Annotated in this window: 47 protein-coding genes, 2 tRNA genes, 3 rRNA genes and 1 other RNA gene (1 of these 53 only partly in view); 21 read left to right on the top strand and 32 right to left on the bottom strand. The window is 40.9% G+C overall.

Annotated elements, in window-relative coordinates; genetic code table 11:
• Positions 1–311 precede the first annotated feature (311 nt).
• The 6 genes from rrf to T391_RS0103800 all read right to left on the bottom strand — a co-directional run bounded on the left by rrf (position 312) and on the right by T391_RS0103800 (position 7,593).
• Positions 312–427: ribosomal RNA gene (gene rrf / locus T391_RS0103825) — 5S ribosomal RNA — on the bottom strand.
• A gap of 213 nt (positions 428–640) precedes the next feature.
• Positions 641–3,679, bottom strand: a 23S ribosomal RNA gene (locus tag T391_RS0103820).
• A 339-nt stretch (positions 3,680–4,018) separates the two neighbouring features.
• Positions 4,019–4,094, bottom strand: a tRNA-Ala gene (locus T391_RS0103815).
• Positions 4,095–4,097: 3 nt separating this feature from the next.
• A tRNA-Ile gene (locus tag T391_RS0103810) sits at positions 4,098–4,174 on the bottom strand.
• An 88-nt stretch (positions 4,175–4,262) separates the two neighbouring features.
• A 16S ribosomal RNA gene (locus T391_RS07885) occupies positions 4,263–5,762 on the bottom strand.
• The 16S, 23S and 5S rRNA genes sit together here with 2 tRNA genes alongside, the layout of an rRNA operon.
• Positions 5,763–6,549: 787 nt before the next feature.
• Positions 6,550–7,593: a cytochrome-c peroxidase gene (locus T391_RS0103800; protein WP_027327224.1), complete on the bottom strand. Its 1,044-nt coding sequence runs from the start codon at positions 7,591–7,593 to the stop codon at positions 6,550–6,552.
• Between the two features lie 161 nt (positions 7,594–7,754).
• Here T391_RS0103800 and T391_RS0103795 point away from each other — a divergent pair, with 161 nt between their 5' ends.
• The 17 genes from T391_RS0103795 to T391_RS0103715 all read left to right on the top strand — a co-directional run bounded on the left by T391_RS0103795 (position 7,755) and on the right by T391_RS0103715 (position 24,378).
• A complete protein-coding gene (locus T391_RS0103795) occupies positions 7,755–8,582 on the top strand; it encodes a peptidylprolyl isomerase (RefSeq protein ID WP_034583748.1) in 828 nt (275 codons plus the stop codon).
• Position 8,583: 1 nt separating this feature from the next.
• Positions 8,584–9,645: a tetratricopeptide repeat protein gene (locus T391_RS0103790; protein ID WP_034583745.1), complete on the top strand. Its 1,062-nt coding sequence runs from the start codon at positions 8,584–8,586 to the stop codon at positions 9,643–9,645.
• Positions 9,620–10,051, top strand: a complete 432-nt coding sequence (rnhA, locus tag T391_RS0103785; protein WP_027327221.1) for a ribonuclease HI — start codon at positions 9,620–9,622, stop codon at positions 10,049–10,051. Before T391_RS0103790 ends, rnhA begins: the two co-directional genes overlap by 26 nt.
• Positions 10,045–10,713 carry a ribonuclease III gene (rnc, locus tag T391_RS0103780; RefSeq protein WP_027327220.1) on the top strand — a complete coding sequence of 223 codons (669 nt, stop codon included), beginning with the start codon at positions 10,045–10,047 and terminating at the stop codon, positions 10,711–10,713. The genes rnhA and rnc overlap by 7 nt, the downstream gene beginning before the upstream one ends.
• Positions 10,710–11,747 carry a chorismate synthase gene (aroC, locus tag T391_RS0103775; protein ID WP_027327219.1) on the top strand — a complete coding sequence of 346 codons (1,038 nt, stop codon included), beginning with the start codon at positions 10,710–10,712 and terminating at the stop codon, positions 11,745–11,747. Before rnc ends, aroC begins: the two co-directional genes overlap by 4 nt.
• Before the next feature lie 36 nt (positions 11,748–11,783).
• Positions 11,784–12,116, top strand: coding sequence for a DMT family transporter (locus tag T391_RS0103770; protein WP_027327218.1), 333 nt, complete (start codon positions 11,784–11,786; stop codon positions 12,114–12,116).
• Positions 12,116–12,427 carry an SMR family transporter gene (locus tag T391_RS0103765; protein WP_027327217.1) on the top strand — a complete coding sequence of 104 codons (312 nt, stop codon included), beginning with the start codon at positions 12,116–12,118 and terminating at the stop codon, positions 12,425–12,427. The genes T391_RS0103770 and T391_RS0103765 overlap by 1 nt, the downstream gene beginning before the upstream one ends.
• A gap of 25 nt (positions 12,428–12,452) precedes the next feature.
• Positions 12,453–13,235 carry a 3-methyl-2-oxobutanoate hydroxymethyltransferase gene (panB, locus tag T391_RS0103760; RefSeq protein WP_027327216.1) on the top strand — a complete coding sequence of 261 codons (783 nt, stop codon included), beginning with the start codon at positions 12,453–12,455 and terminating at the stop codon, positions 13,233–13,235.
• The gene (gene ruvB / locus T391_RS0103755) at positions 13,235–14,251 is read left to right on the top strand and encodes a Holliday junction branch migration DNA helicase RuvB (RefSeq protein WP_027327215.1); all 1,017 of its coding nucleotides are present in this window, start codon (positions 13,235–13,237) and stop codon (positions 14,249–14,251) included. The genes panB and ruvB overlap by 1 nt, the downstream gene beginning before the upstream one ends.
• Before the next feature lie 9 nt (positions 14,252–14,260).
• Positions 14,261–15,289: an AI-2E family transporter gene (locus tag T391_RS0103750; protein WP_027327214.1), complete on the top strand. Its 1,029-nt coding sequence runs from the start codon at positions 14,261–14,263 to the stop codon at positions 15,287–15,289.
• 106 nt (positions 15,290–15,395) lie between these two features.
• Complete coding sequence (locus T391_RS0103745) at positions 15,396–17,027, top strand: L-lactate permease (RefSeq protein WP_034583742.1); 1,632 nt, start codon at positions 15,396–15,398, stop codon at positions 17,025–17,027.
• A gap of 10 nt (positions 17,028–17,037) precedes the next feature.
• Positions 17,038–17,766 (top strand): (Fe-S)-binding protein, encoded by a 729-nt coding sequence (locus T391_RS0103740; RefSeq protein WP_027327212.1) that lies wholly within the window; start codon positions 17,038–17,040, stop codon positions 17,764–17,766.
• A gap of 9 nt (positions 17,767–17,775) precedes the next feature.
• A complete protein-coding gene (locus T391_RS0103735) occupies positions 17,776–19,197 on the top strand; it encodes a LutB/LldF family L-lactate oxidation iron-sulfur protein (RefSeq protein ID WP_027327211.1) in 1,422 nt (473 codons plus the stop codon).
• Positions 19,190–19,816 (top strand): LutC/YkgG family protein, encoded by a 627-nt coding sequence (locus T391_RS0103730; RefSeq protein WP_027327210.1) that lies wholly within the window; start codon positions 19,190–19,192, stop codon positions 19,814–19,816. The genes T391_RS0103735 and T391_RS0103730 overlap by 8 nt, the downstream gene beginning before the upstream one ends.
• A gap of 103 nt (positions 19,817–19,919) precedes the next feature.
• Positions 19,920–22,556, top strand: a complete 2,637-nt coding sequence (locus T391_RS0103725) for a valine--tRNA ligase (protein WP_034583740.1) — start codon at positions 19,920–19,922, stop codon at positions 22,554–22,556.
• A 1-nt stretch (position 22,557) separates the two neighbouring features.
• A complete protein-coding gene (locus T391_RS0103720; RefSeq protein ID WP_027327208.1) occupies positions 22,558–23,157 on the top strand; it encodes a rhodanese-like domain-containing protein in 600 nt (199 codons plus the stop codon).
• A gap of 9 nt (positions 23,158–23,166) precedes the next feature.
• Positions 23,167–24,378, top strand: coding sequence for an argininosuccinate synthase (locus T391_RS0103715; protein ID WP_027327207.1), 1,212 nt, complete (start codon positions 23,167–23,169; stop codon positions 24,376–24,378).
• A 385-nt stretch (positions 24,379–24,763) separates the two neighbouring features.
• On the opposite strand, the gene T391_RS0103705 is transcribed toward T391_RS0103715, so the two are convergent.
• The 7 genes from T391_RS0103705 to T391_RS08690 all read right to left on the bottom strand — a co-directional run bounded on the left by T391_RS0103705 (position 24,764) and on the right by T391_RS08690 (position 28,877).
• On the bottom strand, positions 24,764–25,465 hold the full coding sequence (locus T391_RS0103705) for an outer membrane beta-barrel protein (protein WP_027327205.1): 702 nt from the start codon (positions 25,463–25,465) through the stop codon (positions 24,764–24,766).
• 86 nt (positions 25,466–25,551) lie between these two features.
• Positions 25,552–26,190 (bottom strand): outer membrane beta-barrel protein, encoded by a 639-nt coding sequence (locus T391_RS0103700; RefSeq protein ID WP_027327204.1) that lies wholly within the window; start codon positions 26,188–26,190, stop codon positions 25,552–25,554.
• 163 nt (positions 26,191–26,353) lie between these two features.
• Positions 26,354–27,055 carry a uracil-DNA glycosylase gene (gene ung, locus T391_RS0103690; RefSeq protein WP_027327203.1) on the bottom strand — a complete coding sequence of 234 codons (702 nt, stop codon included), beginning with the start codon at positions 27,053–27,055 and terminating at the stop codon, positions 26,354–26,356.
• A complete protein-coding gene (gene gatC, locus T391_RS0103685; protein WP_027327202.1) occupies positions 27,055–27,333 on the bottom strand; it encodes an Asp-tRNA(Asn)/Glu-tRNA(Gln) amidotransferase subunit GatC in 279 nt (92 codons plus the stop codon). The genes ung and gatC overlap by 1 nt, the downstream gene beginning before the upstream one ends.
• Before the next feature lie 23 nt (positions 27,334–27,356).
• Positions 27,357–28,163: a shikimate dehydrogenase gene (locus tag T391_RS07880; RefSeq protein ID WP_051420584.1), complete on the bottom strand. Its 807-nt coding sequence runs from the start codon at positions 28,161–28,163 to the stop codon at positions 27,357–27,359.
• 1 nt (position 28,164) lies between these two features.
• On the bottom strand, positions 28,165–28,551 hold the full coding sequence (locus T391_RS0103675; protein ID WP_027327201.1) for an SH3 domain-containing protein: 387 nt from the start codon (positions 28,549–28,551) through the stop codon (positions 28,165–28,167).
• 68 nt (positions 28,552–28,619) lie between these two features.
• A complete protein-coding gene (locus T391_RS08690) occupies positions 28,620–28,877 on the bottom strand; it encodes a DUF411 domain-containing protein (RefSeq protein WP_233709544.1) in 258 nt (85 codons plus the stop codon).
• 398 nt (positions 28,878–29,275) lie between these two features.
• Between T391_RS08690 and speA the strand changes: the two genes are divergently transcribed.
• On the top strand, positions 29,276–31,123 hold the full coding sequence (speA, locus tag T391_RS0103665) for an arginine decarboxylase (protein ID WP_027327200.1): 1,848 nt from the start codon (positions 29,276–29,278) through the stop codon (positions 31,121–31,123).
• 1 nt (position 31,124) lies between these two features.
• A complete protein-coding gene (locus T391_RS0103660; RefSeq protein WP_051420583.1) occupies positions 31,125–32,117 on the top strand; it encodes a glycosyltransferase family 9 protein in 993 nt (330 codons plus the stop codon).
• A gap of 58 nt (positions 32,118–32,175) precedes the next feature.
• On the opposite strand, the gene T391_RS07870 is transcribed toward T391_RS0103660, so the two are convergent.
• The 7 genes from T391_RS07870 to T391_RS0103625 are packed head-to-tail and all read right to left on the bottom strand — an operon-like array spanning position 32,176 to position 38,472.
• Positions 32,176–33,114: a glycosyltransferase family 2 protein gene (locus tag T391_RS07870; RefSeq protein WP_051420582.1), complete on the bottom strand. Its 939-nt coding sequence runs from the start codon at positions 33,112–33,114 to the stop codon at positions 32,176–32,178.
• Between the two features lies 1 nt (position 33,115).
• Positions 33,116–33,421, bottom strand: a complete 306-nt coding sequence (locus tag T391_RS0103650; protein ID WP_027327198.1) for a hypothetical protein — start codon at positions 33,419–33,421, stop codon at positions 33,116–33,118.
• A gap of 10 nt (positions 33,422–33,431) precedes the next feature.
• Positions 33,432–34,748 carry an NFACT family protein gene (locus tag T391_RS07865; RefSeq protein WP_051420581.1) on the bottom strand — a complete coding sequence of 439 codons (1,317 nt, stop codon included), beginning with the start codon at positions 34,746–34,748 and terminating at the stop codon, positions 33,432–33,434.
• Positions 34,745–36,259, bottom strand: a complete 1,515-nt coding sequence (locus tag T391_RS0103640; protein ID WP_051420580.1) for a DNA repair protein RecN — start codon at positions 36,257–36,259, stop codon at positions 34,745–34,747. Before T391_RS0103640 ends, T391_RS07865 begins: the two co-directional genes overlap by 4 nt.
• A 2-nt stretch (positions 36,260–36,261) precedes the next feature.
• Positions 36,262–37,077, bottom strand: a complete 816-nt coding sequence (locus T391_RS07860; protein ID WP_051420579.1) for an NAD(+)/NADH kinase — start codon at positions 37,075–37,077, stop codon at positions 36,262–36,264.
• Between the two features lie 12 nt (positions 37,078–37,089).
• Positions 37,090–37,731 (bottom strand): hypothetical protein, encoded by a 642-nt coding sequence (locus T391_RS0103630; RefSeq protein WP_051420578.1) that lies wholly within the window; start codon positions 37,729–37,731, stop codon positions 37,090–37,092.
• 9 nt (positions 37,732–37,740) lie between these two features.
• Positions 37,741–38,472: a J domain-containing protein gene (locus T391_RS0103625; RefSeq protein WP_027327195.1), complete on the bottom strand. Its 732-nt coding sequence runs from the start codon at positions 38,470–38,472 to the stop codon at positions 37,741–37,743.
• Positions 38,473–38,548: 76 nt separating this feature from the next.
• On the opposite strand from T391_RS0103625, the gene T391_RS0103620 reads away from it, so the two are divergent.
• A complete protein-coding gene (locus T391_RS0103620) occupies positions 38,549–39,295 on the top strand; it encodes a sulfite exporter TauE/SafE family protein (protein WP_027327194.1) in 747 nt (248 codons plus the stop codon).
• Here T391_RS0103620 and T391_RS0103615 read toward each other — a convergent pair.
• The 11 genes from T391_RS0103615 to tilS all read right to left on the bottom strand — a co-directional run bounded on the left by T391_RS0103615 (position 39,287) and on the right by tilS (position 46,256).
• Complete coding sequence (locus T391_RS0103615) at positions 39,287–39,652, bottom strand: hypothetical protein (protein WP_027327193.1); 366 nt, start codon at positions 39,650–39,652, stop codon at positions 39,287–39,289. The two genes, T391_RS0103620 and T391_RS0103615, sit on opposite strands and share 9 nt — an antisense overlap.
• On the bottom strand, positions 39,642–40,226 hold the full coding sequence (locus T391_RS0103610; protein WP_156923059.1) for a hypothetical protein: 585 nt from the start codon (positions 40,224–40,226) through the stop codon (positions 39,642–39,644). Before T391_RS0103610 ends, T391_RS0103615 begins: the two co-directional genes overlap by 11 nt.
• Positions 40,227–40,243: 17 nt before the next feature.
• A complete protein-coding gene (locus T391_RS08590) occupies positions 40,244–40,384 on the bottom strand; it encodes a hypothetical protein (protein WP_156923058.1) in 141 nt (46 codons plus the stop codon).
• Between the two features lie 100 nt (positions 40,385–40,484).
• The gene (locus T391_RS0103600) at positions 40,485–41,024 is read right to left on the bottom strand and encodes a hypothetical protein (protein WP_027327190.1); all 540 of its coding nucleotides are present in this window, start codon (positions 41,022–41,024) and stop codon (positions 40,485–40,487) included.
• Positions 41,021–41,611, bottom strand: coding sequence for a hypothetical protein (locus tag T391_RS0103595; RefSeq protein ID WP_051420577.1), 591 nt, complete (start codon positions 41,609–41,611; stop codon positions 41,021–41,023). Before T391_RS0103595 ends, T391_RS0103600 begins: the two co-directional genes overlap by 4 nt.
• 115 nt (positions 41,612–41,726) lie before the next feature.
• Positions 41,727–41,924: a DUF4006 family protein gene (locus T391_RS0103585; protein ID WP_027327188.1), complete on the bottom strand. Its 198-nt coding sequence runs from the start codon at positions 41,922–41,924 to the stop codon at positions 41,727–41,729.
• An 11-nt stretch (positions 41,925–41,935) separates the two neighbouring features.
• Entirely contained in the window at positions 41,936–42,802 is an 867-nt protein-coding gene (ccoP, locus tag T391_RS0103580) for a cytochrome-c oxidase, cbb3-type subunit III (RefSeq protein ID WP_027327187.1), read from the bottom strand.
• A 15-nt stretch (positions 42,803–42,817) separates the two neighbouring features.
• Positions 42,818–43,009: a cytochrome c oxidase, cbb3-type, CcoQ subunit gene (locus T391_RS0103575; RefSeq protein WP_027327186.1), complete on the bottom strand. Its 192-nt coding sequence runs from the start codon at positions 43,007–43,009 to the stop codon at positions 42,818–42,820.
• Position 43,010: 1 nt separating this feature from the next.
• Complete coding sequence (gene ccoO, locus T391_RS0103570) at positions 43,011–43,703, bottom strand: cytochrome-c oxidase, cbb3-type subunit II (protein WP_027327185.1); 693 nt, start codon at positions 43,701–43,703, stop codon at positions 43,011–43,013.
• Between the two features lie 10 nt (positions 43,704–43,713).
• Positions 43,714–45,174: a cytochrome-c oxidase, cbb3-type subunit I gene (ccoN, locus tag T391_RS0103565; RefSeq protein WP_027327184.1), complete on the bottom strand. Its 1,461-nt coding sequence runs from the start codon at positions 45,172–45,174 to the stop codon at positions 43,714–43,716.
• 80 nt (positions 45,175–45,254) lie between these two features.
• On the bottom strand, positions 45,255–46,256 hold the full coding sequence (gene tilS, locus T391_RS0103560; RefSeq protein ID WP_027327183.1) for a tRNA lysidine(34) synthetase TilS: 1,002 nt from the start codon (positions 46,254–46,256) through the stop codon (positions 45,255–45,257).
• 70 nt (positions 46,257–46,326) lie between these two features.
• Here tilS and T391_RS0103555 point away from each other — a divergent pair, with 70 nt between their 5' ends.
• A complete protein-coding gene (locus T391_RS0103555; protein WP_034583732.1) occupies positions 46,327–46,686 on the top strand; it encodes a RidA family protein in 360 nt (119 codons plus the stop codon).
• Between the two features lie 55 nt (positions 46,687–46,741).
• Here T391_RS0103555 and ssrA read toward each other — a convergent pair.
• Positions 46,742–46,751, bottom strand: a transfer-messenger RNA (tmRNA) gene (gene ssrA / locus T391_RS08510) (it continues 360 nt past the right edge of the window).

Here is a 46,751-nt window from a genome sequence, read left to right as displayed (position 1 = left end):
AATCTAGATGCCCTCGATGCATCCACGGAAGCATCAATAGCACCGCTCCGCAAAGAATAATACCAAGATAGCTCAAGACAAGAATCTGTATGCTTTTTAGGCGAATCTCAAACATCTAATCCTCTCATCAAAAGATCAATTATACTCCCTTTTCAAGACACACTAAAACAAGCTAGATCCACTCAACTCAATAAGCAGAAGCAAGACAAGACAAGACAAGACAAGACAAGACAAGACAAGACAAGACAAGACAAGAATTAAAGCATAAATTAAAAGATAAAAAATCATAGAAGAAAAAAGAAGTAATCCCAACCCTGCATCGACCTACATTCCCACACTTGAAAAGTGCAGTATCATCAGCGATGAGGAGCTTAACTTCCAGGTTCGGAATGGAGCTGGGTGTGACCTCCTCTCTATAGACACAGGGAAAAGGGAGAAGAAGATAAGATCTTATCCTCTACTCCCTTTTCTAGGGATTAGAATTGTATCTTGTTTATAGCCCAATCTAAGAAAAATACAAACTAGTTTTTAAGCAAAAATTTAAAAACTTCATTTTCACTTTTCCTTTTTTAGTAATAAGCATACACTCAATAAGGCAGTGAAGACATCATTGACTAGCAATTCATATGCTTCTTTGAATAAAAATAAGCCAAACGGTCTATTAGTATTGGTCAGCTAAATGTATTACTACACTTACACATCCAACCTATCAAGCAAGTAGTCTTCTTGCGACCTTCAGGGAAAGTTTATCTTGGAGTTGGCTTCCCGCTTAGATGCTTTCAGCGGTTATCACATCCATGCGTAGCTACCCAGCGATGCTCTTGGCAGAACAACTGGTACACTAGTGGCATGTCCATCCCGGTCCTCTCGTACTAGGGACAGCTCTCCTCAACTTTCCTACGCCCACGGCAGATAGGGACCGAACTGTCTCACGACGTTCTGAACCCAGCTCGCGTACCGCTTTAAATGGCGAACAGCCATACCCTTGGGACCTGCTCCAGCCCCAGGATGCGATGAGCCGACATCGAGGTGCCAAACCTCCCCGTCGATGTGAGCTCTTGGGGGAGATCAGCCTGTTATCCCCGGGGTACCTTTTATCCTTTGAGCGATGGCCCTTCCACACAGAACCACCGGATCACTATGACCGACTTTCGTCTCTGCTCGACTTGTTTGTCTTACAGTCAGGCTGGCTTATGCCATTACACTCAACTTGCGATTTCCAACCGCAATGAGCCAACCTTTGCAAGCCTCCGTTACTTTTTAGGAGGCGACCGCCCCAGTCAAACTACCCACCAGACATTGTCCTGCTTGAGGATAACTCAAGCCAGTTAGCAGACAGAAACATTAAGGGTGGTATCTCAAGGATGGCTCCATCTCCACCGGAGTGAAGATTTCAAAGCCTCCCACCTATCCTGCGCATAATGCTCCCATCGGCAGTGTCAAGCTGTAGTAAAGGTCCACGGGGTCTTTCCGTCTTGCCGCGGGTAGGAGGAATTTTCACCTCCACTACAATTTCACTGAATCCCTGGTTGAGACAGCTCCCATCTCGTTACGCCATTCATGCAGGTCGGTATTTAACCGACAAGGAATTTCGCTACCTTAGGACCGTTATAGTTACGGCCGCCGTTTACTCGGGCTTCAATTCAAAGCTTCACCTTGCGGCTGACTAATCCTCTTAACCTTCGAGCACCGGGCAGGCGTCACACCTTATACTTCCTCTTACGAGTTTGCAAAGTGCTGTGTTTTTGGTAAACAGTCGGGAGGGACTCTTTGCTGAGACCACATTGCTGTGGCACACCTTATCGCGAACTTACGGTGCTAGTTTGCAGAGTTCCTTAACCAGAGTTCTTTCACGCGCCTTAGAATACTCATCTCATCTACCTGTGTCGGTTTGCGGTACGGGCAACATTAGCTAAACTTAGAAGCTTTTCTTGGCACGACGGTATCAGTGATTCTCTCTTCCATCCGAAGACTTCAAAGAGCCTGTCAGGTTTGTGATACAGGAGCGGATTTGCCTCTCTCCCAACTTACACCTTTCGACCAACTATTCCATCAGTTGGCTCACCTAACCCTATGCGTCCCTCCATCGCACACTAATGTTGGTATAGGAATATTAACCTATTTGCCATCGCCTACCCCTTTCGGACTCGGCTTAGGACCCGACTAACCCTACGATGACGAGCATCGCGTAGGAAACCTTAGACTTACGGCGAATATGATTCTCACATATTTTATCGCTACTCATTCCTGCATGCTCACTTCGCATCGCTCCAGCACTCCTTGCCGGTATACCTTCAACGCTGATACGAACGCTCTCCTACCACTACACGGCACAATTTAAACTATCTTGAGCATCAAATTTTTATTTGATTTTTTACTGATCCTTTTTCTTTGACTTCTTTTGAACAAGAAAAAGATTTCAAAATCAAATAAAAATAAAACTCTAAATTTTTTAAGTTTGACACAACTAGATAATCTAAATTGTGCCGTGTAATCTACAACTTCGGTGTCTATCTTAGCCCCGTTATATTTTCAGCGCGCAATCACTAGACCAGTGAGCTGTTACGCTTTCTTTAAAGGATGGCTGCTTCTAAGCCAACCTCCTGGTTGTCTAAGTAACTGTACATCTTTTTCCACTCAGAATAGAACTTTGGGACCTTAGTTGGTAGTCTGGGTTGTTCCCCTCTTGACGATTGATTTTATCACCCACCGCCTGACTCCCAAGATACGGTAATAGGTATTCGAAGTTTGACAGGGTTTGGTACCGCGGTGAGCAGCCCTAGCCCAATCAGAGCTCTACCCCCTATTACTATCACTTGAGGCTATACCTAAATATATTTCGGAGAGAACCAGCTATCACTGAGTTTGTTTGGCCTTTCACCCCTATCCACAGCTCATCCCAACCCGTTTCAATGGGTACGAGTTCAGTCCTCCATAAGCTATTACACTTACTTCAACTTGGCCATGGATAGATCACTCAGCTTCGGGTCTGCAGCATCTGACTAAGCGCCCTTTCAGACTCGCTTTCGCTACGGCTTCGCGTTTGCTTAACCTCGCCAGATACCACAACTCGCAGGATCATTATGCAAAAGGCAGTCCGTCACCCTGATATAAATCATAGGGCTCCGAATGATTGTAGGCAGATGGTTTCAGGTTCTATTTCACTCCGCTCACTGCGGTTCTTTTCACCTTTCCCTCACGGTACTTGTTCGCTATCGGTCAAAGAGTAGTATTTAGGGTTGGAGAGTGGTCTCCCCTGCTTCAGCCCGGATTTCACGTGTCCTGGCCTACTCTGGATCCTGCTACCTAGAAATAATCTTTCGTATACGGGGCTATCACCCTGTGTCGCCAAACTTTCCAGATTGTTCTACTAGATTATTTCAGTGGATGTTGCAGTCCTCAACCCCGAATGCAAGCATTCGGTTTGCCCTCTTCCCCGTTCGCTCGCCGCTACTAGGAGAATCTCGTTTGATTTCTTTTCCTCTAGGTACTGAGATGTTTCACTTCCCTAGGTTCGCTCCATTTAAGGTAATGCATATCTCTATGCATTGGGTTGCCCCATTCGGAAATCTACGGATCAAAGCTTCTTGACAGCTCCCCGTAGCTTATCGCAGTCTAGTACGTCCTTCATCGCCTCTCTTTGCCAAGGCATCCACCATCTGCCCTTAAAAGCTTATTTTCATATGCTTTCAAAGTCTCAATAAAACTGCTTATGAATCAATGATTTTCTAAGTCTCACTGCCTTATTGAATGTATGGACAATTTCATCTAAGAATTCCTTCCTAAATGTCTTCATTCTTACTTTCAATAAGATCAGAGTTATTGTAGTCTTATTACTATAGGCTATTAACAATGATAATTCAAATAACACTTAGACTTAAAGTCTAATTTAAATCTTTAATCTCCTAAGATTTAAAGAATCTCTTAGCTTTTTTCTAATCTTTTCTGAAATTTCTAAGATTCTTTATCTAAGATCAAAAACTTAAATTAGACTTCTTGAGATTAGATCCTCATCAAATGGTGGAGAATAGCGGGATCGAACCGCTGACCTCCTGCGTGCAAAGCAGGCGCTCTCCCAGCTGAGCTAATTCCCCTAATGGTGGGCTTAGGAGGACTCGAACCTCCGACCTCACCCTTATCAGGGGTGCGCTCTAACCACCTGAGCTATAAGCCCGCATGCACTAAAGATAAATAATCTCTGAAGACTAAGCAAAAGATGTCAAGCTGAAGCAAGATAAATGAATATCTGCTTATTTCTCTTGAAAGGAGGTGATCCAACCGCAGGTTCACCTACGGTTACCTTGTTACGACTTCACCCCAGTCGCTGCATCCGCCGTGGACGGTAGCCAGTTTAGCATCCCGGCTTAAGGCGAATACAACTCCCATGGTGTGACGGGCGGTGAGTACAAGACCCGGGAACGTATTCACCGTGACATGGCTGATTCACGATTACTAGCGATTCCAGCTTCATGTAGTCGAGTTGCAGACTACAATCCGAACTGAGAGATGTTTTTGAGATTTGCTCCACCTCGCGGTATTGCGTCTCTTTGTACATCCCATTGTAGCACGTGTGTAGCCCTAGGCGTAAGGGCCATGATGACTTGACGTCGTCCTCACCTTCCTCCTCCTTACGAAGGCAGTCTCCCTAGAGTGCTCAGCCGAACTGTTAGCAACTAAGGACGAGGGTTGCGCTCGTTGCGGGACTTAACCCAACATCTCACGACACGAGCTGACGACAGCCGTGCAGCACCTGTTTTCAAGCTCTGGCAAGCCAGCACTCCGCTATCTCTAGCAGATTCTATCAATGTCAAGCCTAGGTAAGGTTCTTCGCGTATCTTCGAATTAAACCACATGCTCCACCGCTTGTGCGGGTCCCCGTCTATTCCTTTGAGTTTTAATCTTGCGACCGTACTCCCCAGGCGGAATGCTTAATGCGTTAGCTGCATTACTGCAGAGACAAGCTCCACAACAACTAGCATTCATCGTTTAGGGCGTGGACTACCAGGGTATCTAATCCTGTTTGCTCCCCACGCTTTCGCGCATCAGCGTCAGTAATGTTCCAGCAGGTCGCCTTCGCAATGAGTATTCCTCTTGATCTCTACGGATTTTACCCCTACACCAAGAATTCCACCTACCTCTCCCATACTCTAGAGTAGTAGTTTCAAATGCAGTTCTATGGTTAAGCCATAGGATTTCACATCTGACTTACTACCCCGCCTACGCGCTCTTTACGCCCAGTGATTCCGAGTAACGCTTGCACCCTCCGTATTACCGCGGCTGCTGGCACGGAGTTAGCCGGTGCTTATTCGTTAGATACCGTCATAATCTTCTCTAACAAAAGGAGTTTACAATCCTAAAACCTTCATCCTCCACGCGGCGTTGCTGCTTCAGGCTTTCGCCCATTGAGCAATATTCCCTACTGCTGCCTCCCGTAGGAGTCTGGACCGTGTCTCAGTTCCAGTGTGTCCGTTCACCCTCTCAGGCCGGATACCCGTCATAGCCTTGGTGAGCCATTACCTCACCAACAAGCTGATAGGACATAGGCTGATCCCATAGCGAAAAACTTTCCCTCGTAAGGAGTATCTAGTATTAATCACCGTTTCCAGTGGCTATCCCAGACTATGGGGCACATAACCTATGCATTACTCACCCGTGCGCCACTAATCCACTCTCTAGCAAGCTAGAGAGCTTCATCGTTCGACTTGCATGTATTAGGCACGCCGCCAGCGTTCACTCTGAGCCAGGATCAAACTCTCCATAAAAACTTTTATGGAGTTTGTCCAAAGAAAAATCAATGGCTAAACTCTCCATAAAAATAGAATTGTTTGTCCTAAAACTCTGTTATGTCAAAAATCACAAGTTATAACTTCAATATAGAATAAATCTATACGGGTTATAAGAGTTGTAAATATATTAGACATCAGAATATTAAGTTTGTTTCTTTTAGTTTTAAGTCATAAAAGAAGACTTTACACTCAACATTCTTTTGCTTAGTTGTCAAAGATCATTATCTAAAGTTATTTGATTAAAGGTTTAAAATGAAAACTAAACTTAAGTCAATTTAGCTCTATAATAATTAGAGAGCAAACTAACATAAATGAAGAAGTTTCATTTATTTATCTAAAATCACAATAAAAATAAATAGAACACACCAACAAGGCAAAACAAAACAATCTTTCTAAAAAAGACAATAAGACTTTTAACCCTTAGAGTTAAAAGGTTACCGTCAAATCTTAGGGAGATTAAAGCGTCTCACCGACTTGGGAAGTGGAATAATACACTAAAAAAAATGAAAATGAGCAAGAAATTTTCAAAAAAATGAATTTTTTTAGAAAAGAGGGGGAAATGGGGAGGGGGAAGGGATATATAGTATACATTAATAATATATATTACATAACAATCAAAATAAGAACAAAAACTTGAATTTTGAATAACCAAATATCTCAGATATATTTTTCATCACTTAATATAACAAGATTTAACAAAGAGGATCCCCCTCCCTCCCTCTCCTCTTGTGATCCTCGTATTTTGACGATCTAAAGAATAGGTTTAAAAAATCGGCTTGGGTGTGTTTTCTCCATTGGCTGGAAGAATTGGATAAATGATCTGAGGCTTTTTGCCTGTGAGAGTCTTCAAAAATGTCTCAATTTTTTGAGCTTCTTCATCGCTGATCGCGATATCAAGCTGAATAGAGCCCATTTCTTTGATCGCATCTTTGAGCTCCCAAAATGCTCCATTGTGAAAATAAGGCATCGTCTCAGCAACATTTCTTAGTGTGGGAACTTTGATCAGCCCATCTTTGTCTCCCTTGAATCCACCGATATTGGCAAACCGATAAGGCTTGGCCACTGCAAAGGGCTGCATCGTCCCTCCAAGATTCACACCACTATGACAACTCGCACAACCTTTGTCGATAAATGTTTTGAGTCCCTCCTGCTCTTCTGCACTCAATGCCTTAAGATTGCCTGACATAAATTCATCATACCGACTTGGTGTCACAAGCGTAGTCTCAAAAAGTGCGATGCTATCAGCAATCAGCTTGAAATCGATCTTGGTGTCTTTGCCATAGGCTTTTTGAAAGGCTTGGATATAACCTGGGATTGATGTGATTTTTTGGACGACTAGTTCTGGTGGGGCAGACATCTCGACATCACTTTGGATAGGACCTTGGGCCTGATCTCCTAGATTATGAGCGCGTCCATCCCAAAATTGCACAGCATTAAACAAAGAATTATAAACCGTGGGCGAGTTGAGTGCACTCGGGTTGGCTTGCCATTTGTGTCCGATCGCAGCAGGCACAAGATCTGATCCACCAAGTGCTAGATTGTGACAGGTATTGCATGAGATCAGATTGGATGATGAGATCCTTGGATCAAAATAGAGCATCTTGCCTAGCTCGATCTGCTCTTTGGTTAGGAGTTTTCTGGATCGAATTCCTAGTTCTTTGACCTTTTGCATTTGAATCTCTTTGAGTTTTTTGCCTTTTGGCATCGCCTCAAGACCAGCATCTTTGGCCATCTTGAGCACATCTTCTGCACTTCCAGCGATTAGCAAAGCAGAGCACGCAATGGAAATTCCAAGTAGTTTTTTCATTTTGTATCCTTTGTGTTAAAAATAGAAGCATTAATTATAAATAATAATTTTTATCTTCTAATAAAGAATTTTAATTTATCCCAAACAACTGATACTTACTTTATTTGAGATAGAATCAGGCTTTTGTTTCACTCTAAAATCTACAATATTGAAGGATCTATATGCGTTTTGCTCCTTTTATCTTGCTTGCTCCACTTGTGGCTCTAGCCTCCACGCTCATTGATGGAATCGCATTTAAGGTCAATAATTATCCCATCACGATCTATGAGCTCACTCAACTCCAAAAGGAGAAGAAAATCTCAAAAGCCCAAGCCAAACGCCTCCTCATCCTCAAAGCAATCAAACACCAAGAGGCTGAACGCCTCCAAATTGTCGCGGATGAAGTCGCGATCGACAAACAAATTGAAACAGCAGCTTCGATGCAGGGAATCAGCAGGGATAAATTTATCGCCAATATGATCAGCAGTGGCTACTCTTATGAGGAGTTGCGAGAATTTTATAAAGAGCAGATTCAAGAAGAGCTTCTCACACAACGCATCCTCTCAACCAATCTCAAAATCATCGATGAAAAAGAATTGCGCAAATATTTTGATGAGCATAAGCAAGAATTTACTTTGCCCAAAGAGGTCGTCGTCGTGCAATATGCTGCACAAAATGACAAGATGCTTGCTCAAGCGATCAATAATCCTTTGATTCAAACTCCAGGAGTCAATAAGAGAGAAGAGCGTATCTCCCTCTCAGGGATCAATCCTCAAATCGCTCAAATGTTTGCACAAACCAAAAAGGGACAATTCACCCCAGTGATCAATAATGGAGGTGCATCTCTCTCTTTCTATATCAAAGAGAAAATTGGAAGTATTGTGATGCCTTTTGATCAAATGAAGCCTATCATCATGCAGCAAGTCGTCCTCTCCCGCAAAGATGCAATCTTGCAAGAATACTTCGATCGCCTCATCACAAGTGCATTGATTACCAATATTCGAGATTGAGATGGGGGATCTCAGCCATATTTATCGAGATCCTTTATTTGGGATTGCTATTCTTATCGCCATCATCGCATTTGCAATTTTGACGGACTATTATCGCAGTTTCTATAAAAAGCGCAAAAAAGAAAAATCCCTCAATGCCCTTGTGAAATCCTATGAGCACAATGGACTTTTTGATGGAATCGCAGAGTTTTTAAAAGTCTCCAAAGATCCGATTCCTACTCTATTGTTCCTTGCCAAAGGGCATAGCCAAAGTGGAGATAATCAGCAAGCTATCAAACTCTATCTCACGCTCCTAACACAGATAGAAGATCCTTCTCAAAAACTAGAGATTCTTGAAAGTCTAGGAGAGACTTATTTCAAAGCAGGCTTTTTGCAAAAGGCTAAAGAGATTTTTTTGGAAGTTTTGTCCAACAACCCGCGTAGCATCAAAGCACTTTTTAAGATCATCGAACTCTATGAGACACTAGGTGAATATCAAAATGCACTTGATGCACTGCATTGTCTTGAGGAAAATGTCGAGAATCCTTCTTCTAAGGAAGAGGAAAAATTGCTGCTATTGCAAGATTATTTACAGACACTGAAACTCTTACAAGATCATCAACAAGCCGAGCAAGAAAAACATCGCGCACTCCTACGCATCCTCTCCAAACAACCCAAGCTCTCACGCATCATTCTCACATACTTCAAAACAACTCATTTGCCAACTTTTTGGGAATCCCTGCCCTATCAAGAATGGCAAAATCATATTGATTTGCTTTGGGATTTCCAAGTTGAGCAGATCCCACAAAAAATCATCTCAAATTCCCCAGCGATTGAGGTTTTTCAAGCCAAGGACTACTATCCAAGCAAGGGATGCTCAAACTTCGCCCTTGAAATGTATCGACTTTTCTCCCAATACTCTGCTATCAAGATCCAGCTTGGATTTGCTTATCGATGCAAGGATTGTTTTGGAGAATTTCCTTTTGATAACTTTAGATGTCCATCCTGTGGAGAGCTTGGAATGATGGATCTAGTTTTGAAACCTCAAAAGATGCGTAATGAAAAAAATTTCTCTCTTTTGTGATGGCTCTTCACTAGGCAATCCAGGGGCTGGAGGATGGTGTGCGATCTTGCGCTATGGACAATATGAGAGAATCATCAGTGGAGGCAAAGCCCATGCTACAAATAATCAAATGGAACTCTTAGCCGTGCTTGAAGCCTTGAAAATTCTCAAAGAACCATGCGAGATTATGTTATATAGCGATTCCAAATATGTGTGTGAGGGCATTAACTCATGGCTAGCCAATTGGATCAAAAAAGGATTCGCGCAAGTCAAAAACCCAGAGCTTTGGCAAGAGTTTTGCCAACTCTCTAAACATCACAAAATCACAGCCCATTGGGTCAAGGGTCACGCAGGACATATAGAAAATGAACGATGTGATCAAATTGCAAGAAATGAAGCAAGCAAAATAAAAGGAAGTTTATGTTAGATACGCTACAAAAAACGATCAATTACAGATTCAAAGATCAAGCATTGCTAGAGTGTGCTATGACACACAAAAGCTGTAAAAAACTTTTTAATAATGAGCGGCTTGAGTTCTTGGGAGATGCAGTCGTAGATCTCGTAGTGGGTGAGTATCTTTTCGATCGCTTTCCTCGCTATCAAGAAGGAAAACTCTCCAAAATCAGAGCCTCTATCGTCAATGAAGAGGGACTAACAATCCTATCTAAGGCTATTGGACTCAATCAATGCATCTATCTCTCTGCCTCAGAGGAAAGTAATCATGGGCGAGAAAAGCCCTCAATTTTGGCTGATGCTTTTGAGGCATTGATTGGGGCGATATTTTTAGAATCAGGCTTTGAAGAAGCCAAGAGAATCATTCTTTTTTGGGTGAAGAAATTTTATGATTCTATAGATTTTGATCAAATCATTTCAGATTACAAAACGAGCCTACAAGAGCTAACACAAGCACAATTTGGAGTGATTCCAGAATATATCTTGCTCCAAGAGATGGGACCTGATCACAAAAAGAGCTTCAAAATGGCGATCCAAATCGCAGGCAAAGAATATGCCCAAGCCACAGGGACAAGCAAAAAACAAGCTCAACAAGAATGTGCCAAAATCGCCTATAAAATCTTACAGCACTCATGAATACCTTTGGCCAAGCCCTCAGACTTACTACATTTGGAGAATCTCATGGTCAGGCTGTGGGAGGCGTGCTTGATGGAGTCCCAGCCAATTTAGAAATTGATTTTGATTTGATCAAACAATTAGTTCAACGACGCAAAGGTGGGCAAAACCCCTATGTCACACCACGAGCAGAAGAAGATGAAGTAGAGTTTTTGAGCGGAATCTTTGAAGGTAAGAGCACAGGTGCACCCATCGGCTTTGTCATCAAAAATCAAAATATCCAAAGCAAAGACTATCCCAAAGGACTTTTGCGCCCCTCACATGCGGATTTTACCTATATTCACAAATATGGACACATAGACCATAGGGGGGGTGGGCGCAGCAGTGCGCGAGAAACCCTTGTGCGTGTCGTTGCCTCAGGCATCATCGCTCCACTCCTTCAAGGGATCAAGATTGAGAGCGGAATCTATGCAATTGGTGAAATTGAAGCTCGACAAATTGATTTTGATCATGCCAAAACAAGTGAAATTTTCTCCCTTGATGCCAACCAAGAAGAAAAACAAAAAGCCTATCTTCAAGAAATACGCGCTCAAGGCGATAGCATCGGTGGAGTCGTATGCGCTAGAGCAAAAGGCAAGCTTCTTGGACTTGGAGAGCCCCTCTATCACAAGCTTGATGCTCAGCTTGCATGGGCTATGATGGGGATCAATGGAGTTAAGGCTATCGAGATTGGTCAAGGATTCCAAGCATCCAAAATGCGTGGCTCACAATATAATGATCCCATCACCCCTCAAGGCTTTGCAAGCAATCACTCTGGAGGGATTTTGGGAGGGATTGCCAATGGAGAAGAAATCCTCATCAAAGTCTATTTCAAACCCACGCCTAGCATCTCACTCCCTCAAACCTCCATCAATGCCCTCCATCAACCCATCACAATCCAAACCAAAGGGCGGCACGATCCATGTATCGCTATCCGTGGGAGCGTCGTCGTAGAGGCGATGATGCGGCTTGTCCTTGCAGATATGGTCTTGCTAACCAATCGAGATTTTGGCTAGAATCAAAGTTTGCAATTTACCAAACAAAGGATAGTTATGAAGCTTAGAAGTTGGTGCTTTTTGATTCTGGCGATTTTGACAGAAGTGCTTGCTACAAGCTTACTCAAACTTTTTGAGGGGGATACCCTTGGATATTTAGTTGTTTTTGCACTGATTGGAGTGTCTTACTATTTTATGGCTCTCTCTCTTAGGAGTATCCCTGTGGGGGTAGCATATGGGATGTGGGAAGTTCTTGGGGTGAGCTGTATTGTCGCAATTGGAGTGTTTTTCTATGGAGAGATTTTAAGCACTGCCCAAGCCATCGGACTTTCCCTTGCAATCCTTGGAATCATCTTGGTCAATCTTGGTCACAAGGAGGATCACGCATAATGGGATATCTATATATCATTGTCTCTGCTCTACTTGACATCATCGCCAATATTTTGCTTGGCAAATCACAAGGGTTTGCAGACAAAAGACTTGGGATCTTGGCAATCTTGCTTGTATTTCTAGCCTTTTATGTCCTATCTCTTGCCATCCAAGCGGGGATCAATCTAAGCATCGCCTATGCATCATGGGGAGCACTTGGTGTGCTTGGGACTAGTCTTGGTGGGGCCATCATTTTGAAACAAAAAATGAAACCCATCGGCTGGCTTGGAATCATCTGTATCATCATCTCTGTTATTTTGCTCAACTTTTAACCCCTATTTACATAGAAGGAAAAACATGACAACAATCAATACAATTCAGAAAAAAAAAGGGATTGAGAAAATCACAGCAATCACTGCCTATGATGCACTCTTTGGTCGAATCTTTGACTCATATGTGGATTTTATCTTGGTTGGAGATAGCCTGTCTCAAAGCTTTGGTGGGCACAAGGACACTTTGGCGATTGGGATTGATGAGATGATCTATCACACCAAAGCAGTTTGCAAAGGTGCCAATCAGTCTCTTATCGTTGGTGATATGAGTTTTGGAAGCTATCAAAATGAAACTATGGCCATCAAAAATGCGGTGAGATTTTATAAGGAAACACAAGCTGGAGCAATCAAGCTTGAGGGTGGAAGTGCGCGAGCCAAGATCATCCAAAGTATCATCCAAGAAGGGATTGCAGTGATGGGACATATCGGTCTGATGCCTCAATTTGCCCGAAGTGAAGGAGGATACAAAATCAAGGGCAAAGATGATCAAAGCATCACTCAGCTCAAAGAAGATGCACTAGCTCTCCAAGAAGCAGGAGTTTTTGCCATCGTGCTTGAGGGGATCAAAAGCGAAGTTGCCACAGAAATCACTCAAATGCTTACTATCCCTACCATTGGGATCGGAAGTGGGGCAAATTGTGATGGACAGATTTTGGTGTGGAGTGATGCATTTGGATTTTTTACAGAATTTAAGCCCAAATTTGTGCGCCGCTATCTTGAGGGAGAACAGATCCTCAAACAAGCCCTTCAAGCCTATATCGATGATGTCAAAGCACAACGATTCCCTTCTCAAGAAGAGAGCTATTGATGGAAAAAATTGGACTTGATGAGAGAATCGTCGAGGTTGAAAAAATCTCATTTGATGAGCAAGGTGAAATCTCTCTTCGCCCAAGTATTTGGGAAGATTACATCGGACAAGAACAAATCAAAAAAAATCTTCAAATCTTTATCCAAGCATGCAAAAAACGCCAAGAATGCTTAGATCACATTTTGTTTTTTGGCCCCCCTGGACTTGGCAAAACCACACTCAGCCATATCATCGCCTCAGAAATGGGAGCGGATATCAAAGTCACAGCTGCTCCAATGATTGAAAAAAGTGGGGATTTGGCAGCAATTTTGACTAACCTCAATGAGGGGGATATTTTGTTTATCGATGAGATTCATCGTCTAAGTCCAGCAATTGAAGAGATTCTTTATCCTGCGATGGAAGATTTTAGACTAGATATCATCATTGGCTCTGGCCCTGCTGCCCAAAGTGTCAAGATCGACATCGCAAAATTTACCCTCATTGGAGCCACAACACGCGCTGGAATGCTAAGCAATCCACTCAGAGATCGCTTTGGCATGAATTTTAGAATGCAGTTTTACAGCACAGAAGAGCTCGCTAGAATCCTCACTATCGCTAGCCTCAAACTCCAAAAGCCACTCAGCACAGAGGGAGCGCATGAGATTGCAAGACGCTCAAGGGGCACGCCAAGAATTGCCCTAAGACTCCTTAAGCGCGTCAGAGATTTTGCTGATGTGGCAGAAGAAAATGAAATTAGCTTCACAAGAGCGCAGTTTGCTCTCTCAGAACTTGGAGTCAATGAACATGGCTTTGATGAGCTGGATCTGAGATATCTTAGAATCTTGGCTGAAAATCAAGGCAAACCCATCGGTCTCTCAACACTTGCAGCGGCAATGAGTGAAGATGAAAGCACCATTGAAGATGTGATCGAGCCCTATTTGCTCACACATGGCTATTTTGAGCGAACAGCTAAGGGAAGAGTTGCGACTGCCAAGACCTTTGAACTCTTTGGGGGGATCAAAAGAAGCTTGTTTTAGGATAGAGAGATGAAACCTATTTATTTTTTCTGGATTGTATTTATCGCAAGTGTGTATGCCATGGCGCAGTTGTATCATGCTTTTTTGCTCAATATGCTCATCGCATTTTTGCTCTGTGTTTGCACCTATTTTCTCAAAGATTTTTTTGATCGCTATTTGAAGTGGAATTGGCTCTCCTCACTTGCAAGCGTGACAATCGTCGTGGCAAGTTTTATCCTCCCTCTTTACTTCATCGCCACTAAAGGATTTCATTTTCTCTCCACTCTTGATCAGGCAAGCTTCAATCATTTCATCGATTCGACCAAGGCTGAAATCCTTCTATGGCTAAGTGATTTTCCTGGAATCGCTGCCAAGATCAAAACCTTCCTCAATGAATTCTCAGGCAATTCAATCCTTGGTCACGCACTTTCTATGAGTGCGAGTATCGCTAAGTGGAGTGTCGCATTTTTGACAAATCTTGGCTTTATTGTGGTGTTTATGTATTTTTTCTTCTATTACGCCAAATCATTTTCAAACTACATTCTCAAGCTTATCCCACTCAGTCTGGATCAAACCATGGGAATCTACAATGAAGTCAGTGGGGTGCTCAATGTGGTTTTTTTCACATCTTTGATCAATATTTTTCTTCAAGGATTTTGCTTTGGGGTGATGAGCTATTTCTTTGGCTATGATGGGTTACTTCTTGGGATCCTTTATGGAATCGCATCACTTGTGCCAATCGTTGGAGGAGCACTTGTCTGGATCCCTGCTGCATTCTATCAGCTCTATCTCAAAGACACAAGTGGAGCGATTTTCATCGCAATCTATGGCGCGATCTTTATAGGAATCGTGATCGATAATATCATCAAGCCAATCCTCATCTCTATCGTCAATAAACATCTCATCAAAACATCCATCACCATCAATGAGATGCTGATCTTCTTTGCCATCCTTGCTGGACTCAATGTATTTGGATTTGCTGGTATCATCATCGGACCTGCTGCCACGGCATTATTTATCGCACTTCTTAGAATCTATGATGCCAATTTTAGAAACTGATACCAAATAACACAAACACATAGAATTATTTGAAAAAAAATATTGATTTTTATCCAATCTCTTATTTTTAGACAACAATAATCTTACTTTTATCTAAGGAGATTTTATGTTGCATACACTGCTGGCATTTCTGCCTATTCTTACTATTTTGATCCTTATGGTTGGATTCAAGCAATCCTCCAAATTCTCACTCAGTCTTTCGCTGATTCTAAGTGTCGCAATCTCACTCTTTGCATGGAAGATGAGCGGTATAGACATCGGTGCTTATGTGCTTTTTGGATTTTTGAAAGCCTTTGATATTTTAGTGATTGTTTTTGGAGCAATCCTCATCCTCAATACCCTCAAATTCAGTGGAGGTATGAACTCCATCAATCGAGCCTTTAGCGCCATTTCCACAGATCGACGCGTGCAAGTGATCATCATTGGTTGGGCATTTGGTGCATTTATTGAAGGGGCTGCTGGATTTGGGACACCTGCTGCCCTTGCTGCTCCCCTTTTGATTGGACTTGGATTCCCTGCCCTTGCTGCGGCAATGAGCGCTCTTATCCTCAACTCAAGTCCAGTGAGCTTTGGGGCTGTTGGAACTCCCACAAATGGAATCCAAATCAGCATCGCTTCTCTTGTTGGATCAGAAAATATCACCTCATATATGCAAGAAGTCACTGTCTTGACGGCTTTGATCCATTCTGTCGCTGCTATGATCATCCCCACACTTGTTGTGTTTTTGCTTGTTAAATTTTTTGGCAAAAACAAAAGTTTCAAAGACGCTCTTCCTATCTTGCCCTTTTCGATTTTTGCCTCCCTTATGTTTGTCATCCCCTATTTTCTGATCGCTAAATTTGGAGGATTTGAGATTCCTTCATTGGTTGGAGGATTGATCTGTCTTGGAATCCTAATCCTTAGTGCAAAAATTGGCTTTTTGACACCCAAAGATTCTTGGGATTTTGATTCTCAGGATCGATGGCCAAGTTTTTGGGTCGGATCACAAAAAAGTGAATCTCTGCAAGGCAGTAAACACATCAATATTTGGCTTGCGTGGCTTCCCTATCTTTTGATCAGTCTCATTCTTGTCCTCACTCGAATCCCACAAATTGGTCTCAAAGACTATCTTACATCACTCAAAATCTCTTTTCCTGAGATTTTTGGCGTTGCCAATACAGCCTATAGCTTTGCCTATGGGTATCTTCCAGGGATTATCCCCTTTATCCTTGTGGCCATCTTGACAATCTTTTTGCACAAGATGAAAGCCCAAGAAGTCAAAATGGCTTGGAGTGCGACATTTAAGCAAGTGGGGGCAGCGGTGATTCCTTTGTGTGCTGGTGTGGCGATGGTGCAACTCATGGTCAATACAGGCAATAATCCTCAAGGATTTGAATCTATGCTTAGAGTGATGGCAAAGTTTTTTGCTGATATTTCTGGCCAAGCCTATGTGGTTGTTTCACCCTTGATTGGTGTGCTTGGAGCATTTTTCTCAGGATCCAATACAGTCTCTAACCTCTTATTTGCTCCACTCCAATTTGAAGCCGCTTCACTTGTAGGACTCAAAACTCAAGTCATCATGGCTTTACAAAATATTGGAGGAGCTGCAGGTAATATGATTTGTATCAATAATATCGTTGCGGTATGTGCGACTGTGGGACTGATTGGAAAAGGAGAGCATCGTCTTTTGACTTATAATATTTTGCCATGCCTACTCTACTGTCTCATTATCACGACAACTGCGATTTTTTTACTTTAAGGAGAGAATGATGAAAGTTTATTTTTTTGGCACATGTCTTGGAAATATCGCATATTCCAAGGCTCTTATCAGCTCAGTCAAGCTATTGCAGCACTTTGGAGCCACAGTGATCTACAAAAAAGATCAGAGCTGTTGCGGACAACCTAGTCTCAACTCTGGATATTATGAAGAAACACGCAAAATCGCTCTAGCCAATATTGCGCTCTTTAATGAACCCTATCCGATCATCGTCCCATCTGGATCATGTGCTGGTGCGATGATGCATGACTATATCCAACTTTTTGAAAACACCCCTCACGCCCAAGAGATTCAAGAATTTAGCTCACGCGTTTATGATCTAAGCGAATTTCTACTCAATCAACTCAATGCTAAGCTCCTAGATCAAGGAGAGAAGACAAGAGTCACATGGCACTCCAATTGCCATGCGCTCAGAGTCACCAAATGTACAGAAGCATCCAAAAGTCTCATCAGAATGCTTGAAAATGTAGATCTCATCGAGCTTGAGAGAGAAGAGGAATGCTGTGGCTTTGGGGGAACCTTCAGTATCAAAGAGCCAGAAATCTCCAAAACCATGGTTGAAAAAAAGATCGCAGATATTTTGAGTCGTGATGTGGAATATGTGATCAGTGGAGATGGGGGATGTTTGCTCAATATCAGTGGAGCGATGAAAAAAATGGGATGCCCCACCAAGCCTATGCATCTTTATGAATTTTTGGCTCAACGCATAGGGCTAGAATAAGGAGATAAGATGGAAGCAAGAAAACTAATTTCAGAAAAACTCAATGATTCTCAACTAAGACAAAATTTAGATTTTGCGATGAGTTTGCTGCAAACCAATCGCAAAAAACTCATCAAAGAGCGCTATGGGGATTGGGAAGGGCTTCGTGAAGAGGGACGCAAAGTCAAACAAAACGCACTCTCAAGACTCCCAGAGCTTCTCCAAAGATTTGAAGAAAAAGCGACACAAAATGGAATCCGAATCCATTGGGCAAGTGATGCCAATGAAGCCAACAAAATCATCTATGATCTAGCCAAACAACACAATGTCACCAAGATTCTCAAAGGCAAATCAATGGCAAGTGAAGAGATTCACTTCAATGCCTACCTCAAAGAGCGCGGAATCAAAGCAATAGAGACAGATCTAGGAGAGATCATCATCCAACTCATCGATGAGCCCCCTGTGCATATTGTCGTGCCAGCTGTGCATAAAAATCGCTATGAGATTGGAGAGATTTTTGAAAAACACCTTCATGTGAAGCGCTTTAGCGATCCACAAGATCTCAATGCTGTAGCAAGAACGCATCTGCGTAAAGAATTTAAAGAATTCAAAATGGGACTTTCTGGAGTGAATTTTGCAATCGCCAATGAAGGAGCGATTTGGCTTTTGGAAAATGAAGGAAATGGGCGTATGAGCACAACTGTTCCTGATATTCATGTAGCAATTTGTGGGATTGAAAAAATTGTAGAAACTTTTGATGATGCTGTGATTTTGGATACTTTGCTCATCCCCTCAGCCACAGGTCAGGGCATCACATGCTATAACAATATCATCACCTCTCCTCGCAAAGATGGAGATCTAGATGGACCACGAGAAGTACATGTCATCTTGCTTGATCATCATCGCAGTGATATCCTCTCTCACAAACACTACTCCAAAGCCCTTAGCTGCATTCGTTGTGGAACTTGTATGAATCACTGCCCAGTCTATGAAAAGGTTGGTGGGCATGCCTATGGCGCAACCTATCCAGGTCCGATAGGAGAGGTTATCTCACCTCAGATTTTTGGGATCGATAAATATGGCTATATTCTCAATCTCTGCTCACTTTGTGGTCGCTGCTCTGAGGTATGTCCAGTCAAGATTCCTTTGGCTGAAATGATTAGGGATTTGAGGAGTGAAAAAGTCGGACAAGGAAGTGGGGAAGAGATCCTTGGAATCTCACGCGTCAAACCCAAGGTGAGTGAAAAAATCGGCTTTAAGATTTTTGCATTTCTCGCCTCCACTCCTTGGGCATGGAAACTGATGCTTTGGAAAGTGCGGCTTTTAGGACCCCTAGGCAAGCCCTTTGCATCTATTTTCCCCATGCTCAAACAATGGACCTCATGCAGAGCCTATCCCCAAATTGATGCCAACTTCCAATCCCAAAAATTAGAAGGAGTGATCTATGAGTAAAGCTCAAATCTTACAAAACATCACAAATGCACTCAAACACAATCCAATCCCCAATCAGAGAGCAAGCTATACAGATATCATCCTTCCAGTCCATCAAGACAAGATCCAAGAATACAAACGCCTTCAAGAATTCAATAAGGCTGTTGTTTTTGATATTCAAGAGGCAGAAATTTCTCAAACCCTACACAATATTTTCCAAGATGAACAAATCTCGCAAGTCCTAATCCCTCCAAGTCTCCAAAAGCGCTTTGATTTTTCCATCCCAACACTCATCTATGATCGCCCCATGGAAGAAATCAAAGATGAGTTATTTAGTGTTCCTTGCGGGATTGTAGAAGCTGATTATGGGATCTCAAATCTAGGCGTAGTGGCACTTACCTCAAGTCATATTCAGCCAAGACTCCTCTCTCTTATCACACAGCACTGCATCATCTTGCTCCAAAAAGAGAGAATTCTTGGAAATCTTGCACAAGCCCTCACAGAGATCAAAAAGCATCACCCCATGATTCTTCCTAGCAATATTTTGTTTATCGCTGGACCATCGCGGACAGCTGATATTGAACTGCAAGTAGTCTTTGGGGTGCATGGTCCTCAAAAAGTCTATGTGATTTTATATTGATTGGATTCCAAGTTTCTTTGGGATCCCTCAAAACAAGCATATAATCCACTCCAGATTGCTAAAATTCCAATCTATAAATCCACCAATCATCAAGAGAGAAAAAATGAAAAATTACACACCTAGTGAAATTGAATCCAAAATCTATCAAACCACCAAAGAAAGAGGCTATTTTGAAGTCCAAGGCAATGCAAAAATCGCCCAAGAAGGAAAATATTTTGCCATTATGATGCCACCACCTAATGTCACAGGCGTGCTTCATATCGGACATGCTTTGACCTTCACACTCCAAGACATCATCACGCGATACAAAAGAATGCAAGGCTATATCACACTCTATCAACCCGGCATGGATCATGCAGGGATCGCCACTCAAAATGTCGTAGAAAAACAACTCTTGGCTCAAGGAATCAAAAAAGAGGATTTGGGCAGAGAGAAGTTTGTAGAAAAAATTTGGGAATGGAAAGAGCAAAGTGGGGGTGCAATCCTCTCTCAAATGGAGCAACTTGGAATCTCTCCAGCTTGGAGCAGATTGCGCTTCACTCTTGATGATGGACTGAAAAATGCCGTAAAAGTAGCATTTAAGCAATGGTATGAACAAGGCCTAATCTATCAGGGCAACTATATGATCAACTGGTGCACTCACGATGGAGCACTCTCAGATATCGAAGTGGAATATGAAGAAAATCAAGGCAAGCTCTATCATTTGCGTTATCCCATCAAAGATTCAAAAGAAGTTCTAATCGTGGCCACAACGCGTCCTGAGACATTCTTTGGGGATAGTGCTGTGATGGTCAATCCCAATGACTCTCGCTATAGTCATCTAGTGGGGGAAAAAGTGATTTTGCCCCTACTTAATCGCGAGATTCCAATCATTGCTGATGAGGCTGTAGATATGGAGTTTGGGACAGGATGCGTCAAAGTCACTCCAGCCCATGATGTCAATGACTATGAAGTGGGCAAACGCCACAAGCTTGAATCTATCACCATCTTTGACAAAAATGGCATTCTCAATGAATATGCTGGAGAATTTCAAGGAATGGAGAGACTTGAAGCAAGAGAGGTGATTGTGCAAAGACTGCAAGAGGCGGGCTTTGTCCAAAAGATTGAAGACTATACCAACCAAGTAGGGAAATGCTATCGCTGTGGGAATATCGTAGAGCCCTATATTTCCAAACAATGGTTTGTCTCTCCTGAGATTGCCAAAGGTGCGATTGAGGCTATCAATGAAGGCAAAGCTCAGTTTTTCCCATCTCAATGGAAAAATAACTATAACGCTTGGATGAGAGAATTGCGTCCTTGGTGCATTTCAAGGCAACTTTGGTGGGGACATCAGATTCCTGTGTTTTATTGTGAATGTGGAGAGCAATTTGTCAGTCTAGAAGATTCTCCAACTTCTTGTCCAAAATGTGGAGGAAAGCAAATCACCCAAGATCCTGATGTGCTTGATACTTGGTTTAGCTCTGGGCTTTGGGCTTTTAGCACTCTTGGATGGGGAAATGGGGATTGGGGCAAGGGAGAGCTATGGCAAGAGGAAGATTTGAAGAAGTTTTATCCAAACTCTCTGCTTATCACAGGCTTTGACATCCTTTTCTTTTGGGTAGCTAGAATGCTTCTAAGTGGAGAATCTACTCTCAAAAAAGTGCCATTTAAAGACATCTATCTTCATGCGCTAGTCAGAGATGAGTTTGGACAAAAAATGAGCAAAAGTAAGGGCAATGTCATCGATCCGCTTGAAAAGATTCAAAGTCATGGAGCAGATGCTCTGCGTTTCGCCCTAGCTTATTTATGTGCTCAAGGAAGGGATATCAAGCTTTCAAATAAAGATCTTGATCTTGCAAAAAATTTTGCCAACAAAATCTTCAATGCCGGTAATTTCTTGCTTCTCAATCTGGAACAAATGGGGATTATGGACGGATTTAAAGAACTAGAGAAATTTGAGACAGAACTCGGACAATATATGCATGTTCAATTGCAAAAAACCGTAATAGATCTTAGAAAAGCTCTAGATGCATATCGTTTCGATGAGGGAGCAAATCTTTTATATAGATTTTTATGGGGAGAATTTTGTGATTGGGGAATTGAACTTGCTAAGGCGAGCAAAGAGAGTATCCGAGAGCTTGGCAGTGTCTTTCTCACTTCCATGAAGCTTTTGCATCCCTATATGCCTTTTTTGAGTGAGCATCTTTATCACAAACTTAGAGGCACAAACCTGGAGGATGAAGAGAGTATTATGATTTCCAAATTTCCTGAAAAAGTTTTGTTTGATATTGGCATCTTGAAACAATTTGAAATTATCAAGGACATTATTATATCTATTCGACGCTTAAAGCTTATGTTGCAGAGCAACAATCAAACCATTGATAGTGTTTATATAAAAACCTTTACACCCCTACAAGGGGTCTATCAAAAGATAGTCTCAAAATTTATCTGCAAGCTTGCCAAAGTAGAATCTTGTGAGTTTGTAGAGAGCAAACCAAGCAATAGCATCGGTGATGTGGGAGAAACATGCGAGTGCTTTCTCTCGCTTGAAAACATTGATTTGAGTGGGATAAAAAACCGCCTAGAAAACCAAAAGATCAAACTTGAGGCAGAGGTAACCAAACTTAATGCAATGCTAAGCAATGAAAAATTTGTCCAAAATGCACCAGCTGAAGTATTGCAAATCAATCAAGATGGACTTGCAAAAGCACAAGAAAAACTTCAAAAGATCCAAATTCAACTCCAAACCTTAAAGAGATAATGTGAAATATTTTATATTTATTCTTTTGGGATTCTTGGCAATGGGATGTTCCAATCAGCAAAAATCACACAATTCAAGCCAAATAGAACTTGAGCAAACTATCTCAAAACTCCAAGCCGGAGAAAAGATCAACAATACCGCTCAAAACATTATTGATGATGCACAAATACTCCTTGATCGAAGTTATGCTTATAGCTACAAGCTTATTGATGCAAAAACTCTTCTCCAAATAAGCAAAGAAAAACAAATCATTCTTATTGACACATCTCCCAAGGGGCAATATCTTCTCAAACATCTTGAGGGAGCAAAACATTTTGAGTTTAACAGCACATTCCTTTCTTCTGATGGAATGCTCATTTGGAACACAAAAAATAAATCTCAGCAGGAATTTTTAAACAAAGTAAGCAATAATCTTTTTATCACTCTTATTTTCTATGATCAAACCCAAACTCCACCATATCAGATAAGTCCAGCTGATATCGCAAGCATGTGGGCCAAAAAATTGGGTTATCATAATGTTTATCGTTTGCTTGGGGATAAAACTTCTTGGGTATCCCAAGGATTGATCATGACCCATGAAGTCCCAACATGCTGTCAATAAGGAGTGAAAATGACACAAAATAAGATTAAAAAAGTAGTTTTGGCTTATTCTGGAGGATTGGATACAAGTGTGATTCTCAAATGGCTTGGAGATACCTATGGATGCGAAGTCATCACCTTTACAGCAGACATCGGTCAAGGTGAAGAAGTCGAGCCCGCAAGAGCCAAAGCCAAACTTTTAGGAATCAAAGATGAAAATATTTTTATTGAGGATTTGAGAGAAGAATTTGTGCGGGATTTTGTTTTCCCCATGTTTAGAGCCAATGCAGTTTATGAAGGTGAATATCTTTTGGGCACAAGCATCGCTAGACCCTTGATTGCCAAACGACTTGTAGAGATCGCTAAAGAAATGGGTGCTGATGCTATTGCTCATGGCGCGACTGGCAAGGGAAATGATCAGGTGCGATTTGAGCTTGGAGCTTATGCACTCAATCCAAACATCAAAGTCATCGCTCCTTGGAGGGAGTGGGATCTCAATAGTCGAGAAAAACTCCTACAATACGCAGAGCAAGCCGGAATCCCTATCGAAAAAAAGCCAAACAAATCCCCTTATTCTATGGATGCCAATCTTTTGCATATCTCCTATGAAGGTCAACTTCTAGAAGACCCTTATAATGAGCCAGAAGAGAGTATGTGGAGATGGACAAGCTCCCCCTTTGATGCACCAGATTTGCCAGAGGAGATCATCATAGGCTTTGAAAAAGGTGATCCTACTAGCATCAATGGTGAAAAGCTTTCTGCAGCCAAACTTTTAGAAAAACTTAATATCCTAGGCGGCAAACATGGAATCGGAAGGCTTGATATCGTTGAAAATCGCTATGTAGGAATGAAATCAAGGGGATGCTATGAAACTCCAGGTGGGACAATCTTGCTCAAAGCTCATAGAGCTATCGAATCCATCACGCTTGATCGTGAAGAGGCACATCTCAAAGATGAATTGATGCCACGCTATGCATCACTGATCTACAATGGCTATTGGTTTAGTCGCGAAAGAGAAGCTTTGCAAGCCCTGATCGACAAAACTCAAGAGCATGTCACAGGAGAAGTCAGACTGCGACTTTATAAGGGCAATATCATTGTACTTGGGCGAAAATCTCCCAAATCCTTGTTTGATGAGGCTTATTCTACTTTTGAAGAAGATAGTGTATATAATCAAGCCGATGCACAGGGCTTCATCAAGCTTAATGCACTTAGATTCATTATCGCAGGTAAGCAAAAGTGAAAAAGGGGGTTTGGCTCTTTTGCTTGCTCTTTGCATTTTTTCTTAAGGGTCAAACCTCTCACTCCCACAAAATACAAGCTTTCAATTTCAAAATCCACACCATCTTTCAAACTCCAACATCATCGTTTTTGAAGATATTAAACTTCCCTCTTTTGCTCAAAAAACACAATCTCCCTCATCCACAACAACAAAAAATCGCATATTTCCTCAATCACATCTATCACTCAAGAATAGCACTCCAGCTTAATCCATCTGTATTTCTAAAGACGGGGAGAATCATAAGGAAAATGGAAACAGATGGCTATATCAAGCGCTCAAATGATAAGAGAGTGAGATTGGTTTTTATTACTTTTGATTATTGACATCCCCCCCCCTTTTTTTTGGCTTAAAAAACATATTTATAGCCAAGAGATACCGTTGTCCTCACAGGAAGAAGAGTCCCACCAAACAAAGAAGAATTAAGAGAAGCGATTGGAAGTCTTGCCATGACATCTAGACGATGATGATTGGCAATCAAAGCCGTTACCCCAACGCGTCCAGCAAAATCCAAAAGATTTCTTCCACTCGCAACTTCATCAAAAATAGCGCCAATTAAATCTGCTACAAGATCTCCAGACTCGCTAGAAGATTGTTTGACAGCATTGAGACGATAATGATATTTCATATCCGCCCCACCAAATAAACCAAGTGAAAATGACTTGCTAGCATAAACATTTACGATCAAATCAAGTTCAAGACCGGCATCGATATATGAATTTGTTTCATTCTTTTTGATTCCAAGTTCTTGCAAGAAAGATGATGACTGCTGAGTTTGTGTGATCGCTGTATATCCTGCACTCACTCCAAAACGCGTCCCAAAATAATCTCCATAAAAACTTTCTGTCCCCAAAACAAGCCCCACACTATAACCTCTAGAATCATTTTTGAAAGCATCTCTAATCATTCCAATCTGGGAGACATTCATCCCATTCTTAGCCTGAATGAATTTCTCTACACTATATCCGCCTTCAACTCCTAGATAAAATCTAGCTTGAGCCACGGAGCACAGCATCCCTAAACCTACAACTATAGAGAGAATTTTTTTCATATAAGTCCTTTTGTCAAAAGATTCTATTTATCTTAACAAAATTGAGAGCAAAAATCAGGAAAACCCCCTCCCCCTATTTTGAAGAATTAGAATACAAACTTATAGCTTGCTCCAAGAGTTGTTCTAGCAGGAGCATATGCACCACCAAGAACAAAGCTTCCCTTAGAATCTGTAACATTCATCGAAGAGATAGGAAGCTTGGCATAAAACTCAACTCTGTGGTGTTTTGCCATCATTGTAGATAAACCTACTTTTCCTGAAAAATCAAGCAAGTGCTCACTTGATCCAGCATAGCGACCATCAAGAACATAGTGATAATCCGCACTAGCTCCTCCAAATACACCAAAGCTAAAACTTCCATTATTGTAGAAATTTAGCAGCAAATCAAGACTGACACCAGCATCAACAGTGTTGAAGTTGTGCTTATCTTTAGAGACAGAAGTATATCCTGCACCTACACCCCATCTAAGTCCAAAATATTTTCCAAAGAAACTTTCTGTTCCTAGCACTCCACCTACACTGTATCCTCTCGCACCATTATCAAGCGCTTTGCTCAATACGCCTGTGCCAGAATAAGTCGCACCAAATGTATTTTTGCCGCTTGTTTTTGTATCATAAGCTGACTGTGCACTATATCCACCCTCGATTCCCACATAAAATCTCGCTTGAGCCATCGATACAACAGCACAAGATGCCATAACAACGCCGAGTAACTTTTTATTCATTTTATCTCCTTTGGTCTTTGAGAATTACTTTCTATCTCAAAAGATATCTGACTAGATCGGCCAATCTAATCCAAAGTTTAGAAAAACTTTTTCCACCCAAATAAATTTTACTAAAAAAACCTCAACCAACGCACAACCCTCGCCCAATTCTCCAAATCCACCCCTACAACTTACCCCAATCAATCTCTTCCTTCCCAAATCGTCTCAACATTTCATTAGCCGCGACAAAGACTCCACTACCCACAAATCCTCTAGCCAAAGGACTTGGATGAGGAGCCGTGACCACAGCATGCCTTGTTTGATCAATAAGAGGAATTTTCTTCTTTGCATAATTTCCCCACAGCATAAAAACCACGCCATCAAGATTGGATGAAATATAAGAAATCACCGAATCCGTAAAAATCTCCCATCCAAAATGTGCATGTGAACTTGCTTCACCTTTTTTGACTGACAAAATTGCATTCAAAAGCATCACACCTTGATCACACCATCTTGAGAGATCTCCATAAACTGGAGGAATGACTCCCAAAGACTGCTGCAACTCTTTGTAAATATTTTTAAGACTTGGGGGTGGAGGGAGAGGCTTTGGCACACTAAAACTCAATCCCATCGCTTGCGGGATCAACACCCCATCGATCATTACTTCTCCATGATAGGGATCTTGTCCAAGAATCACAACTTTTAAATTTTGGGGATCGACACGATTGAGTGCCTCAAAGGTAAGCTTTCCTTTTGGGAAAATCACATCTCCTCGCTGCTTTGCCTTTATATAACAATCGCGAATCTTCTCAAAATAAGGTTTTTTAAATTCTTCTCTTAGCGCTTCTTTCCACGCTGATGAAATTTGAATACGATCAAGCTGCATCACTCAATAATTTTGGGAACAATAAAAAATCCATCCCTAGATTGCGGAGCATGACTTAACACATCTTCTCGTATTTGAGCATCTTTAACTTCATCATCTCGCAAAGGAGTTTTCAAATCTGCTCTAATCTTAATCCCATCTGTTTGAATCGTATTGAGATTTTCTACAAAACTCAAAATCTCTGAAAGCTGATTTTTAAGCTCTTCTTCTTTGTCTTCTGCAATTTCAATCATCCCAAGTTTTTGCAATCTTTTCAATAATTCATTATCAATTTGCATAATCACCTCCACATCATTCATAACTAAGCATTATAAAACAAAGCCTTCAATTCATCAAAGCCATATCGACCCCCACAAAATATTTCAAAAGCAAAAAGTGCTTGATAAAGTAGCATCTCCAAGCCATCCATCCCTTGATTTGCCAATCCTAAAAAAGCCGTTTTGGGACGCGTTGTCAAAAAAGCCCTAAAATCTTCAATATTTTTGATGCAAGATAAAGAGGGATAAATAATATCCATCACAATCTCTGAGCGTGCAAGAAAATTCTTCAAAATATCTACTCCATAAGGCAAAGAGTGACCATCAAGCCCGACACTTGTTGTGTGAATCAATAAATCAAACTTCTTCTCTTCTTCTAGCTTTGCAACCTCAATTCCCATAGAGCGAAAGAAATCCATACAAGAAAGCGAACGATTATAGATCTCCACATCCACTCCATGGGATCGCAACATCACAGCAATCGCCCTCGCACTTCCTCCAGCACCCAAAATCAGGGCATTTTTTGCATCCAAATTCTCAATACATTTCCAAAAGCCAAGGCCGTCTGTATTGTGTCCCCAGAGCTTTCCATCTATGTGCATTACGGTATTGACAGCACCTATTTGGCATGCTAGATCACTCACCTCATCACAAAGATGAAATACAGCTTCTTTGAATGGGACAGTGATATTGGCTCCAGCGAGCAAAGAGAGAATCTTGGGCAACTCCATTTCAGAGGCCAAAAATTTTTGATAATCAGCATCAATTCCAAAATAAGAAAACAAAAAGTTGTGAATCAATGGAGAGAGCGAGTGAGAGATCGGAGATCCGATCACCCCAAAGTTTTGCATCTCAAAGTCTCCTCAAAAAATCCAACATCACCCAGCCTGATTCAAGTCTAGCCCAACCATCTTGAATCTCTAGCACTTGGACTTGACTTGCATGAGGAAGTCGTTTGACAATTTGTGCATAAGCATTTGGAGTTTTGCGGACATTGAGAAGTGAAGCCTCCACAAGATAGCTTGTCGTCTTGGGTGCAATAGGCTTTGGTATCGTTTGCGATGGCATAGCAGCAGGCTTTTGGGCCTCTGAGGCATATCGTGACACAGGGCAAGTATTTGTCCTAAGCTTCATATAAACCACTCCATACAAAGCTAGTCCAAGGTAAACAATCACAGAGGGCAAAAACAGCAACTTAATCCATCTCAATACAGAATACAAAGCAATAGTTTGAGACATTTAACACTCCTTAAAGTCCAAAGTTGCAAACCAAAAGCAAAAACTATACCCTCATCGATCCCCCACCCCTAATGCCGTGCCCACACCCCCACTTCCCCATCACGCGTAAAATAATACACACGATAAGAATCCTTGCGATTTCCTTGCTCCATCCCAGGACTTCCTAGAGGCATCCCTGGCACACTTAGCCCTATCACATTTTTGGGCTTCTCTTGTAGTAAGCGCTTAATATCCTCAGCGGGGATATGCCCTTCTAAGAAATACCCTTCTACCACACCCGTGTGACAGCTCTGAAAATCTCTAGGTAGATTGTATTTTGCTTTGATTTCGCGCCATTGCTGAACATTTTTGATGTCTTTGGCTTGAAATCCATTTTGTCTTAGATGCTCTGACCAGAGCCCACAGCACCCTCAGCCAGGACTTGAATAAACAAGCACTTCAGAAAACACAAACACACACATTGCAAGCAATGCAAATACAGCTTTCATCCTCTCTCCTTAGTTCATATAGTGTAAAAACGCCAATCTATCCAATCTCTTCAAATCAAACACCACAAAACCCCATAAACAAAACCCAAACAGATCAAAACTTAGTCTGCAAGATTTTTCTACAGCTAATGATGGATACTCTAAGCATGATTGATCAAGCAAACCATTGCCTCAATCACTGCTTAATAATTGATATAATTTTTATATCTCAAAAGTCTAATTACAGGGGTTTTTCAATGGTTGATTATGGAATAAATTTTTGGTCAAATCATGATTTTATTATTGAAGATGGTGTGGTGAAAATTGGTGCTCAAACCAAACCTGCTCTCATTGACATCGTCAAAGACATCAGAGAACAAGGCTATCGTGGCCCCCTTCTTTTGCGATTCCCTCATCTCATCAAAAATCAAATCGATAAGATTTTCAACTGCTTTGAACACTCTATCAAAGAATATCATTACAAAGGCGCATTCAAGGCTGTTTTCCCCCTTAAAGTCAATCAAATGCCAAACTTTGTCCTCCCCCTTGTTGAGCTCAGTCAAAATCGATGCTATGGACTTGAGGCTGGGAGCAAAGCAGAACTTATCCTTGCTATGGCTTATACCAACAAAAACTCCCCTATCACTGTCAATGGATTCAAAGATAAAGAAATGATCTCTCTAGGCTTTATTGCTGCAAATATGGGACATGAGATCACACTCACGATTGAAGGACTAAACGAGCTTGAAACAATCATTGAAGTGGCCAAAGACTTTAGCCCCCCTTATCCAAATATTGGTCTAAGGATTCGCCTCCATAGCACTGGGATTGGTGTATGGGCCAAAAGTGGGGGGATCAATTCCAAATTTGGGCTCAATAGCACAGAGCTACTAGAAGCCATCGCTTTGCTTGAAAAAAATAAACTTCTCAATCATTTCACTATGATTCACTTCCATATCGGAAGCCAAATCAGTGATATCTCTCCACTCAAAAAAGCAATCCGTGAGGCTGGAAATATTTATGCAGAGCTTCGCAAAATGGGGGCAAAAAATCTCAAATGCGTCAATATCGGTGGAGGATTAGCCGTGGAATACACCCAACACAGTGGGATCAATCATCGCAACTATACTTTAAGTGAATTTAGTGGGGATGTGGTGTTTTCATTGCGTGAAATTGTGAAAAACAAAAAAGAGCCTGAGCCTGACATCTACATCGAATCAGGACGATTCATTGCCGCTTCTCATGCGGTTTTGATCGCTCCAGTTTTGGAGCTTTTCTCTCAAGAATTTGATGAAAAGGCTCTCAAACTCAAGGACAAAAATCCTCCACTCATTGAAGAACTCAATGATCTCTACAAAAGCATCAACGAAAAAAATGCGATTGAATACCTCCATGATAGTCTAGATCACATGGAATCCCTTCTTACACTTTTTGATTTGGGATATATCGATCTTCAAGATCGTAGCAATACCGAAGTTCTCGTGCATTTACTCATCAAAAAAGTCATCAAACTTCTCAAGCATAAAAATCACAATGAGATTCTTAGAATCCAAGAGCAAGTCCAAGAGCGATATTTGCTCAACTGCTCTTTTTTCCAAAGCCTTCCTGATTATTGGGGACTAGGTCAAAATTTCCCTGTCATGCCGCTAGATCGTCTCAATAAAAGACCCACAAGAAGTGCAAGCCTTTGGGATATTACTTGTGATAGCGATGGTGAGATCGCCTTTGATAGCTCTAAGCCTCTCTTTTTGCACGATGTGGATGTAACCAAAGAGGACTACTTTTTGGGCTTTTTCTTAGTGGGTGCTTATCAAGAAGTGCTTGGAATGCGACACAATCTCTTCACACATCCCACAGAATTTAGCGTCGTGCTTGATTCTGATCTCAATAAGGGTTATGAAATCACTGATATCTTAGAGGCTCAAACGATCCTAGATGTGCTAGATGACATTGATTATGACACCAAAGAGATTGAGCGACGATTGAAGCTTAGAATTGAGGAGAGAGAAGATTTGAATGAGGAGAGTAAAAAAGATCTTCTTGGACGCCTCTATGTGATGCTAAGTGAAAATGTCTATCTCAAAACAATTGCTCCTTTAGAATAAAATGAAAATTGGATTCTATCGTGATGCACTCATTGGAGACAATCTTGTCTCCATCCCAGCAATGTATGCCATCAAGGCACTTTACCCTGCATCCACACTAATTGTCTATACCAATACGATTGGTTTGGAACTTTATGAGCAGTATGACTTCATCGATGAGCTTTACAATATGGATCATCAAAGTCAAGAAAAGATCAAAGATCATATCAATGCGCATCATTTTGATATTTTTCTCCTCACACAAGCCAATCGCTGGAGATGCAAACTTCTCAATCAAACCAATGTCAAAAAAGTTATCTCACTATTGAGTTTGGGCAGTATCTTTAAGCCAAAATTTCACACAATCTTCATCTCTAGAAATTTAAGCCCTCTTTCACAATCACAAAGAATGTTTAAACTTGTGAGAGAGATCAATCCCCAAATCTTTGATACCCAAATCCATAAGATCGACTTCTCCCCTACGATATTGCAAACACAACCAAGGCATAAAGAGTTCATCCAAAGCTTCCTCTCTCCCTACAAAGATTATAAAACCCTTGTGATGATCAATCCCTTTTCTCGCACATGCTCACACAATCTCACTCTTTCTGGATGGCTCAAACTCACCCAAGATCTTGCCCTGCTTTATCCACACATTCTCTTCATCATCCCCACCTATGAGGGCAATCCTACTCCACTAGAGTTTGAAACAAACCTTCCCAATATTGCGATTTTTAGAAACAATTCTGATCTTTTCAATCTAATTGAGCTTATCTCTCGTCTCTCTTTGCTTATCTCTCCAAGCACAGGCAATGCCCACATTGCCAACAATCTACACATCCCTCTTTTGGGGCTTTTTAGCAAAAGAGATCGAATGCTTTGGAGGGGGGAAAATATGAAGCTAGAAAACCTCATTATCATCCCAGCAACAAAAGAAAAAATGAGCAAAGAAACAGAAGAAGAGCTGATTTTAGAAACAATTGAAAAATTTAAAACAATCATCAAATCAATCTAGCAGTATTTTCTCTCTCAGTCCAAATCTTTCTTACAAAAATATTTGCATAGGCAGATCATCAAGAATCACAGCAAGAAGAGTGATTGGTGCAGCAGGAAGAGATGGGATTTTTATCTAGTTTTATGTAATGCTTAGATGAAAAATCTAGCCCAAAGAGTTTCTCTAAAATCATCAAGAAACGATGACGCCTCTCCCTAGAAGTAAGCTTTCGATTGCAATTAGCTTTGAATATGATCTCAGAATCAAAATCATCTGTATTTTCCTCAAGCCATTTTTGCATCACCTTTGGATGCTTGCCTTCAAATAAGCAAAGCACTTTCCAATCAATTTGATCATAGCGATAAACATTGGGCTTGTGTTTCCAATACTTGGACACCTTGGAGTGCTTGAGTGTCATCTTCTCTTCACTTCTCACCCATCCATAATGATAAATTGTCGCATTTGCTAGAACAGCTCTAGGATAACGCCCTTTTTTGTTGCTCTTATCTAGCACCACCCAAAACAATCCATCAGGAGCATAACTCCTCACACTTGTTTTGATCGCTCTCACCTCAGAGCGATACCATGCAGGAGAGGAGGCATAAGTGTGAGCATTGCCATAAAAATGACGATAAGAAAACGCCAATGCCTCCACCTCATCATCTTCCAAATATGCCTCCATCGCACTTCTAATCTTTGGTAAATCTTCCTCATGCAATACTTCATCAGCCTCCAAATAAAACGCCCAATCCCCACTACATTGAAATTGAGCGATCATTTTTTGCTGCCCATAGACATAGCCTTTGCTTGTCATTTTTTCACACCAAGTTGAAGTGATGACTTTGATCTTGGGATGCTCTTGGGCAAGATCTAAGATTTGCTCCAAGGTATCATCCTCGCTCTCTCCCACATTGACAATAAACTCATCCACTAAAGGCAAAATCGAAAGAATAGATTCCCTAAAGGGATAACCCAAAATATTTCCATTTTTCAAAAATGTAAAACCACTGATTTTCATCTTATGCCCTAATATCCAAAAGATGCTCTGATCTTTTTGGATTCTCTTGTTCGCTCTCTTCAGCAGAGCCTCTTTGTGCCCTTCGCTCTTCTTGTGAATTTTGATTCTTAGATTGCGCATCAGGATTGATCATCTCATTTTCTTCCAATTTTCGCACCTCTTGAATCTGATCAAGTTTATTTTGAAAATTCTGCATATTGGCCAAATTGGCAACATCTCCACGATGCTGAGTATTGACTTGTGTATTCGCCCCCACTTGGGTATTTTGGTTGATAAAAGTCAGATTTCCAATCGATGAAACAGCCATAATCCCCTCCTTAAAATCTCAAAGTTTTTTGCTTTGAATACAAAACATGGGCGCCATCTACCATTTTGACAAAACGCCTCTGGGTATAATCGACCAAAATATTGCGATCTAGCATCCCATTGATCCCCAAAAGCATCTTTGCACTCTGATGCAATACCTCATCGCGCACGCGAGTCTTGCCACAATGAATAATCATATGCGAAGATGGAATATCTTGGATGTGTAGCCAAATATCATCAGCCTTCGCATCCTCCAAAAGTCTCTGATTCTCCTTGCTATTGCGTCCAATTGAGATTTTCACCCCCTCAATAAAAAAGCTTTCATACTCACGCTGGATTTTTTCTTTTTTGTAGGATTTTGGTTGGATAAAGGCTTGCAAATCCCCTTCATTATCAATTCTTTGGATATAGGCGATCTGCTTTTGCAAAAACTCAATTTTTGCCAGCAAATGCTCTTTTTGGATTCTGAGATTTTTAAGTTTTTGCTTAAGGCGCTTACTTTGAGCAAAGCAAAAATTTCCACCTTGGGCATAAGATTTGATCACTGAGGGCAGAGTGATCAAAACCTCCTCTCCCTGATAGCCCCTCAAAGTCAGTGTGTGTGAAAAATAAGAAGGCAGACAAGAAGCAAAGATTAGTTCCCCCCATAGAGCATATTGCTGAGATTGACTCAAAAGATCAGAGGGGTTAGGCAGCTGATCTAGAAGCATCTGATAATCTTGAAGTTTTTTGGATTTTCGCTGGAGGATCACCTGTTTTTTTTGTGAGATTCTCTGAATCTGGCGCAAGATATATTCCTCATGCAAAAACACATCAAGTGCATCTTGACTCATCGCTTCTTTTTGTTGGATTGGTTTTGTGGGTTGAGGCAAAGATTCAAACTCTTTGTTGGGTCTAATCACCCTTGAACTCCTAGATTCTCCAATATGCCGCAATGCCTCCACAACTCGCTTATTTTGATCGACCAAAATTACATTGGTATGCTTGCCTGTAAGCTCAAAATGCAAATAATATTTTTCTTGTTTGTAGCCAGCAAGATACATAAATTCAAAGATTAAGATTCGATTATTTCCATCCAGTGCGCATGAGAGGAGCTTGGATCTTGAAGTATATTTTGTGAGGGCCAAGTCAAAGGGAGCATGATAGGAGTGTCCCAAAATCTTCTCCCTAGTTTGAAAAATAGAACTTCGCGACTTGCTCACATCGATATAAAAATCATCAAAATCAAGGCTTAGACGAAAAAGATTGTCATCAACTCGGCGCACATGATATAGGGTCGCATAATTTGAAAATCTCTGAGCAAGAGCTCTTAAAACCTCCAGTTTCACACGATCTCCATTTTTTTTCTAGCAAATTCAAGCGCTTCTTTTGTCAAAGTCGATCCACTGATCATACGCGCGATCTCATGAATGCGCCCATCCAAATCAAGCTCGCGCATTAGACTTTCTTGAAGATCTTTTTGCACCACAAAGTGTGCATCAGCTAGAGCGGGGAGATGAGGTTGATGAGAGATTGCAAAGACCTGATAAGAGCTAGCAAGCTTTTTAAGCACCTTTGCCACCCCCTCACTCTCTTCCCCACTCAAATTTGCATCAATCTCATCAAGAAGTAAAATCCCAGCATTAGATGCATTTTGCAGAGCCAATGTTGCAAGTCTTAAGCGATTATATTCTCCAGAGCTCAATGTGGAAACTGCTGAGGTGCCAAGCAAAATCTCTAATTCATCCTTGCCATTATGCTGCATCTCAGTCCCTCTAAGATTAAGATGCACATCCCCAAGCAACAACATTGAGGCATAGTGAGTGATTTGACTTGCAAGATTGGCAACAAATTGTTTTCGATTGCTTGAAATTTTGACACTTAGCACATCAAGTCTAGCTTGCAAATCTTCAATCTTTTTGCCAAGTATCTCCTGATCTTCTTGGATATGCTCATATCCCAAGAGTTTCTCCTGCTGACTCTTCTGATACTCCAAAGCCTCTTCAATCCCACCATAACGCGAGATAAGATCAGAAAGCCTAGAGAGACGATCCAAAAGTTGCTCTGGCTCATACTCATCAAGCTCATCCAATCTTTCTAGCTCAGAGCAAACCCTAGAATCCACCTCCAAAAGCATCTCATCAAAACCTTCAATCTCAATCTCAGCAGCACTCAAAAATGCATTCACTTTCCCCAGATCTTGAAGTGCCATCAAGGCATCACGACCCAATTCTTGAAGTTTTTCTTTTTTGGAAAGTCGCTTTTTGACCTCCAAAAGCTCTTCATATTCTCCAAGTTTTGGAGCAATCCCAGCAATCTTCTCTATTTCAAACAAAGCAAATTCTTGAAGCTCCATAATCCTTTGAGAATCTTCTTTGAGACGCCAAAGCTCAGCTTGACACCTCTGAAGCTCTGCAAATCCTTGTCTAAATTCTCCAAGATATTCTCTATGACTCCCATCCTCAACCAATGCATCAAGCAACTCAAGCAAAAAACCACTACTTAGCTCATTGGAATTTTTGTGGCTTAGAAATTTCACATGAGGGGCAAAAATCTCTCCAAGTCTTTTTCTAGAAGTGCTTTGATGATTGATCAGAAAGCGCGTTTTCTCTTTTTTGAGAATCTGCACGACCAATTCTTCTTCACTTAAATATTCAAATAACTCAATCTCTCCATCCAATCTCCCCTCAATCATAGTCGCATTACTATCTTTGATCCCAAAAAGTGCCAAAAGTGAAGCAAAAAAGACTGATTTACCTGCTCCACTTGCTCCACTGATGACATTAAGTCCGGGATGAAAGGCTAGATTCAAATGTTTAAATGTCGGAGAATCTTTGATCACAATCTCTTGAATAAACACCTTCAATCTCCCCAGCGAAACTTTTCACGCAACAATGCAAAATAATCCCAATCTCTAGGATAGATCAAACATGCACTCTCCCCCTCATTGCAGATTTTCAATCTAGCTCCATGTGGAAAATCAAAGATCTTTTGGCCATCAACAATGATCTGAGAATCTTGTCTAGTCTCAAATTCCAAAAACGCATCAGATCCGACAATCATTGGGCGTTGTGTCAGAGAATGTGGAGCTAGGGGGGTGAGCAAAATATTTTGACAATAAGGATAAACCACACTTCCCCCAGCAGAAATATTATAGGCTGTTGATCCTGTCGGAGTAGCTATGATCAAGCCATCACAATAGTAGTGATTAAGCATCTTACCCCCAATCATTGCCTCAATCTCAATCATCGTGGAAAAATCCTTTTTGCAAATCAACACTTCATTGAGTGATCGTGCGATTTTTTCCTCATTGTAATAGACAGAGAGCGTGAGGGGTCTATGCACTTCATACTCCCCGCCAAAGAGCAAGGGTAGAAACTCAAAACATTTTTCAAGACAAACACCAGTCAAAAATCCAAGATTCCCAGCATTGATCCCAGCAATTGGCAGGGATGGAATCTTGTGAAAAGTTGAAATCAAAGTTCCATCTCCACCAAGAGAGAGCAACATCTGACTTTGTCTTTGAATCTCTTCTAAGCTCACCCCTCTTTTGCCATAGGCATTCCCCTCCTCAAAGCAAACTCCAACCCCATGATCATGACAAATCCCCTCCAATTCATCCAAAACCTCCCCCATCCCAGAGACATTGCTTCTGACAAAGATTCCCAGCTTCTCCAAAGTGCCCCTTAATTATTGGAAATAATAAGCTCTCACAGTAAAACCACGCTTTTTAGGTTCTTGCACACTCAAGCCCTCAAACACAGCTACATTAGGGAAGAGTTTGTAAATCTCTTGGATTGCCATTTTGGCTCGAAATGATGCCAATCCCTCTTGTTTGAGCTCTGGACTCCTTCCTGCATAGGGCTTCTCATCGACAATTCCCACCACCTCCAAGGCTACGATGCGTTTATCACTAGCCAAAAGTCCTTCAATACTTGACTTCATATTCTGCAAACACACACTAGGCAAACTCCATCGTCCATTTTGTGCTACATAGCATTCAGTGACATATTGCGCTTTTGGCTTGATGGCATAACTCAATCTTTGCGTCATACCAGAGGTTTTTTCTCTCAAGAGTGCATTTTCTTCTCTGAGGATTTTGATTTGTCCATCTTTGATCTTGATTTGCTCGACAAGCTTATGGACATCATGGCCATTTTCACTTTGCATATTATTTGCATCAAGCGTATTTCCTTCATATTTGAGGACAAAATAATAATATGCCACTCCCCCAAGAGCACTCAACAAGATCAAAACGCTCATGATCCCTAGGATGAGTGTCAAGATCCCACCCTCTTTCTTCTTTTGTACTTGGTTTGTGGGCTGTTCCATCTTCTTCTCCTATTTTAAACTTGCACAAATGTTATCAAATGCACTTTGGATTTGAATAAATCTTTGCTGATAATCTTGAATGACTTCACAATCGGCATCAAATACATTATCTGGATGATATTGTTTGGCCAACTTAATGTATTTTTTGCGAATTTGTGTGAAATTTTCTCCAAGATAAGAATCCAAAATCCTATAGCTCTGCTCTAGCTTGCCCTCATGTTGCATCCAATTTGAATCTACTTCAAAATCAAGATGCAAAATCAAATTATCTGCAACTCTAGAGTGAATGATCTCCATAAGATATTCCCAAAACCCCTTCCTAGAGCTATCCAAAATCAATGCATCTCGATCTCTCACATAATCTTTAAATAACTGCAACACACAATGCCTTGCTCTCTGATCATCGTGTAAAAGCAAGATTTGAAGAGAGCTATGATCAACCACCTTTACTTTTGCATCGATTCGATAAAGCAAGCTCTCTAGGGGAATGATTTTGATTTGAATGGGCAAATACGCCTTTTCTAAAAAATCCTCATTCACAGGAATCTCTTGAAGACAAAAAAGCCAATTTAAAAAATATCGCTTCTTAATTAGCCTTGTATCATCTAAAATCAAAAGAGTATTTGAAAGTCGATGGACTTGATGAAAATGTCTCTTGGCATAGATGAGGATTTTTTCAAGTAGAGCACAATTTTCTTCAATTGTGATTTGCAAAAATTGTGGATAAGTCTCAAACCTCATCGATAAATGCCTCTCTTGATGAATATCTTTTGCATACTTTATAAGTTATTTTACTTTCTTTGTGGAGGGTTTTAGGATGGATTCTTTTGTTTTGATTTTGCTTGGCTTGTTTTCTGGAATGGCCTCAGCACTTTTTGGGATTGGTGGAGGGACGATCATCGTCCCCTCGCTGATGCTCATTGGTTTTGATATCACTTTTGCGATTGGAATCTCAATCATTCAAATGATTTTTGCTAGTTTCTTTGGCTCCTATCTCAACTATCGCAAACATCTCATTACCCTAGATCTAGGGATCGCACTTGGTCTTGGAGGGCTTATTGGCTCAAGCCTCTCAGGGATCATTCTCTCAATAACCCCAGAGAGAGTGCTCCATCTTGCTTTCCTAAGCTTCACAGTCATTTCATTTGCACGCTATTTTTATCCATCACGCACTCCCTATGAATCCAAAAATCTCTCAAATACCCAAAAATATTTATTGCTTGTGTGCTTTGGTTGCATTGTGGGAATCTTTTCTTCAAGTCTTGGTGTTGGGGGAGGACTTTTGCTTGCCCCACTTTTAGGAATCTTTCTAGGATTAAATTCCAAAGAAGTGGTGCCACTTGCATTGTTTTTTATTTGCTTTTCATCTCTTTCTGGAGCAATCAGTCTCTACACAGCAGGATTTGTCCATCTTCAAACAGGGATCCTCATAGGGATTTTTGCCATGATTGGAGCCTACATCGGAATCCACCTTATGTCCAAAATCTCCCCTTCTCTTCATAAAAAAATGCTTCTAGGCATCTATCTCTTCTCAATCGGAACGACGCTCTTTAAGCTAATCTAGTCTCCAAATCTCTCTCCTTGTGTGACGCACTAGCAGAGAATCAAGAGGAGAAATCCTCTCAATTGCAAAATCTACCAAACACACTCTATCCTCACATGATGAAAGAAAAAACTTCATCCAATATCCCTCCAACTCAAACTCCAAAACCCTGCACGCATCAATCCCATAACGCCTAATACAAGTTTTGCCAAGATTTGAGAGATCATGTGAGAGAATCTCCATCTGGATGCTCAGGTGTGTTTGCACTCCTTCACTCAACTCACGCCCCTTTTTGGCAAAATGCATCCCAATTGCCAGCACAATAAACGCCATCAAAACAAAGACATAAAATGAATAAAACCCTCCCCTACAATACATGCACAACCTCATGATGCAAAAATTGCCTCACCAAACAAACAGAAGTGCAGATTCTAATCTGATATATCCCATTAGTTTGACTGATTTCAAACTCACGCACTCCATCTAATAGCACCCATCGATCCAAATAAACTTTTCCCCCTGTAAATACAATCTGTCTTTTTTCTCGCAATGGCACAATCACCCCGCACTGAGCCTTTCGATCCAAAATCAACTCATCCCCCTCTCGCCCCAAAACTTTGGCAATCTCTAGCTTTTCAGAAAACATCCCCACATATGAAGTATCACCAAGTTTTGAGATCCTATTTGATTGACAAGTTTTAAGAATCGCTCTAAAAGTATCTTTCAAAAAAAGATCACGATTGATCTCAAAAAGCTCTATTAGATCAGGTGAGAGCTTAGATAAAAGAGAGTTTTGGATCAATCTCTGGAGATAAAACACCGCGCTAGAGAGCTGGGCATTTGCAATATGAGCCTCCTGATAGACTTTGGAATCTTTATGAATTTGTAGCAAGGTTTGAGAGCAAGTCACCACCACAACGGCAAAAACAATGAGTGCAAATAAAGCTTCCAAAACACTAAAAGCACTCCTCATGGCACTACATCAAATGAAAAATACACATGTTCTCCGCTTTGCATTTTTTTATATTGCACTTCAAAAATCAAACCTTGACTTTTAAGGATTAGAGGAGAAGAATCATCAATACTAGAAGGATACAAATAAGCTTTCATATCTTGCTTGTGTTTGGGCAAAGCAAGATAAAAGCCAAATATAGACAATGCCAGAGAGCATAAAAGGAGGCAAAAGAGTGCCTCAAGAAGGATAAAACCCCTAGAGTACAAAGAGCTCTCGCTCAAAGAAAAGCTTCTTGGTCTCATTTTCTCGCTGATAATTGATCACCACAACGGCTTTATAGCGCCCTTTGTGAGGGATCAGAATCTGTGTAGAGAGGGATTTTTGAGCAAAGGCACCCAGATCTTGAGTGGGCTTGGCTGTATTGACAGATTCCAAGTAAAGATGAGCATCCAAGTCTTTAAGCTTAGAGCCATTTATAAGCAACGAGAGTGCATAAGGTTTGCCTGATTGAATCTCAAAAAACTTCTGTGTATTTTTCTGCAAATAAGGAGGAATGAGCTTGAGTGATTGCTCTTGCTCTCCAATCACTCTCAAAGTAATTTCATGATGCTTCAAAAACCAATTTTGCTCCCTAATCAGCGTATTGATCTCGCTATCAATATGTTTTTTTGAAACAAAATAAGAATGATCTTCGATGGCTGGATTTTTAAGTGCAATGACCACACTTGCGATGATGCAACACACCACTACACTCATAAATCCAAACAAATAAAAGGGGGCTTTTGTTTTTCTCATTTTTTATTCCTTGTCCAATAAATTAAACCGATTAGACCAAACATCACACCCAACATAGCATAGACCAAATAATGCACATAATCCTGCACACCACTACGATCTACGACTAAATTATTCTCCAAATTTATCTGATAGTGATTGGCAATCTCATCAGCTAGCTGTGCATAACCATTGAGGATGGCAGCTGAAATCTTAGATGGTGGCATTTCTCTTTCTTGCATCAAGATTGGAACCATATAGTGTGAAATAATCTCCCCCCGATTGATTCCCAAATCAGGCTTTAGAATAATGTCGATCTTTTGATGTTCTTTGAAGAAAAAAATTACACCATAGGGCTCAATAAGTCGCTGTAAAAAACTCTGTTTAAACGACTCGCGCCCCTCTTTTGCGCTTCCCTCAATCCTATCTACTGCCACGACATAGAGTGAAAATCCTGTTTTTTTCTTCAATTCATAAGAGAGTTGCTGGATAAAACCAGCACTCTTTGGCACGATGAGATGATCGGGATTGCCAAGGACAAAAGAATCGCTAGCTACAAGTCTAAGACATAGGCTAGCTATATAAGCTAGCCATACAATCTTTCTCATTTCATTAGGTCAATGTCAAAAGATAATCAGGAATGAAAGGAATCACAATAGCAGTCACAATAAACATCACGATCAAAACACACAGAATCTTTTCTAATGGTGTCATATCCGCTCCTTATTTTGCAAGCTTGTAGTATTGACTATTTTTTGAATCAATTGCTTGAATTGACTGATGATCCAAAGAATAAGCATTTGTGGCTTGGATTTTTTGTGTTTTCCAAGCCTGCATCCCAAGTCCAAAAACGACACTCAAAAGCACTGCAACCAAAATCAAGAGTCCCAAAATACCATTTAAACCAAACAATTTATTCATGACAGTCCTCCTCAATCAACATTTTCAAGAGATTCGATATAGGCTGCAAGAGCTCTGATCTGCACATCATTGAACTGCACAAATTTAAAAGAAGGCATATGCCCGATATGACCTTTTTTGCCATGCTCTAGGACATATGCAAGGAATTTGCTTGTGCCATATGTACTCAAATCTGGAGCACTTCCCTCCATCCCCCTGCCATCTTCACCATGGCAAGCCGTACATCCAGCTGTGCTAAACACCTCTTTTCCTTTGGCAACTTCTGCTGGATATTTTGTATTTTTAAGCTCTGAGATCTCAGCCATCACATACGCAGCAACTGCTCTTGCATCTGATTCATTGATCTCTGTCACAGGCATTTCTCCAAGTGGGAAATCAAGACCCTTGGATCCATTTTTGATCACCTGCATAATCCCCTCTTCTTTCCCCCATTGTGTGAGATTCTGAGCCTTTCCTTGCAAACCTTCAGCAGTTACACCATGACACTGTGAGCATTGAACCAGGAAAATACTCTCACCCATAGCCACAAGATCGTTTTGGGACAGATTCTCCCACTTCTTTTGATATTTTTGATTGTGTTCTGCGACCTCTTGATTGTATTGCCCAATCTGAGAGAAAGAATTGAGCGGGTAACCAACAAAGATATACCAAAATCCCCAAATCATCACAAGCGCAAAACATATACCCCAGCCAAAAGGAATATTGTTTTCAAATTTACCAATCCCATCCCATCGATCACTAGAAAGCTCTCCTTTGGGGTTGGAGGTTTTCATTTTATTGATATAGAAATTACTCACAAATGCCGTCAATCCTATTATCACAATTGCTGCAATCACTGATATCAGATTAATTGGATCACTTAAATCAAACCACTGCATCTCCACTCCTCTCTCTTATCTTTTCTCAATAATTTCATCACTCAATGCATCATCTAATGCCAAACGAGAGTATTTTTCATAATTTCTCTCTCCCTTCTTCTCGCTTCTATACATCGAATAGATATACGCATAAAGAAAGACGCATAAACAAATTGTCACAATCAAATAAATATTTTTCTGAATCAAAACTAAAGTAGATAGATCCATCCTACTCTCCTTGAGATGTTCTTCTTGATTGTCCCAAACTGTTCAAATACGCAATAAGGGCGACAATCTTTTTGATTTCTCCATTTTTAAATGCCTCTTTGACCTGCTCGCTTTTCATATCATGAACAATTTGCTCAGCTTCTTGATAAAACAATGATTTAGCCTGTCTGATATCTCCAAGCTTCACACCATTCTCTACATCATAGGGCACTCCAAAAACAACTTTTTGGGTATAGGCTTCAGCATAGGCAGTGTCAAAATCCACATTATTAGAATAGAGATGCTTATAAGCAGGCATGATAGATCCTGGAACAACACTCTGTGGATCCCACATGTGATAATCATGCCAATCTGTTGTCCTATTATCACCTACACGATGGAGATCAGGGCCAGTTCTCTTGGATCCCCAAAGAAATGGGCGATCATACGCATACTCTCCACTCAAGCTATAAGGACCATAGCGATCTGTCTCTGCCTTAAATGGACGGATAAGCTGAGAGTGGCAGTTGTAGCATCCCTCTTCGATATAGATCTGTCTGCCTGCAGTCTCAAGAACAGTATAGGGGCGCAACCCCTCAATAGGTCGTGCTGTTTTTGCAAAACCTGGGAGAATCTCCACAAGACCAGCAATTGAAAACACAAAAACAAAAGCTAATGAAAAAAAGAAAGGATTTTTTTCCAACCAACTAAACATACAATCCTCCTTAAGATGCCATTGGTGTCGCATATTGAGGCTCTTTTTCCAAAAGCCTTCCTGAGATGATTGTCATCAAAATGTTATAAACAAACACAATAAAGCCAATCAAATAAAGCAACCCTCCAATTCCACGAATAATGTAGTATGGAATCAAAGCCAATACTGTATCGATAAACTGATAGCTCAATACTCCATACTCATCAGTATCGCGCCACATCATTCCTTGAGTGATTCCTGCAATCCACATACTTGAAAAATAAAGAATGATCCCAATTGTCATCATCCAAAATTGTGCATCAATCAGTTTTTTGGAATAGATTTCTCTTTTGAAGATACGCGGAACCATGTGGAATGTCCCAGCGATGATTACAAACCCAACCCATCCAAGAGCTGCATCATGAACATGTCCGATAATCCAATCTGTAAAGTGAGCTAGTGCATTGACGGATTTGATTGACTGGATTGGTCCTTCAAGTGTTGTCAAGAGATAAAAAGTGGAAGCCAAAACCATAAACTTAATGATTGGGGATTCTCTAAGCTGATGCCATTGCCCTCTCATTGTCAAAAGCATATTGATCCCTGTTCCCCAAGAAGGCAAAATCAAAATCACTGAGAACATAGATCCCAAAGTCTGCACCCAATCTGGCGTCGTTGAATAGATCAAATGATGTCCTCCAGCCCAAATATAAACAAACATCAAGGCCCAAAATGAGAACAAAGTCAGCTTGTAAGAAAAAATGGGCTGACCGGATTCTTTTGGAAGAAAATAGTAAATCAATCCAATGATCCCAGAGGTAAAGACAAATGCCACAGCATTATGCCCCCACCACCACTGAATCATTGCATCATTTGTCCCAGAATAAAAAGAAATCGAATGCCATACACTTCCCACTCCAGCGACAAAATAAGTAGGAACAGCAAGATTATTGAAAATATAGAGTGTTGCAACTCCGATAAAAGTCGCAATGAAATACCACAAAGAAGCATAAATCGTCTTTTCACGACGCACGCCCATACTTCCAAAAAGGCTAATGCCCCATAACACCCATGCGACCACCACAAGCAAATCAATTGGCCAGATGAGCTCGGCATATTCTTTGGACTGTGTAAATCCCCCAAGAAGTGTGATGACTGCCAATGCCATAATCACAATATAAACACCAAAATGAGCATAACCTACAAAGCGCAAAAATGGATGCTCAGCATAAGAGATTTTAAGCACTCTTTGGCCAAAATAATACCATCCAGCCCAAATCCCACTCAATGTAAATCCATAAATCACTCCATTGGTGTGCAAAGGTCTTAAGCGACCAAAAGTTCCGTATTCACTTGCCAAATAATTGAGGTTTGGAAAAGCCATTTGGAAAGCGATGATCACTCCCACGAGCAACCCAACGATTCCAAAAATCAAAGTCGTATAAACAAATAACTTGGCAATAGAATAGTCATATTCAACGCTACTTTGCATCGTTACTCCTTCTTTCTATCTGTAATTCAAACTCAAACCCACGATTATACAACTTTTAAAAATAAAAGTCGTGCATCTACCTAGTTTGAAATAGGGTGATTACAAAACTTTCCAATCTCCTCTATAGAGATTTGAGAGCACCAAAGAGGATAAAACACAGGCCTTAGTCGATGTGGAATCTGATGGATTCGGCACAGGTTTCTATACTCTCTACTCATGACGCATTCTATCTTTGGGGTGACAAAAATATAATGAGCATTACTCTCAATGATGAGAGTATGAATCTCACAGGAGAAACAGCAGCGCATAATCTCTTTTTTTTGTTTTGCTGAGAGCACATAGCCTAGTTTTTTGCATTCTAGATCAAGGATATATAAGCTTTGATACTCTCTAGCTCTAGCAAACCGACGCACCTCCCCTAACTTTCCAATCTCAAACTTTGGGTAGAGAATCTGTTTTTCTTTTTCAAGATATTTCAAACTTTGTTTGATTCCACAAGAGCTTTGCATCAAAAAAGAAGCAATCATACGATAACGATTGCGCACAAATCTCTCATCTTGATTACTACGATCCTCAAAAAATCGTATCCCTCGCTCCATACAAAATCTATACAACTCTCCTTTTGAGACATCCAAAAGAGGACGAAACACATCAAATCCCATCACTCTCTCACAAAATCCAAATCCCAAAAGTGTATTTAATCCAGCACCCCTTGCAAACTGCATCAAAAGCCATTCGATGCGATCATTGAGCTGATGAGCCAAAAGCAATCCACGGTAAGCATTTTTTGCAATAAGCTCACCAAAAAACTCATAACGAATCTTTCTTGCATTTGCCTCAAAATTCGATCCAATCCGTGGCGCACGCAAATGATAAATTTTCTTATCATATGTTTGAGCCAACTCTTGCGCATAAGCTACCTCTAGCCTGCTCTCTTCTCTCATCCCATAATCCACGATAGCCAAATCAAACTCCACGCCACACTCTAGGAGCAAAAAAAACAAAGCACTACTATCCACCCCTCCTGAAAAACCAAGCAAAAATACAGAATCTTGCGGAAGTTTTGAGATGTGATGAAGCATGGCATTCCTTGGGGTTTTTGTTTATTTTATCTATAATAAAAGCTTGATTTCAAGAATACAAGGAGACAAAATGTCCTATCCAAAAGCAATCGGACCTTATAGTGCATACAGAGTAGCTGGAGATTTGATATTTATTTCTGGGCAACTGCCCCTTGATCCTGAAAGCATGGAATTTGCAAGCACAGAAATCAAGGGACAAACTCATCAATCCCTAAGCAATGTCAAAGCAATTCTCAAAGAGCTTGGATTGGGGATGGATAGCGTGATCAAGACCACGGTGCTACTTTCAGATATTGCTGATTTTGCATCAATGAATGAAGTCTATAGTGAATTTTTCTCTGCTCCCTATCCTGCAAGAAGTGCATTTGCTGTGCGTGATTTGCCCAAGGGTGCAAAAGTAGAAATCGAAGTTATCGCCTCAAGAAAATAATCTTCAAAGCAAAAAAAAAAGGGGGGGGGGGGTATGCAAATCTATCAAATCAAATTGGTGGAGCT

Source organism: Helicobacter pametensis ATCC 51478, assembly GCF_000518225.1.
Classification (GTDB): Bacteria; Campylobacterota; Campylobacteria; order Campylobacterales; family Helicobacteraceae; genus Helicobacter_G; species Helicobacter_G pametensis.
Note: the sequence above shows the minus strand (reverse complement) of the source record. Positions and strands in the feature narration are given on the sequence as shown.

Coding starts and splice junctions, on each gene's coding strand:
- T391_RS0103585 (WP_027327188.1), bottom strand. CDS start 41,924: ATGAATAAATTGTTTGGTTTAAATGGTATTTTGGGACTCTTGATTTTG.
- ccoN (WP_027327184.1), bottom strand. CDS start 45,174: ATGCAAAGTAGCGTTGAATATGACTATTCTATTGCCAAGTTATTTGTT.
- T391_RS07870 (WP_051420582.1), bottom strand. CDS start 33,114: ATGAAAATCAGTGGTTTTACATTTTTGAAAAATGGAAATATTTTGGGT.
- T391_RS0103625 (WP_027327195.1), bottom strand. CDS start 38,472: ATGAGGTTTGAGACTTATCCACAATTTTTGCAAATCACAATTGAAGAA.
- T391_RS0103740 (WP_027327212.1), top strand. CDS start 17,038: ATGAAAGTTTATTTTTTTGGCACATGTCTTGGAAATATCGCATATTCC.
- T391_RS0103770 (WP_027327218.1), top strand. CDS start 11,784: ATGAAGCTTAGAAGTTGGTGCTTTTTGATTCTGGCGATTTTGACAGAA.
- T391_RS07880 (WP_051420584.1), bottom strand. CDS start 28,163: ATGCAAAACTTTGGGGTGATCGGATCTCCGATCTCTCACTCGCTCTCT.
- T391_RS08590 (WP_156923058.1), bottom strand. CDS start 40,384: ATGAAAGCTTATTTGTATCCTTCTAGTATTGATGATTCTTCTCCTCTA.
- T391_RS0103750 (WP_027327214.1), top strand. CDS start 14,261: ATGAAACCTATTTATTTTTTCTGGATTGTATTTATCGCAAGTGTGTAT.
- T391_RS0103660 (WP_051420583.1), top strand. CDS start 31,125: ATGAAAATTGGATTCTATCGTGATGCACTCATTGGAGACAATCTTGTC.
- rnhA (WP_027327221.1), top strand. CDS start 9,620: ATGAAAAAAATTTCTCTCTTTTGTGATGGCTCTTCACTAGGCAATCCA.
- T391_RS0103705 (WP_027327205.1), bottom strand. CDS start 25,465: ATGAAAAAAATTCTCTCTATAGTTGTAGGTTTAGGGATGCTGTGCTCC.
- ccoO (WP_027327185.1), bottom strand. CDS start 43,703: ATGTTTAGTTGGTTGGAAAAAAATCCTTTCTTTTTTTCATTAGCTTTT.
- T391_RS0103735 (WP_027327211.1), top strand. CDS start 17,776: ATGGAAGCAAGAAAACTAATTTCAGAAAAACTCAATGATTCTCAACTA.
- T391_RS0103745 (WP_034583742.1), top strand. CDS start 15,396: ATGTTGCATACACTGCTGGCATTTCTGCCTATTCTTACTATTTTGATC.
- ccoP (WP_027327187.1), bottom strand. CDS start 42,802: ATGCAGTGGTTTGATTTAAGTGATCCAATTAATCTGATATCAGTGATT.
- gatC (WP_027327202.1), bottom strand. CDS start 27,333: ATGCAAATTGATAATGAATTATTGAAAAGATTGCAAAAACTTGGGATG.
- T391_RS0103555 (WP_034583732.1), top strand. CDS start 46,327: ATGTCCTATCCAAAAGCAATCGGACCTTATAGTGCATACAGAGTAGCT.
- T391_RS0103650 (WP_027327198.1), bottom strand. CDS start 33,421: ATGGCTGTTTCATCGATTGGAAATCTGACTTTTATCAACCAAAATACC.
- ruvB (WP_027327215.1), top strand. CDS start 13,235: ATGGAAAAAATTGGACTTGATGAGAGAATCGTCGAGGTTGAAAAAATC.
- rnc (WP_027327220.1), top strand. CDS start 10,045: ATGTTAGATACGCTACAAAAAACGATCAATTACAGATTCAAAGATCAA.
- T391_RS0103700 (WP_027327204.1), bottom strand. CDS start 26,190: ATGAATAAAAAGTTACTCGGCGTTGTTATGGCATCTTGTGCTGTTGTA.
- T391_RS0103800 (WP_027327224.1), bottom strand. CDS start 7,593: ATGAAAAAACTACTTGGAATTTCCATTGCGTGCTCTGCTTTGCTAATC.
- T391_RS0103725 (WP_034583740.1), top strand. CDS start 19,920: ATGAAAAATTACACACCTAGTGAAATTGAATCCAAAATCTATCAAACC.
- T391_RS0103630 (WP_051420578.1), bottom strand. CDS start 37,731: ATGGAACAGCCCACAAACCAAGTACAAAAGAAGAAAGAGGGTGGGATC.
- T391_RS0103790 (WP_034583745.1), top strand. CDS start 8,584: ATGGGGGATCTCAGCCATATTTATCGAGATCCTTTATTTGGGATTGCT.
- T391_RS0103675 (WP_027327201.1), bottom strand. CDS start 28,551: ATGTCTCAAACTATTGCTTTGTATTCTGTATTGAGATGGATTAAGTTG.
- T391_RS0103715 (WP_027327207.1), top strand. CDS start 23,167: ATGACACAAAATAAGATTAAAAAAGTAGTTTTGGCTTATTCTGGAGGA.
- T391_RS0103730 (WP_027327210.1), top strand. CDS start 19,190: ATGAGTAAAGCTCAAATCTTACAAAACATCACAAATGCACTCAAACAC.
- ung (WP_027327203.1), bottom strand. CDS start 27,055: ATGCAGCTTGATCGTATTCAAATTTCATCAGCGTGGAAAGAAGCGCTA.
- T391_RS0103795 (WP_034583748.1), top strand. CDS start 7,755: ATGCGTTTTGCTCCTTTTATCTTGCTTGCTCCACTTGTGGCTCTAGCC.
- aroC (WP_027327219.1), top strand. CDS start 10,710: ATGAATACCTTTGGCCAAGCCCTCAGACTTACTACATTTGGAGAATCT.
- T391_RS0103765 (WP_027327217.1), top strand. CDS start 12,116: ATGGGATATCTATATATCATTGTCTCTGCTCTACTTGACATCATCGCC.
- T391_RS0103575 (WP_027327186.1), bottom strand. CDS start 43,009: ATGGATCTATCTACTTTAGTTTTGATTCAGAAAAATATTTATTTGATT.
- speA (WP_027327200.1), top strand. CDS start 29,276: ATGGTTGATTATGGAATAAATTTTTGGTCAAATCATGATTTTATTATT.
- T391_RS0103620 (WP_027327194.1), top strand. CDS start 38,549: ATGGATTCTTTTGTTTTGATTTTGCTTGGCTTGTTTTCTGGAATGGCC.
- T391_RS0103615 (WP_027327193.1), bottom strand. CDS start 39,652: ATGTATTGTAGGGGAGGGTTTTATTCATTTTATGTCTTTGTTTTGATG.
- T391_RS0103600 (WP_027327190.1), bottom strand. CDS start 41,024: ATGAGAAAAACAAAAGCCCCCTTTTATTTGTTTGGATTTATGAGTGTA.
- T391_RS0103595 (WP_051420577.1), bottom strand. CDS start 41,611: ATGAGAAAGATTGTATGGCTAGCTTATATAGCTAGCCTATGTCTTAGA.
- panB (WP_027327216.1), top strand. CDS start 12,453: ATGACAACAATCAATACAATTCAGAAAAAAAAAGGGATTGAGAAAATC.
- tilS (WP_027327183.1), bottom strand. CDS start 46,256: ATGCTTCATCACATCTCAAAACTTCCGCAAGATTCTGTATTTTTGCTT.